59 protein-coding genes (1 of these 59 only partly in view) are annotated in these 57671 nt (G+C 38.3%); 33 read left to right on the top strand and 26 right to left on the bottom strand.

The annotated features are described in order from the left end of the window. On the top strand, positions 1-251 hold a 251-nt coding region (locus HMPREF0013_RS13820), incomplete at its 5' end, for an IS30 family transposase (RefSeq protein ID WP_005802838.1). Between the two features lie 175 nt (positions 252-426). Here the strand turns inward: HMPREF0013_RS13820 and HMPREF0013_RS13825 are convergent. Beyond that, the gene (locus HMPREF0013_RS13825; RefSeq protein ID WP_002119749.1) at positions 427-1263 is read right to left on the bottom strand and encodes a pyruvate, water dikinase regulatory protein; all 837 of its coding nucleotides are present in this window, start codon (positions 1261-1263) and stop codon (positions 427-429) included. 147 nt (positions 1264-1410) lie between these two features. Here HMPREF0013_RS13825 and ppsA point away from each other — a divergent pair, with 147 nt between their 5' ends. The 12 genes from ppsA to alr all read left to right on the top strand — a co-directional run bounded on the left by ppsA (position 1411) and on the right by alr (position 13832). Further along, the gene (gene ppsA, locus HMPREF0013_RS13830; RefSeq protein WP_005803576.1) at positions 1411-3798 is read left to right on the top strand and encodes a phosphoenolpyruvate synthase; all 2388 of its coding nucleotides are present in this window, start codon (positions 1411-1413) and stop codon (positions 3796-3798) included. A gap of 64 nt (positions 3799-3862) precedes the next feature. Then, a complete protein-coding gene (locus HMPREF0013_RS13835; protein WP_002119677.1) occupies positions 3863-4618 on the top strand; it encodes an RDD family protein in 756 nt (251 codons plus the stop codon). A gap of 316 nt (positions 4619-4934) precedes the next feature. Beyond that, positions 4935-5987 carry a ubiquinol oxidase subunit II gene (cyoA, locus tag HMPREF0013_RS13840; RefSeq protein ID WP_002119579.1) on the top strand — a complete coding sequence of 351 codons (1053 nt, stop codon included), beginning with the start codon at positions 4935-4937 and terminating at the stop codon, positions 5985-5987. A gap of 3 nt (positions 5988-5990) precedes the next feature. Further along, positions 5991-7982, top strand: a complete 1992-nt coding sequence (gene cyoB / locus HMPREF0013_RS13845) for a cytochrome o ubiquinol oxidase subunit I (RefSeq protein ID WP_005068497.1) — start codon at positions 5991-5993, stop codon at positions 7980-7982. A 4-nt stretch (positions 7983-7986) separates the two neighbouring features. Beyond that, on the top strand, positions 7987-8607 hold the full coding sequence (gene cyoC, locus HMPREF0013_RS13850; RefSeq protein ID WP_002119759.1) for a cytochrome o ubiquinol oxidase subunit III: 621 nt from the start codon (positions 7987-7989) through the stop codon (positions 8605-8607). Further along, complete coding sequence (locus tag HMPREF0013_RS13855) at positions 8607-8936, top strand: cytochrome o ubiquinol oxidase subunit IV (protein ID WP_000094534.1); 330 nt, start codon at positions 8607-8609, stop codon at positions 8934-8936. The genes cyoC and HMPREF0013_RS13855 overlap by 1 nt, the downstream gene beginning before the upstream one ends. A 10-nt stretch (positions 8937-8946) precedes the next feature. Then, on the top strand, positions 8947-9825 hold the full coding sequence (gene cyoE, locus HMPREF0013_RS13860) for a heme o synthase (protein WP_002119614.1): 879 nt from the start codon (positions 8947-8949) through the stop codon (positions 9823-9825). A gap of 181 nt (positions 9826-10006) precedes the next feature. Continuing rightward, the gene (gene rpsF, locus HMPREF0013_RS13865) at positions 10007-10390 is read left to right on the top strand and encodes a 30S ribosomal protein S6 (protein WP_002119610.1); all 384 of its coding nucleotides are present in this window, start codon (positions 10007-10009) and stop codon (positions 10388-10390) included. An 11-nt stretch (positions 10391-10401) separates the two neighbouring features. Next, positions 10402-10629, top strand: a complete 228-nt coding sequence (gene rpsR, locus HMPREF0013_RS13870; RefSeq protein ID WP_000090661.1) for a 30S ribosomal protein S18 — start codon at positions 10402-10404, stop codon at positions 10627-10629. A gap of 8 nt (positions 10630-10637) precedes the next feature. Beyond that, positions 10638-11084 carry a 50S ribosomal protein L9 gene (rplI, locus tag HMPREF0013_RS13875; RefSeq protein ID WP_000382591.1) on the top strand — a complete coding sequence of 149 codons (447 nt, stop codon included), beginning with the start codon at positions 10638-10640 and terminating at the stop codon, positions 11082-11084. A gap of 199 nt (positions 11085-11283) precedes the next feature. Continuing rightward, complete coding sequence (gene dnaB / locus HMPREF0013_RS13880) at positions 11284-12729, top strand: replicative DNA helicase (protein WP_002119718.1); 1446 nt, start codon at positions 11284-11286, stop codon at positions 12727-12729. 32 nt (positions 12730-12761) lie between these two features. Further along, a complete protein-coding gene (gene alr, locus HMPREF0013_RS13885; protein WP_002119694.1) occupies positions 12762-13832 on the top strand; it encodes an alanine racemase in 1071 nt (356 codons plus the stop codon). Positions 13833-13893: 61 nt separating this feature from the next. Here alr and HMPREF0013_RS13890 read toward each other — a convergent pair whose 3' ends face one another. From HMPREF0013_RS13890 to HMPREF0013_RS13905, 4 genes are read right to left on the bottom strand one after another with little or no spacing between them, the layout of a single operon-like run. After that, positions 13894-14628, bottom strand: a complete 735-nt coding sequence (locus tag HMPREF0013_RS13890; protein ID WP_002119721.1) for a proteasome-type protease — start codon at positions 14626-14628, stop codon at positions 13894-13896. Between the two features lie 16 nt (positions 14629-14644). Next, positions 14645-15424 (bottom strand): transglutaminase family protein, encoded by a 780-nt coding sequence (locus HMPREF0013_RS13895; protein WP_002119692.1) that lies wholly within the window; start codon positions 15422-15424, stop codon positions 14645-14647. A 2-nt stretch (positions 15425-15426) separates the two neighbouring features. Further along, on the bottom strand, positions 15427-16023 hold the full coding sequence (locus HMPREF0013_RS13900; protein WP_002119585.1) for an alpha-E domain-containing protein: 597 nt from the start codon (positions 16021-16023) through the stop codon (positions 15427-15429). A gap of 22 nt (positions 16024-16045) precedes the next feature. Next, positions 16046-17596, bottom strand: a complete 1551-nt coding sequence (locus HMPREF0013_RS13905; RefSeq protein ID WP_005803585.1) for a circularly permuted type 2 ATP-grasp protein — start codon at positions 17594-17596, stop codon at positions 16046-16048. 225 nt (positions 17597-17821) lie between these two features. Between HMPREF0013_RS13905 and HMPREF0013_RS25210 the strand changes: the two genes are divergently transcribed. Beyond that, positions 17822-18829, top strand: coding sequence for a helix-turn-helix transcriptional regulator (locus tag HMPREF0013_RS25210; RefSeq protein ID WP_002119763.1), 1008 nt, complete (start codon positions 17822-17824; stop codon positions 18827-18829). Positions 18830-19202: 373 nt separating this feature from the next. On the opposite strand, the gene mnmG is transcribed toward HMPREF0013_RS25210, so the two are convergent. Further along, positions 19203-21083, bottom strand: a complete 1881-nt coding sequence (gene mnmG / locus HMPREF0013_RS13915; protein WP_005803587.1) for a tRNA uridine-5-carboxymethylaminomethyl(34) synthesis enzyme MnmG — start codon at positions 21081-21083, stop codon at positions 19203-19205. A gap of 232 nt (positions 21084-21315) precedes the next feature. Between mnmG and HMPREF0013_RS13920 the strand changes: the two genes are divergently transcribed. The 11 genes from HMPREF0013_RS13920 (at position 21316) to HMPREF0013_RS13970 (ending at position 31782) form a co-directional block, all read left to right on the top strand. Next, entirely contained in the window at positions 21316-21546 is a 231-nt protein-coding gene (locus HMPREF0013_RS13920; RefSeq protein WP_002119672.1) for a hypothetical protein, read from the top strand. 154 nt (positions 21547-21700) lie between these two features. Continuing rightward, on the top strand, positions 21701-22606 hold the full coding sequence (prmA, locus tag HMPREF0013_RS13925; protein ID WP_002119634.1) for a 50S ribosomal protein L11 methyltransferase: 906 nt from the start codon (positions 21701-21703) through the stop codon (positions 22604-22606). 12 nt (positions 22607-22618) lie between these two features. Continuing rightward, on the top strand, positions 22619-23464 hold the full coding sequence (locus HMPREF0013_RS13930; RefSeq protein WP_002119660.1) for a zinc-ribbon and DUF3426 domain-containing protein: 846 nt from the start codon (positions 22619-22621) through the stop codon (positions 23462-23464). Between the two features lie 377 nt (positions 23465-23841). Then, positions 23842-24111, top strand: coding sequence for a DNA-binding transcriptional regulator Fis (gene fis / locus HMPREF0013_RS13935; RefSeq protein WP_001086304.1), 270 nt, complete (start codon positions 23842-23844; stop codon positions 24109-24111). A gap of 85 nt (positions 24112-24196) precedes the next feature. After that, positions 24197-25771: a bifunctional phosphoribosylaminoimidazolecarboxamide formyltransferase/IMP cyclohydrolase gene (gene purH / locus HMPREF0013_RS13940; protein WP_025464122.1), complete on the top strand. Its 1575-nt coding sequence runs from the start codon at positions 24197-24199 to the stop codon at positions 25769-25771. 123 nt (positions 25772-25894) lie between these two features. Beyond that, a complete protein-coding gene (gene purD / locus HMPREF0013_RS13945) occupies positions 25895-27181 on the top strand; it encodes a phosphoribosylamine--glycine ligase (protein WP_002119643.1) in 1287 nt (428 codons plus the stop codon). Between the two features lie 487 nt (positions 27182-27668). Next, complete coding sequence (locus tag HMPREF0013_RS13950) at positions 27669-28541, top strand: MetQ/NlpA family ABC transporter substrate-binding protein (RefSeq protein ID WP_002119639.1); 873 nt, start codon at positions 27669-27671, stop codon at positions 28539-28541. 75 nt (positions 28542-28616) lie between these two features. Then, a complete protein-coding gene (locus tag HMPREF0013_RS13955; RefSeq protein WP_002119636.1) occupies positions 28617-29642 on the top strand; it encodes a methionine ABC transporter ATP-binding protein in 1026 nt (341 codons plus the stop codon). Then, positions 29639-30334: a methionine ABC transporter permease gene (locus tag HMPREF0013_RS13960; protein WP_002119707.1), complete on the top strand. Its 696-nt coding sequence runs from the start codon at positions 29639-29641 to the stop codon at positions 30332-30334. Before HMPREF0013_RS13955 ends, HMPREF0013_RS13960 begins: the two co-directional genes overlap by 4 nt. Positions 30335-30485: 151 nt before the next feature. Then, entirely contained in the window at positions 30486-31217 is a 732-nt protein-coding gene (gloB, locus tag HMPREF0013_RS13965) for a hydroxyacylglutathione hydrolase (RefSeq protein WP_002119608.1), read from the top strand. A gap of 361 nt (positions 31218-31578) precedes the next feature. Further along, the gene (locus HMPREF0013_RS13970; RefSeq protein WP_002119766.1) at positions 31579-31782 is read left to right on the top strand and encodes a hypothetical protein; all 204 of its coding nucleotides are present in this window, start codon (positions 31579-31581) and stop codon (positions 31780-31782) included. Positions 31783-31941: 159 nt separating this feature from the next. Here HMPREF0013_RS13970 and HMPREF0013_RS13975 read toward each other — a convergent pair whose 3' ends face one another. Together HMPREF0013_RS13975 and HMPREF0013_RS13980 are read right to left on the bottom strand one after the other, a co-directional pair. Then, on the bottom strand, positions 31942-33240 hold the full coding sequence (locus HMPREF0013_RS13975; protein WP_002119617.1) for a dicarboxylate/amino acid:cation symporter: 1299 nt from the start codon (positions 33238-33240) through the stop codon (positions 31942-31944). Positions 33241-33697: 457 nt separating this feature from the next. Then, positions 33698-34258 (bottom strand): TetR/AcrR family transcriptional regulator, encoded by a 561-nt coding sequence (locus HMPREF0013_RS13980; protein WP_002119582.1) that lies wholly within the window; start codon positions 34256-34258, stop codon positions 33698-33700. A gap of 138 nt (positions 34259-34396) precedes the next feature. Between HMPREF0013_RS13980 and HMPREF0013_RS13985 the strand changes: the two genes are divergently transcribed. Continuing rightward, positions 34397-35599, top strand: a complete 1203-nt coding sequence (locus HMPREF0013_RS13985; RefSeq protein WP_005803592.1) for an MFS transporter — start codon at positions 34397-34399, stop codon at positions 35597-35599. Positions 35600-35657: 58 nt separating this feature from the next. On the opposite strand, the gene HMPREF0013_RS13990 is transcribed toward HMPREF0013_RS13985, so the two are convergent. The 4 genes from HMPREF0013_RS13990 to HMPREF0013_RS14005 form a co-directional block, all read right to left on the bottom strand. After that, positions 35658-36110, bottom strand: a complete 453-nt coding sequence (locus tag HMPREF0013_RS13990) for a GNAT family N-acetyltransferase (protein ID WP_002119675.1) — start codon at positions 36108-36110, stop codon at positions 35658-35660. Positions 36111-36137: 27 nt separating this feature from the next. Further along, positions 36138-37511: a PQQ-dependent sugar dehydrogenase gene (locus tag HMPREF0013_RS13995; RefSeq protein WP_002119701.1), complete on the bottom strand. Its 1374-nt coding sequence runs from the start codon at positions 37509-37511 to the stop codon at positions 36138-36140. 171 nt (positions 37512-37682) lie between these two features. Then, on the bottom strand, positions 37683-38102 hold the full coding sequence (locus HMPREF0013_RS14000; RefSeq protein WP_002119662.1) for a PH domain-containing protein: 420 nt from the start codon (positions 38100-38102) through the stop codon (positions 37683-37685). A 58-nt stretch (positions 38103-38160) separates the two neighbouring features. Then, complete coding sequence (locus HMPREF0013_RS14005) at positions 38161-38850, bottom strand: aspartate/glutamate racemase family protein (RefSeq protein ID WP_002119648.1); 690 nt, start codon at positions 38848-38850, stop codon at positions 38161-38163. 280 nt (positions 38851-39130) lie between these two features. Between HMPREF0013_RS14005 and HMPREF0013_RS14010 the strand changes: the two genes are divergently transcribed. The 3 genes from HMPREF0013_RS14010 to HMPREF0013_RS14020 are packed head-to-tail and all read left to right on the top strand — an operon-like array spanning position 39131 to position 40877. Beyond that, the gene (locus tag HMPREF0013_RS14010) at positions 39131-39703 is read left to right on the top strand and encodes a nuclear transport factor 2 family protein (RefSeq protein WP_002119730.1); all 573 of its coding nucleotides are present in this window, start codon (positions 39131-39133) and stop codon (positions 39701-39703) included. After that, a complete protein-coding gene (locus HMPREF0013_RS14015) occupies positions 39670-40164 on the top strand; it encodes a chalcone isomerase family protein (protein ID WP_002119747.1) in 495 nt (164 codons plus the stop codon). The genes HMPREF0013_RS14010 and HMPREF0013_RS14015 overlap by 34 nt, the downstream gene beginning before the upstream one ends. Before the next feature lie 17 nt (positions 40165-40181). Beyond that, positions 40182-40877 (top strand): response regulator transcription factor, encoded by a 696-nt coding sequence (locus HMPREF0013_RS14020; RefSeq protein WP_002119620.1) that lies wholly within the window; start codon positions 40182-40184, stop codon positions 40875-40877. Here the strand turns inward: HMPREF0013_RS14020 and HMPREF0013_RS14025 are convergent. From HMPREF0013_RS14025 to HMPREF0013_RS14070, 10 genes are all read right to left on the bottom strand, one after another. Continuing rightward, positions 40874-42202 carry a sensor histidine kinase gene (locus HMPREF0013_RS14025; RefSeq protein WP_002119612.1) on the bottom strand — a complete coding sequence of 443 codons (1329 nt, stop codon included), beginning with the start codon at positions 42200-42202 and terminating at the stop codon, positions 40874-40876. The two genes, HMPREF0013_RS14020 and HMPREF0013_RS14025, sit on opposite strands and share 4 nt — an antisense overlap. 32 nt (positions 42203-42234) lie before the next feature. Continuing rightward, a complete protein-coding gene (locus HMPREF0013_RS14030) occupies positions 42235-43281 on the bottom strand; it encodes an SAM-dependent methyltransferase (RefSeq protein WP_002119751.1) in 1047 nt (348 codons plus the stop codon). A gap of 8 nt (positions 43282-43289) precedes the next feature. Then, the gene (locus HMPREF0013_RS14035; RefSeq protein WP_002119679.1) at positions 43290-44069 is read right to left on the bottom strand and encodes a DUF1295 domain-containing protein; all 780 of its coding nucleotides are present in this window, start codon (positions 44067-44069) and stop codon (positions 43290-43292) included. Between the two features lie 29 nt (positions 44070-44098). Next, positions 44099-45298 (bottom strand): SAM-dependent methyltransferase, encoded by a 1200-nt coding sequence (locus HMPREF0013_RS14040; RefSeq protein ID WP_002119712.1) that lies wholly within the window; start codon positions 45296-45298, stop codon positions 44099-44101. Then, on the bottom strand, positions 45295-46086 hold the full coding sequence (locus HMPREF0013_RS14045) for a DUF1365 domain-containing protein (protein WP_002119738.1): 792 nt from the start codon (positions 46084-46086) through the stop codon (positions 45295-45297). Before HMPREF0013_RS14045 ends, HMPREF0013_RS14040 begins: the two co-directional genes overlap by 4 nt. Before the next feature lie 20 nt (positions 46087-46106). Next, positions 46107-47369 (bottom strand): NAD(P)/FAD-dependent oxidoreductase, encoded by a 1263-nt coding sequence (locus HMPREF0013_RS24965; RefSeq protein ID WP_002119626.1) that lies wholly within the window; start codon positions 47367-47369, stop codon positions 46107-46109. Then, positions 47366-48337 (bottom strand): acyl-CoA desaturase, encoded by a 972-nt coding sequence (locus tag HMPREF0013_RS14055; protein WP_002119655.1) that lies wholly within the window; start codon positions 48335-48337, stop codon positions 47366-47368. Before HMPREF0013_RS14055 ends, HMPREF0013_RS24965 begins: the two co-directional genes overlap by 4 nt. 119 nt (positions 48338-48456) lie before the next feature. Then, positions 48457-49020: a lipocalin family protein gene (locus HMPREF0013_RS14060; protein WP_002119754.1), complete on the bottom strand. Its 564-nt coding sequence runs from the start codon at positions 49018-49020 to the stop codon at positions 48457-48459. Positions 49021-49116: 96 nt separating this feature from the next. Beyond that, positions 49117-50520 carry a heavy metal sensor histidine kinase gene (locus HMPREF0013_RS14065; protein ID WP_002119593.1) on the bottom strand — a complete coding sequence of 468 codons (1404 nt, stop codon included), beginning with the start codon at positions 50518-50520 and terminating at the stop codon, positions 49117-49119. Then, positions 50517-51188: a heavy metal response regulator transcription factor gene (locus tag HMPREF0013_RS14070; protein WP_005803595.1), complete on the bottom strand. Its 672-nt coding sequence runs from the start codon at positions 51186-51188 to the stop codon at positions 50517-50519. The genes HMPREF0013_RS14065 and HMPREF0013_RS14070 overlap by 4 nt, the downstream gene beginning before the upstream one ends. 125 nt (positions 51189-51313) lie before the next feature. Between HMPREF0013_RS14070 and HMPREF0013_RS14075 the strand changes: the two genes are divergently transcribed. Together HMPREF0013_RS14075 and uraH are read left to right on the top strand one after the other, a co-directional pair. Beyond that, a complete protein-coding gene (locus HMPREF0013_RS14075) occupies positions 51314-51781 on the top strand; it encodes a GlcG/HbpS family heme-binding protein (RefSeq protein WP_078210497.1) in 468 nt (155 codons plus the stop codon). A 10-nt stretch (positions 51782-51791) separates the two neighbouring features. After that, complete coding sequence (gene uraH / locus HMPREF0013_RS14080) at positions 51792-52193, top strand: hydroxyisourate hydrolase (protein ID WP_002116616.1); 402 nt, start codon at positions 51792-51794, stop codon at positions 52191-52193. A gap of 60 nt (positions 52194-52253) precedes the next feature. Here uraH and HMPREF0013_RS14085 read toward each other — a convergent pair whose 3' ends face one another. The 4 genes from HMPREF0013_RS14085 to HMPREF0013_RS0105405 are packed head-to-tail and all read right to left on the bottom strand — an operon-like array spanning position 52254 to position 56040. Then, on the bottom strand, positions 52254-52961 hold the full coding sequence (locus tag HMPREF0013_RS14085) for a PqiC family protein (RefSeq protein ID WP_005803597.1): 708 nt from the start codon (positions 52959-52961) through the stop codon (positions 52254-52256). Beyond that, positions 52951-54618 carry an intermembrane transport protein PqiB gene (locus HMPREF0013_RS14090; RefSeq protein WP_078210498.1) on the bottom strand — a complete coding sequence of 556 codons (1668 nt, stop codon included), beginning with the start codon at positions 54616-54618 and terminating at the stop codon, positions 52951-52953. Before HMPREF0013_RS14090 ends, HMPREF0013_RS14085 begins: the two co-directional genes overlap by 11 nt. A gap of 7 nt (positions 54619-54625) precedes the next feature. Continuing rightward, on the bottom strand, positions 54626-55435 hold the full coding sequence (locus tag HMPREF0013_RS0105400) for a paraquat-inducible protein A (protein WP_002116606.1): 810 nt from the start codon (positions 55433-55435) through the stop codon (positions 54626-54628). Continuing rightward, a complete protein-coding gene (locus HMPREF0013_RS0105405) occupies positions 55432-56040 on the bottom strand; it encodes a paraquat-inducible protein A (RefSeq protein WP_002116639.1) in 609 nt (202 codons plus the stop codon). Before HMPREF0013_RS0105405 ends, HMPREF0013_RS0105400 begins: the two co-directional genes overlap by 4 nt. A 301-nt stretch (positions 56041-56341) precedes the next feature. Between HMPREF0013_RS0105405 and HMPREF0013_RS24570 the strand changes: the two genes are divergently transcribed. Continuing rightward, the gene (locus HMPREF0013_RS24570; protein WP_005803601.1) at positions 56342-56548 is read left to right on the top strand and encodes a tautomerase family protein; all 207 of its coding nucleotides are present in this window, start codon (positions 56342-56344) and stop codon (positions 56546-56548) included. 599 nt (positions 56549-57147) lie between these two features. Further along, positions 57148-57671: the 5' portion of an aspartate-alanine antiporter gene (aspT, locus tag HMPREF0013_RS14100; RefSeq protein WP_002116621.1), read on the top strand. The gene runs 1162 nt beyond the window's last position; the window shows 524 of its 1686 coding nt (coding positions 1-524); the start codon lies at positions 57148-57150; the stop codon falls past the right edge of the window.

Here is a 57671-nt window from a genome sequence, read left to right on the forward strand (position 1 = left end):
TAGATGTATATTTCTGTGACCCACATTCACCTTGGCAAAAAGGCACATGCGAAAATATGAATGGTTTAATTAGGCAATATTTACCTAAAGGGATTGATTTAAATCAGGCAGATCAGCATTATTTAAATCAAGTTGCCATGTCACTGAATACTCGTCCTAGAAAGGCGTTAGATTGGCTTACACCATTAGAGAAATTTGCTCAGCTTGTTGATTATCATATGGCTTTTGAAACTGTCGCACCTCATGTTTGAATTCGCCGAGTTTCAAAATATCCACGGGTTTATAACCAATAAGAACCTTTTAATAACATTTTGTTTTATATTTAAAACTTTTATTTTTCACTAAGATATATGTATAAAAAAACCATTCAACTTATCTATAACTAATATACAAAAATTGAATGGTCAAAATAAGCATTTGATTAAATTAACCAATACGACGTTTTAATCCCGTCATTTGTAAAATACGTGTTGAAATCTCTTCAATCGACATTTCGGTCACGTTTAAATATTTAATGCCTTCTGAAATATAAATCCCTTCAATTGCTCTTAGCTCCATTTGGCATTGGCTAAAACTTGCATAACGGCTATTCGCTTTACGTTCACTACGAATTGCGACCAAACGCTCAGCATCAATCATCAAACCAAATAACTTACTACGATGAGCTCTTAATACTGCTGGTAACCGGTTATCATCTAAATCTTCTTCAGTTAATGGATAGTTTGCAACACGAATACCGAATTGAAGAGATAAGTAAATAGAAGTCGGTGTTTTACCCGAACGGGAAACTCCAATTAATATTAAATCGGCTTTGTCATAATGACGAGTACGTGCTCCATCATCATTATCAAGCGCAAAATGAACAGCATCAATACGGGCTTTATAATATTCAGAATCGGTTACCGCGTGGGTCTGCCCGACCAATGTTGTTGGTGGTGTCCCAAGCTCTTGCTCAAGTTTACTAATTAAGCCTTCAAAGACATCAAGATTAACTGCTTTAGCCGTATTAATAATCTCCCGCACATGCGGATCGACTAAAGTATCAAATACTAAAGGTAGGCAACCGTCTTTGGTTTGGCATCGATTAATCTCAACCACCACATCCATTGCCGCCTCTTCAGTTGTAATATACGGCATGATGTGAATATCAAAATCTACATTGGGAAATTGTGCTAATAACGAATGTCCAAGAGTCTCGGCAGTAATTGCAGTTCCATCAGAAATAAAAAAAACACTCCGCTTAAATTGTTTACTTTCTGACATTAAAATTCTCCTTAAACATTTGTCTTAGTGCTATATAATCTTTATAGTAAACTGATCTTACATGACTGTCGCTTAGTATAATTCTCAACTAAGCACTTTATTTTTATAATTTCATGCCAAGATAGACATTAATACTGCAAAAGTGGAGTGAAAACTTTGGAAGCGCGCGTAATCGGTCTAGAAAAATTAGGGAAACACGATGTCGAACTCGTAGGTGGGAAAAACTCATCTTTGGGTGAAATGATCAGCCATTTATCAAATGCTGGTGTATCGGTACCTGGTGGCTTTGCAACTACTGCTGCTGCCTATCGTGAGTTCTTAGACCAAAGTGGTCTTAACGCTCGAATTCAAGCAGAACTTGCTCAACTCAACGTCGATGATGTAAATGCTCTTGCAGAAACAGGTGCAAAAATTCGTCAATGGATTGTAGAGACTCCACTCACTGCAACCTTAGAACAAGAAATTCGCGCCGCTTTTACAGCACTTTCTAACGGCAACCCTGACATCGCGGTTGCCGTTCGTTCATCTGCAACTGCTGAAGATTTACCAGATGCTTCTTTCGCGGGTCAGCAAGAAACTTTCTTGAATATTCGCGGTATTGATAACGTACTTATTGCGATTAAAGAAGTGTTTGCTTCTTTATATAATGACCGTGCAATTTCTTACCGTGTGCACCAGGGTTTTGATCATGACATCGTTGCACTTTCTGCGGGTGTTCAGCGTATGGTTCGTTCTGAAACTGGCGCTGCGGGTGTAATGTTTACACTTGATACAGAATCTGGTTTCCGTGATGTTGTATTTATCACTGCATCTTACGGTTTAGGTGAAATGGTTGTACAAGGTGCCGTTAACCCAGATGAGTTTTACCTATCTAAACCATTATTAAATGCAGGAAGACATTCTGTTTTACGTCGTAACCTTGGCTCTAAACACCAAAAAATGATTTATGGTGAAGAAGGTTCTGCGGGTAAATCTGTTGTTGTTGTTGATGTTGAAAAACAAGACCGTCAACAATTCGCTTTAAATGACCATGAGTTACAAGAGTTAGCTAAACAAGCGCTTATCATTGAGCAGCATTACGGTGCTCCAATGGATATCGAATGGGCAAAAGACGGTGATGACGGTCAAATTTATATTGTTCAAGCCCGTCCTGAAACTGTAAAAAGCCGCCAAAATGTAGGCACTATGGAACGCTACCTTCTCAAACAAAGAGGTACTGTTCTTTGTGAAGGTCGTTCAATTGGTCAACGTATTGGTTCTGGTAAAGTCCGTATTGTTAATTCAATTAAAGAAATGGACAAAGTTCAAGAAGGCGACGTTCTTGTATCAGATATGACCGATCCTGACTGGGAACCGGTAATGAAACGTGCTGCTGCAATTATCACTAACCGTGGTGGTCGTACATGTCACGCAGCAATTATTGCACGTGAACTTGGTGTACCAGCGATTGTTGGTTGTGGGAACGCAACAGAAGTATTAACTGATGGCCAGGAAGTAACTGTTTCTTGTGCTGAAGGTGATACAGGTTTCATTTACGAAGGTGCTTTAGATTTTGAAGTTCAACGCAACTCAATCGAATCTATGCCTAAGCTTTCGTTCAAAATTATGATGAACGTAGGTAACCCTGACCGTGCATTTGACTTTGCTCAAATTCCAAATGAAGGTATTGGCCTTGCTCGTCTTGAGTTCATCATTAACCGTATGATCGGTGTGCACCCTAAAGCCCTACTCAACATTGATAGCCTACCTCGTGAAACTCGTGCTGCGGTTTTAACTCGTACAGCGGGTTATGCTTCACCTGTAGATTTCTATGTTGAAAAATTGGTTGAAGGTATTGCGACTCTTGCTGCTGCATTTGGTGACAAGCCAGTTATCGTTCGTATGTCTGACTTCAAGTCAAACGAATACGCAAACTTAATTGGTGGTAAGTTATACGAGCCTGAAGAAGAAAACCCAATGCTCGGTTTCCGTGGTGCAAGCCGTTATGTATCTGATAATTTCCGTGATTGTTTCGAATTAGAATGTCGCGCACTGAAGAAAGTTCGTGATGAAATGGGTCTAACCAATATTCAAATCATGATTCCTTTTGTACGCACAGTATCTGAAGCGAAACGTGTTATTGAATTACTTGCACAAAATGGCTTAAAACGTGGTGAGAACGGCTTAAAAGTAATCATGATGTGTGAATTACCAACTAATGCCTTGTTAGCTGAACAATTCTTAGAGCACTTCGATGGTTTCTCTATTGGTTCTAATGACTTAACTCAGTTAACGTTAGGCCTTGACCGTGACTCAGGTATTGTTTCACACTTATTTGATGAACGTGATGCAGCTGTTAAAGCTCTTCTTTCAATGGCAATCCATGCCTGCCGTAAAGCAGGTAAATATGTAGGTATCTGTGGTCAGGGTCCTTCAGACCATCCAGATCTTGCAAAATGGTTAATGGAACAAGGTATCGAATCTGTCTCTCTTAACCCAGACTCAGTTTTAGATACATGGTTCTTCCTTGCTGAAGAAAAAATCAAGCAAATCTAATATGTTATAAAAAAAGGCCCATCCGTGGGTCTTTTTTCATCTTTAGAATAGAGAATTTTTATTTATGCAAATTTACTTGGCACGTAATAATCAACAAGCTGGGCCTTATACTTTAGAACAAGTAAATCAAATGTTGGCTAGCCAACAAATTTTGTTAACTGATTTAGCTTGGCATGAAGGCATGACAGAATGGAAAGCTTTAGGAGAATTAACCCAAGGTAAACTTGTATATCAACCTATCGGTTATTCTGTACCTACAATAAACACGAATACATCAACTAATGAAACTATTCGTCAAATTCGTGTAGAACCTAAAGTTCATGAACTTGCGTCTATTCCGGCTCGGGCTTTAGCAAAAATTATTGATTTATTGCTTTGGTTACCAATCGCTGCAATTCCTTCTTTTTTCTTTAATGAAGCTCAATATAAGCAATTATTCGAGCTGCAAAAACAGATGCAATCTGCCGAAGTCGCATCGACTAAAGCTGCAGAATTGCAACAACAACTTTTTACTTTAATTCCAATAGAAGCTTGGCATTCAATGCTTCTTTACGTCGTAATTATGCTTGCAATTCAAGCCGTTCTTTTAACAAAGTTTGGTCAGAGTATAGGTAAGAAAATCGTTGGAATTAAAATTGTAGATGCTGAGGACAATAGCAAGGTTAATTTAACTCGCATCTTCTTATTAAGAAGTATTGTTTTTATCATATTAAACTTACTGTTTATGCCGATCAGTACAATTATTGACTATGCTTTTGCATTAGGACAAAAGCGACAAGCTTTACATGACAAAATTGCAAGAACAAAAGTGATCAAATGATAGTGAATGACTCATTCATTTAATGTCTAAAAAAAGAGGAGGCACCCTGCCTCCTTTTTTCTATAGTGAGTTGATATTTAAATAAAAGCTCTATTGAAATTAGATACCCTACAAAAAAAATCGGGTTTTAAAACAATTATTTCAGCCTACTTTATGTATAGCTTAGTTTGTCGATATGAGGCATAATGCCCTACAACGTAGCGGTGTCATATAATTGAGAAGTCTAAATTTAAGGATTAGCGTTCTCAATCATGCGACACTTTAATCGCTATCCCATATTTAATTAGGGAATGGGACTCTTCACCGAGGTTGTAAAATGAGACAAACGATTTTAGCTGTATTGTCTTTATCAACGCTTGCCGCACTTTTGACTGGGTGTGGTGGTGATATGGTACTTCTAAACTCTAAAGGTCCAGTTGGTCAAGGTCAAAGTGACCTTATGATGACTGCGATCTATTTAATGTTACTTGTGGTGATTCCTTCAATCATCATGGCATTATGGTTTGGTTGGAAATATCGCGCGTCAAATAAAGATGCAGACTATAAACCTACATGGGCACACTCAACTGCAATTGAAGTTGTAGTATGGGGTATCCCTGTCATTATTATTGGTATTTTAGCTTGGTTAACTTGGTGGGGTTCCCACAAGTATGACCCATACCGTCCTTTAGAATCAGATAAAGCACCTTTAACTATTCAAGTTATTGCTGAACAGTTTAAGTGGATCTTTATTTATCCTGAACAAAACATTGCAACAGTTAACGAAGTACGTTTCCCTGAAAAAACTCCGTTAAGCTTTAAAATCACTTCTAACTTTACAATGAACTCATTCTTCATTCCACAGTTAGGCGGCCAGATTTATGCAATGGCAGGTATGCAAACTCACCTTCATTTGTTAGCAAATGAAACTGGTGTATATCGTGGTTTCTCTTCTAACTACTCAGGTTACGGTTTCTCTCAAATGCGTTTCAAGGCGCATAGTGTTACAGAGCAACAATTCAACGAATGGGTAGCAGCGGTTAAAGCAGGTAATGGTTCAACCATTAACCCAGAAGCAGTTCAAAAAACTACGCTTGACCAAGCTGAATTGGCAACCTTACGTGATGGTAACCGTTCTAAGCATCAGATCGAGCATTTAGTAAATCGTGCTAAAGCTGCTGGTGATGAAAAAGCAGTTGCTGAAGCTGAAGCTATGAAACCGTTCCCGACTAAGCCACACCCTGTGACTTATTACTCTACTGTTGAGCCTAAATTGTTTGAAACAATTATCAACCACTATATGAGTAACTATCATGGTGTTGACCACTCTGCTGAACACGCAACAGCTGACACTCATGCTGCAGCTGAACACGCTGCTCAAGGGGAATAAGACATGGATATGATTTTTGGTAAACTGGGTTGGGACTCTATCCCGACAGAGCCAATCGTACTTGTCACCATGGTCCTTATGGCAATTGGTGCAATTGCAGTGCTTGGCGGTATCACCTATTTCAAAAAATGGGGATATTTGTGGAACGAGTGGTTTATTACGGTAGACCATAAAAAGATTGGTATCATGTATATCATCGTATCTGTTGTCATGCTTCTGCGTGGTTTCGCCGATGCGATCATGATGCGTTTACAACTTTTCCTCGCTAAAGGCGGCGGCGAAGGTTATCTACATCCTGACCACTATGACCAGATCTTCACCGCACACGGTGTAATCATGATCTTCTTCGTAGCAATGGGTCTCGTTGTAGGTATGATGAACATCTCTGTACCTTTACAGATTGGTGCTCGCGACGTTGCTTTCCCATTATTGAACTCTTTAAGCTTCTGGTTATTCGCTGGTGCTGCTGGTTTGATGATGCTTTCACTTGTGTTAGGTGAATTTGCTGCGACTGGTTGGATGGCTTACCCTCCTCTATCTGGCATTCAATATTCTCCTGGTGTAGGTGTTGACTACTATATCTGGGCACTTCAGGTTTCTGGTCTAGGTACGCTTTTATCTGGTGTTAACTTCTTCGTTACTATCATCAAAATGCGTGCACCTGGCATGAAATTAATGGACATGCCTATTTTCACGTGGACTTCACTTTGTACGGCTGTATTAATCATTGCATCATTCCCTGTATTAACAGGTACACTTGCAATGCTTACTCTAGACCGTTACTTCGGCTTCCATTTCTTCACAAATGAGCTTGGCGGTAGCCCAATGCTTTATGTGAATTTGATCTGGACATGGGGTCACCCTGAAGTATATATCTTGGTATTACCAGCATTTGGTCTATACTCAGAAATCGTTGCAACCTTCTCTCGTAAAGCGTTGTTCGGTTACAAGTCTATGGTGTATGCAACTATCGCGATTACTGTTCTTGCGTTTGTTGTATGGCTTCACCACTTCTTCACTATGGGTGCTGGTGCGAACGTTAACGCGTTCTTCGGTATCATGACCATGGTTATTGCGATTCCTACTGGTGTGAAAATCTTCTCTTGGTTATTCACTATGTATAAAGGTCGCATCACCTTTACTACTCCAATGTTATGGACGCTTGGCTTCCTTGTAACATTCGGTATCGGTGGTTTAACTGGTGTACTTATGGCTGTTCCACCTGCGGACTTCTTGGTACACAACTCATTATTCTTGATCGCTCACTTCCATAACGTAATTATTGGTGGTGTGGTGTTTGGTATGTTTGCCGGCATCATTTACTACTGGCCAAAAATGTTTGGTTGGAAGCTCAACGAAGCATGGGGTAAAGCTGCGTTCTGGTTCTGGTTCTTCGGTTTCTATTTTGCATTCATGCCACTTTATATCCTTGGTTTCATGGGTATGACTCGTCGTTTGAATACATATGACAACCCTGAATGGGATCCGTACCTTGCGATTGCATTATTTGGTGCTGTTCTTGTTGCGATTGGTATTGCATGTTTCTTAATGCAAATCATCGTTGGTTTCTTACAACGTAAAGACAACATGGACCTTACTGGCGATCCATGGGATGCTCGTACGCTTGAATGGGCGACCTCTTCCCCTGCTCCGTTCTATAACTTTGCGCATGAACCAGATGCAAGCGGTATCGACCGTTTCTGGACTGACAAAGAAAATGGTGTAGCATACGCACGTAACACTAAATATGAAGACATCCACATGCCGACTGATCGTGCTGCTGGTTTTGTCATTGCAATGTTCATTACTCTTCTTGGCTTTGCACTCATCTGGCATATTTGGTGGCTCGTTGTTGTTTCATTCGTTGCAGCTGTTGTTAGCTTGATCGTAAGCTCATTCACTAAGAATGTTGACTACTACGTTCCTGCTGCTGAAGTTGAGCGTATTGAAAACGAACGCTATGCTTTACTTGAAAAACACTTGAAGAAGGACTAAGGAAATGGCTGAAGTACTTCATCACGACAACCACGGCCATGACGGTCATCATGAACATGATGATACCGACTTAACGGTTTTTGGTTTCTGGACATACTTGATGAGTGACTTGATTCTTTTCGGATCACTCTTCATTGCGTTCGCTGTATTAAGCAGTCATGTTCCAGCAGGCACTCCAAGCGCATATGACCTATTCCATGACTCATTAGGCTTCGTGTTAACTGAAACATTTGCCTTATTGATTTCATCGGTAACCTTTGGTTTTGCTGTACTTGCATCTTATAAAAAGAATGTAAATCAAGTTATCACTTGGTTATTTATTACATTCCTTTTTGGTGCATCGTTCATTGGAATGGAAGTCTATGAATTCCATCACCTTGTACATGAAGGCCACGGTCCAACTCACAGTGCATTCTTATCATCGTTCTTTACTTTGGTTGGTACGCACGGTATCCACGTAACTTCTGGTTTAGTGTGGATGCTTGTATTAATGTATCAAATCAAAACTAAAGGTTTGACTTTACCGAATACACGTCGTCTTGCTTGCTTAAGCTTGTTCTGGCACTTCCTTGACATCGTTTGGATCTGTGTATTCAGCGTCGTTTACTTACTGGGAGTTCTCTAATGAGTAGTCATGAGCATAATGCTGCTGGTGCGTCACACGGTAACTTTAAGCAATACACTGTTGGATTTATCCTTTCTGTTATCCTCACCATCATCCCTTTCGGGATGGTGATGGCGGGTGGTTTCAGTCGTGGTCTTTTAGTTACAGTGATTGCAATCACTGCGGTTGCTCAGGTTCTTGTACAACTTGTGTACTTCCTACACATGAATACATCATCTGAACAACGTTGGAATATGATTGCATTCATCTACACAATCCTATGTATCGCCGTACTTTTAATCGGTTCTGTGTGGATTATGAATTACCTTCACTACAATATGATGATCTAAACTGATTGTCATGTTGAGAAAATATCTATTCCTGACTAAACCAGGAATTCTCTTCGGTAATTTCATTACCACCTTGGGCGGCTTTTTCTTAGCCGCCCAAGGCTCTATAGACATCTTATTATTACTCCTCACCCTACTTGGAACAACTTTAGTTGTGGCTTCAGGTTGTGTGGTTAATAATGTTATAGATCAAGATATTGATACAAAGATGCAGCGCACTCAAAACCGTGCACTTGTTAAAAAAACAATCTCTCCTACTGTTGCGCTGATATATGCATTAGTGCTTGGAGTAATTGGTTTTAGCATTTTGTGGTTCGGTGTAAATGGTTATGCATTTTTGTTTGCAATGATTGGTTTTATTGTCTATGTCGGTTTTTATAGCTTGTGGACCAAACGTACTTCAATCCATCAAACCGTCATTGGTAGTATCTCCGGAGCGAGCCCTCCTGTTATTGGTTATACAGCAGTAACTCATCAATTTGATGTGGCAGCCTTGCTTTTGTTTTTAGCATACGCTTTATGGCAAATGCCTCACTCTTGGGCAATTGCAATTTATCGTTTTGATGATTACAAAAATGCGGGAATTCCAATTTTGCCTGTAGCACGTTCTATTTATCGTACGAAAATTGAATGTGTAATCTATATCCTATTATTTGCAGCTGTTTTGAATGGGTTATATTGTTTTGGCTATACCAATGTATTCTTTTTAATTACCTTTAATGCTTTGACTGCATATTGGTTATATTTATCAGTTATTGGATTTAAAGCCGAAAATGATCAATTGTGGGCTAAACGTTTTTTCCTGTACTCGGTCATATTAATTACCCTGTTAAGTTTGAGCTTTAGCTTTACCTATCAATCCCCTGCTCCAAATCTTCCTCTCTTTTAAACAAGAGAGGATTTCCTCTTTATAGTAAAGAAGTTTTACTTTTCTGATCAAAAGATTTGTTTTTAGTCGAACTTTTACCTATAATTCAGCCTTCGCAAATTTTGCGACATAACTTATTAAGTTATGACTCCTTGCTTCTAATTTTTTTATTAGGGGCTGTTTAAACCGTAAGGAGCTGACAATGCGTCATTACGAAATCGTACTTTTGGTACACCCAGACCAAAGCGATCAAGTTGTAGGTATGGTTGAACGCTATATCTCTCAGATCAAAGAAGCTGAAGGTCAAATTCACCGTTTAGAAGATTGGGGCCGTCGTCAATTGGCTTACCCAATTAACAAAATTCACAAAGCGCACTACATTCTTATGAATGTTGAATGTGGTCAAACTACGCTTGATGAGTTAGAAGAATTATTCCGTTATAACGACGCGATCATTCGTAACCTTATCATCCGTCGTGAACACGCAATCACTGAAGAGTCATTGCTTGCTAAGAGTGCTGAAGAAAAGCGTGCGCGTAAAGCTCAACGCGAAGAAGCACAGCAAGTTGCTCAAGAAGCTGAATAAGGAGAACATCAATGGCACGTTTTTACCGTCGTCGCAAGTTCTGCCGCTTTACAGCTGAGAATGTTGCGTACATCGACTACAAAGATATCGACACTTTAAAACAGTACATCACTGAAAACGGCAAGATTGTTCCTAGCCGTATCACTGGTACTAAAGCTCGTTATCAACGTCAATTAGCACTTGCTATCAAACAAGCTCGCTATTTGTCTTTGATTCCGTACACTGACAACCATAAGTGAGGTGATCTGTGGACGTTATCTTATTACAACGCATTAAGAACCTTGGTAAATTAGGCGATAAAGTATCAGTTAAAGCTGGTTACGGCCGTAACTTCCTTATCCCTCAAGGTAAAGCAGTTGCAGCTACTGAAGCTAACACTGCTGCTTTTGAAGCTCGTCGCGCTGAACTTGAGAAGCAAGAAGCTGAAGTTTTAGCTGCTGCTCAAGCACGTGCTGAACAATTGAACGAAGTTAACATCGTTATCACTGCTAAAGCTGGTGACGAAGGTAAACTCTTCGGTTCTATCGGTACTCGTGACATCGCTGACGCATTAACGAATGCTGGTCTTACAGTTGACCGTGCAGAAGTTCGTTTACCAAATGGCGCGCTTCGTCACACTGGTGAATTCAACATCGCAATCCAATTGCACCATGATGTTGTTGCAGAAGTTCTCGTTACTATCGTATCTGAGTAATTTCTCATCAAAAAAAAAGAGCATGCTTTTGCATGCTCTTTTTTTATGTTTCAAATTTTAAAATAAGATATATTAATTCCTGATCAGTTCTTCAGTTTAATTGGTTTTTTAATTAGGTAGTTTATTTAATTTTGTTTTAAGATAGTTCTCGGCTTTACAGCCTCTTTGTGTACACATTTCTTTATCATCAGGTCTAATTATGTCTCAGGCGAATGCCACTTCTTTAGCGCTTTCATCTCCAACAGAAAATAAAACGAGTGAATCAGGCCAACTTAAAGAGTTTCGCACTCCCCCACACAATTTAGCTATTGAACAAGCTGTTCTAGCTGCCCTGATGACAGTTGCAGAATCTTTCGAACAAGTTAATGATGTACTCAAAGAAAATGATTTTTACGCGACTCGCCATAAATATATTTTTCGTGCAATCGAGAAATTAGCACAAGAAAACTCACCCTATGATGCTGTCTTAGTAAGTGACTGGCTCTTAAAACAAAATTTACTTGATGCTATCGGTGGCGAAGAATATTTAATGCAGCTCATGGCTGACTCACCTTCAAGTTTCTATAACTTAGAAACTTATGCCACTAAAATTAAAGAGTTTTCTACGCTTCGTAGCATGATTAAAGTTAGTACTGAAATTTTGCAAAATGCTTATGACACGAAAGGCCGCGGTGTAAGTGAAATTTTAGACTTAGCTGAAACAAGTATTTTCTCATTAGCAGAACAGCACAATAACAATAAAAAAGATGCTGGTCCTAAATCTATTAGTTCTGTTACCGCAGACGTAATTAGTAAGCTTGATGAGCTTTCAAAATTAGATGGCAATATTACAGGTTTAACGACTGGCTTCTTAGAACTTGATAATAAAACATCTGGTATGCAACCTGGTGACTTAATTATCGTTGCTGCACGCCCATCAATGGGTAAAACTACTTTTGCCATGAATTTGGTTGAGAGTGTTTTGCAATATAACAAGTTACCTGCTCTGGTCTTTTCAATGGAGATGCCAGCAGACTCTATTGCGATGCGTCTTATTTCCGCAATGGGTAAAGTCCATCAAGGACATTTACGCTCTGGTAACCTCGATGCAGATGAATGGACCAAGGTGACTGGCACAATTTTGCAGCTTCAACAAATGCATCTATATATTGATGACTCATCTGCCCTACCTCCAACTGAACTTCGTGCCCGTGCTCGTCGTGTTGCCAAAATGCATGATGGTAAAATCGGTTGTATCATGGTCGATTACTTGCAGCTCATGAAAGTCCCGGGCATGGGTGATAACCGTGTAGGCGAGATCTCAGAAATTTCTCGTAGCTTAAAAGCATTGGCGAAAGAGATGCAATGTCCTGTTATTGCACTTTCTCAGCTTAACCGAAGTCTGGAAAACCGTCCAAATAAACGCCCTGTAATGTCCGACTTACGTGAATCCGGTGCGATCGAGCAGGATGCCGACTTAATTATGTTTATTTACCGTGATGAGGTTTATAACAAAGAGTCAAAAGAGGCCGGCACTGCAGAAATTATTATTGGTAAGCAGCGTAACGGTCCAATTGGTTCAGTTCGTCTTGCTTTTGAAGGTCAATATACTCGATTTAGTAATCTCTCTCCTGAGTATTACAGCCAATATGATGATGAAGAATAAGCTCTATCTCTAGCCCAAAGGAGTAAATGAGGGTGCGCCAAGCAACAGTTTATATTGACCGCAATGCACTTCAATATAACTTAAACCGTGTCAAACAACTCGCAACAAATTCAAAAATTGTAAGTATGGTAAAAGCCAATGCTTATGGACATGGAATCAAAGACTGTTTAGCAGCCTTAAATGCATCAGATGCCTTTGGTGTCGCCTGCCTACAAGAAGGTTTGGAAATTCGTGAATTAGGATTTCAACAACCTGTCACTTTAATTGAAGGGGTATTTTCTGAAGATGAAATGCCAATTGCAATTAAACAAAAATTTGAATGTATCATTCACCATCAACAACAGTTTGAATGGTTGATTAAACACAAACAAGCGTACATCAATCAAGGTTTAAAAGTCTGGGTTAAACTTAATAGTGGGATGAACCGGTTAGGTTTTAAAAATCCAGAAATTATTGAAGTTATTAAGACTTTAAAATCTGAAGGATTTACTTGTGTACTTGCAATGCATTTCGCAAATGCAGATGTAGACCATCCACTTAACGAGCAACAAAAACAACAATTTCTACAAGTTAAACAAGCTTGTGATCCAGTGTTAGCTTCTTGCTGTAATTCTGCTGCTATTTATAAATGGCCAGAGTTACATTTTGATTATGTTCGTCCGGGTATCATGCTTTACGGCGCCTCACCTTTTGCAGATCAAACAGTCCATGATCTTGACTTAAAACCAGTGATGACTTTTTCAGCAGAAGTAATTGCACTCAACCATATTCAAACTAATGAACATGTCGGTTATGGATCAACTTTCTGTGCCACTCAAGCAATGGATATTGCAATTGTTTCTATAGGTTACGGTGATGGTTATCCACGAGCTTATATTAAACCGAACTATGTCGCTATTGATAAACAACCCTGTGCGGTTGTAGGGCGAGTGAGTATGGATATGATTGCAATCGACGTGACAGGCATGAAAGTAAAATTAGGCACTCCAGTTGAACTCTGGGGTCCACATCGCTTAGTTGATGATGTTGCGGATGCAAACGGAACGATAGGATATGAATTACTCTGTCGATTAAGCAATCGCCCCACTCGTAAAAGTACTTAAATAATAAAATATAAAAAAAATCCAAGCATGCTTGGATTTTTTTTATTTAAACATTCAAAATTTATCGCCAGTAATCATCTGTAGGCTTTGGCATTTCCTGTAAACCCCGACGAAGAGTATCTGACCATTGTTTACTAATCTGTGAGAAATAAGGATCATCTTCGGTTATTCGTTTTCCCATGGGGATAACAAAGCTATCTTTAATGTAGACCAATGCATCAAGTGGTAAGCCAACAGAAACATTTGAACGCAAAGTCGAATCAAAAGAAATCAGGCTACAACGTAATGCATCATCTAGTGGCATTGCATAATATAAAGCTCGATCCAGAATAGGCTTCCCGTATTTACTCTCACCTATTTGAAAATAAGGTGTATCTGTAGTTGCGCAAATGAAATTGCCTTGTGGATAGACATTATAAAGTTGCATGTCACCACCCTTAATCTGCCCACCCACCAAAATACTACAGGCATAATTCATTTGTTCTTGAGTGTCCGAACTAATATCCTCTAAAACAGTTTTTAAGGTTTTTCCAATTAGTTCAGCCGCCTCAAACATCGTATTAACACTATATAGATTAGGCTCTTGCTGCAAAGTCAGGGCATTTTGCAAATGACCTATAACAGCTTGCGTTGTTGCTAAGTTACCTGCAGTTTGCAAGGCAATAAAACGTTCTCCGGTAACGCCGAAAGTATGCAGTTTTCGGAACACAGAAATATGGTCAACTCCTGCATTGGTTCTTGTGTCACTAATAAACACTAAACCTTGTTCCAATCTTAACGCACAACAATAGGTCATTTCATTCTCTTTACATTCAACATGCCAACACTTGAACCACAGACATCATGTTCTCAACTCCACCTTGCTCTCTTACGCCACGAATAGGTGCCACATCGAGATAGTCACGTCCTACTGCAAGGTAGATATGATGTTTGGGTGTAAACAACTGATTGCTTACATCAAAACAATACCACTGATTTTCTAAAAATACCTCCGCCCAAGCGTGACTGGCCAGGTGCGGATAGTTTTGATCAAATAGATAACCAGAGACATAACGTGCAGGTAATTGTAGCGCACGACACATCGCAATTAAAATGTGAGCATGATCTTGGCATACACCTTGTCCAGCTTGAAATGCTTCGATCGCAGTTGTCTGAACCGAAGTACTTTCAGGCTGATAAAGTATTTTCTGTAAGATATTTTCGCTTAATAATGCAATATGTTGTCGGTCTTTATTCACCACAATATTTTTTGCAAAGTCCAACATTTCCGTATCACATCGGGTTGCACCTGTCATCTGCAAAAACAAATTAGTAGGTGTAGAGAGATCTACACAACCTAGTTCTATATTTTGAAGCTCAACAATTCCTTGGGCCATAAATGTAAGATGTTGGTATGGATAACGCTGACTAGCCGTCATCCATACATTGTTAAATATATCTCTCTTTATTGTTTTATCACCCGGCACGCTAATTGCCCAATTCATAACATGTTGGTGAGGCGATGTTTGAGGCATCATTTTAATATACTGAATGCTGTTCCGAGCAGTTTCAGTATAGCTATAATGCGTTTGATGATTAACCATCAATTTCATAATCAGCCCTCAAACATATTTTCCAACTGCTGTGTAAAAGTATAGTAAGCGTCCCACATAAGTTGCTGCTTTAGCGCTTGCCAATTTTCATTTATATTTTCCCAATTCAAATTAGCGAGCTGTTGCACCACTATATCTAGCTCTGATATGAGAACAGATAAATCTTCTCCAAAACGCAGTTCTATATCAAATTGCTCTATTTTTTGGCCTAAATGCAAAAATAAACGAACGTCTTCATGTTCCACTTCTAGTATTTGCGTGCATTGTTCGACTGCTTTACTCAATGCATCAGGTTGAGCTTGAAGCGTATTAATCACATTATTTAATTCTGCATAAGCATGTGATGACAAAATACCTCTTAGTTCCTGAATATTATCTTTAGCAATAATGAGCTGGTTCAGTAATGAAAATGTTTGCTTCTTGTCTAACATATAGTGATTTAGTAATTCAGCATTTTCTATGACCAAACCAAATGCTGCTGCAAATCTTGTTGCTTTCTCATCTTCTGTAAAGGGTAAATGAGAGGCTGCAAATTTAACTCGCATCAAATATCGACCCAACCAATATATTTGATGCGCACTCGAATTGAGTAAAACCATAAAGTTCCTCTTTAACCCACAATCAGGAATGTAATGTTTCAACAACCCATGTATCTTTTATACCGCCACCTTGAGACGAATTTACAACTAAAGAACCCGCCTGCATGGCCACACGTGTTAAGCCACCAGGCACAATCTCTGTACGATAAGGTGAGCTCAATACAAATGGACGCAAATCAATATGACGTTCCGCTACTCCTCCCGTAGTTAAAGTTGGAGCGACAGATAAAGCTAAGGTAGGCTGCGCAATATACATATGAGGCATCGCAATCAATTTTTTTCTAAACTCATCAATTTCGCATGAGCTTGCTTTAGGTCCAATCAACATGCCATATCCGCCCGAACCTTGTGCTTCCTTAACGACTAATTGATCAAGATTAGAGAGTACATAGTCTAAGTGTTCTTCTTTACGGCACTGATAAGTGGGTACATTTTTTAGAATTGGTGTTTCATCCAAATAATATTGAATCATTTGATCTACATAAGGATAGATAGATTTATCATCAGCCACGCCTGTTCCAGGTGCATTTGCAATCACAACATTTTTTTGTAAATAAGCAGACATAAGACCTGCTACACCTAAAGCACTGTCTGGTCGAAATGCTAAAGGATCTAGAAAGTCATCATCTAAACGGCGGTAAATTACGTCTACTTTTTGACGCCCACGAATAGTTTTGACAAATACTTGATCATTTTCTACAAATAAATCCCGATTTGTAACTAATGGCACATCCATTTCACGCGCTAGAAAAGCGTGCTCATAATAAGCACTGTTAAAACGCCCTGGTGTTAGCACCACAATAAAGGGTTGATCTGCAGAAGAATTTTCTTGCAATATTTCTTTTAAAAGTTTTGGATAATGCTCAATCCCCTGTAAATTATTGGCTGTACATAGCTCAGGCATTAATTTCTGGCTAATATTTCGGCTCTCAATCATATAAGACACCCCAGAAGGTGTTCTCAAATTATCTTCTAATACAAAAAACTCCCCTTCACCATCACGGATAATATCGATCCCACTAATTTGTGAATAAATTTTTCCTTTTAAAGAATGTTTAAGCATATGGGGCTGGAAAGCATCATTTCCCATAATTTGTTCTTCGGGAATGATTTGTTCTTTTAAAATATGTTGTCCATGATAAATATCATCTAGGAAATAATTTAATGCTTTAACACGCTGTGCACAGCCTGAGGCAATTTTTTCCCATTGTTTTTTCTCGATTACTCTTGGAATTAAATCAAAAGGAATAGTGCGCTCCGTTCCTTCTTTATCGCCATAAACATTAAAAGTAATCCCATGATAAAGAAAATGCTGTTTTGCTTGGGTATTTAACTCCTTTAACTCATCTAAAGTACGGATGCTCAACCATTGTTCAATTTTTTTAGAAGCTGCACCATTTGATGTTACATCATCAAGCATCTCATTAAAGAACTGTGATTTGAGTTGCTCAAAGAAATTGGTTTGCACAGAAATATGTTCTAAAAAAGAGGTTGGGTTAATGAGTGCTGTTGTTGTCTGCTCTTGTATAAAAAAATCATTATCTAGATGTAATTCATGCTCTTGTTCTGACATAACCACCTCGTCTTATCATTTATCTATATTTCATTTTTAAATAAGCAATTTCAGTGCCACTTATATATCTGTAATACTTGTACGGCATCATTGTTATAACTTTCTTCTAAATCTTATCATCGTTTGCCCAATGGGCTATAAACTGAATCTGACAAACTTGCTAAATCTGTAAAGATTTTTTATTGTGTTGACACCAAAGCAATTGGATATAGATGTATTACGCTTATGTCTGTAATAGAAAAAGAAACTTCGAATAGTTTATATCGCCAATGGCAGATCTTGTCTCGCCTACCGACCGGCAAATGGATCGGGACTCGAGAATTGCAAGAAATGCTTGAGCGTGAAGGTATTGATATTAGTTTAAGGACTATTCAGCGTGACTTAAATCAAATTGCTCAGCGTTTTCCGATAGAGAGCAATAAAGCCGTACCTCAAGGCTGGCGGTGGCAATCCGATGCGCCTATTCAAAGCTTACCTCACATGACAAGTTCTCAAGCGGTAACCTTTATGATGGTTGAGGAGCACCTTAAGCACCTCCTTCCTCCGAGCCTGCTTGATGAGATGGGACCATGGTTCGATTTGGCCAAACGTAGTCTCTCTACTCAAAATAATGTGAGACAGTGGATTAACCGTGTACGTATTGTTCCGGCAAGCCAACCGTTAATTCCACCTGTAGTTGACCGAAATGCTCAACAAGCAATTTATGAAGGTTTGCTCCAAGACAAGCAAATAGAATGTGTTTATCGGGCACGGGTCAATCAGGGTGAAGACAGAACTTATGTTTTAAATCCTTTGGCTTTGGTACAAAAAGGTGCAGTCATTTATTTAATTTGCACACGACATGACAAAACTGAAGTTCAAACATTTGCTCTGCACCGTTTTAAATCAGCAAAAGTATTAGACAGTCGAGCACTGCATCCAGTTAATTTTGATATTGATCATTATATTGACTCAGGGGCTTTAGGCTTTAGAGTGGACTATAACCAACCAACTGAATCAATTCAGCTCACCTTAACCATGACAGAGCAAACTGCTAAAACCTTTTATGAAAGTCAGTTAAGTAAAGACCAAACGATTACTCCGCTTGAAGAAAATATTGTAGAAGTTTCAGCGACTGTACCTTTTACATCTCAACTAGTATGGTGGCTACGTAGTTTTGGTAAGAAATTACTGCATATTGAGCCAGTACAAGTACATAATGCTGTGCGAGAAATTGAAACTGAGAATAAATAGATATAAAAAAGAGAACCGTAAGGTTCTCTTTAGATTTTGAATTATAATTTTCTTAATTTTATATTGTTCTTATTTTTTTACTTGTTTCAGATCAATGTATTCTCCCCCACCAAAACTGATCTGCTCTTTCTTTTGCGCTATTTTGAACATGAGCATTGGCATGCCATTTCATATCCATTGTAGCGAATTGATTTCATTGTCATGGTTAAAGCCCTCTTGTTTGAACGTGAATTCAATATAACTGGCGGCTTAAAATATGTGAAATAAGAAAAAAAGGAAGCGAAATCTCTTTTCTTCCTTAGGAAGTTTCCATATATTTTTTGAATAGAAAATAAAAAAGCCCAATAAATGGGCTTTTTGTACATTTAAATGATTAAGCTGTTTTCTTAATCATATTGTTTTTACGAATTGTGATCATTACGAGTTGAACTGCTGCTGGCGTAACACCAGGAATACGGCTTGCTTGAGCTAAAGTTTCTGGAAGAACTGTTTTTAACTTCTGCGTGATTTCACGTGACAACCCAGACACGACATCATAGTCAAAGTCGGCAGGAATTTTAGTTTCTTCAAGACGCTTTAATTGAGCAACATCTTCATGCTGACGGTTAATGTAACCTTCATATTTCACAGCAATTTCAATTTGCTCACCCACTTGTTCTGAAACTTCAGAGCCAGTAAGTTCAGCAATTTGACCGAAGGTGATATTAGGGCGCTTAAGCAAATCAATCGCACTACATTCCTTACTCAAATCAGCACCCGTCATTTCAACGAATTTTTTACCCATAGGGTTATTTGGTGCTGCCCATAAATGTTGTAAACGAGAGGTTTCACGCTCAACCGCTTCCATTTTTTCGCAATAAGCAGCCCAACGAACATCATCAACCAAACCAAGTTCACGGCCAATAGAAGTTAAGCGCTGATCCGCATTATCTTCACGTAACATCAAACGATATTCAGCACGTGAGGTAAACATACGGTACGGTTCTTTAGTGCCTAACGTGATGAGGTCATCAACCAACACACCCATGTAAGCTTGGTCACGTTTAGGTGTCCATTCTTCTTGCTCCCACGCACGACGCGCAGCATTTAAACCTGCAAGTAAACCTTGGGCACCAGCTTCTTCGTAACCTGTTGTACCATTAATTTGACCAGCAAAGTACAAGCCATTAATCGCTTTAGTTTCAAGTGTAAATTTCAAAGCTTGCGGGTTGAAATAGTCATATTCAATTGCATAGCCCGGACGTAAGATATGGGCATTTTCCATACCACGAATTGAGCGTACGAGCTCGAACTGAACATCAAATGGTAAAGAAGTCGAAATACCGTTTGGATAAAGCTCATGTGTATCTAGACCTTCTGGTTCCAAGAATACTTGATGTGAGTCTTTATCAGCGAAACGATGAATCTTATCTTCGATTGATGGACAGTAACGCGGACCTACACCTTCAATAACACCAGTGTACATTGGTGAACGGTCTAAACCACCACGAATAATATCGTGGGTTTTTTCATTCGTATGCGTGATATAACAGTTTACTTGTTCAGGGTGCATAGAAGCATCACCCATGAATGACATGACTGGAGATGGGAAATCACCCGGCTGCGGAATCATGACTGAAAAATCAACTGAACGTGCATCAATACGTGGCGGAGTACCAGTTTTTAAACGTCCTACTGGTAATTTTAATTCACGTAAACGCTGAGCAAGTGCAATAGAAGGAGGATCTCCCGCACGACCACCGCTTGATTTTTCTAAACCAACGTGAATTACACCACCCAAGAATGTACCTGTAGTCAACACAACAGTTTTAGAATCAAAGCGAATACCCATTTGGGTAACAACACCTTTAACAGTATCGCCTTCAACAATCAGGTCATCAGCTGCTTGCTGGAAAATATCAAGATTTACTTGATTCTCCAAAGTATCACGAATGGCAGCTTTGTAACGAACACGGTCAGCTTGGGCACGTGTCGCACGCACAGCTGCACCTTTACGCGAATTTAAAATACGGAACTGAATACCACCTTTATCGGCAGCAAGAGCCATTGCACCGCCAAGTGCATCAATTTCACGGACTAGGTGAGACTTACCAATACCACCAATTGCTGGGTTACAACTCATTTGGCCCAAAGTCTCAATGTTATGGGTCAAAAGCAAAGTCTGTCGTCCCATACGCGCAGCAGCAAGGGCCGCTTCCGTACCTGCGTGACCGCCACCGATAACGATAACATCATAAACTTTAGGATAGTGCATGAGTACAAAAACACCAGAAAAAAAAGACGGAACATTATAGCAAAATTATCTGCTTATTGATGTACATAATTACAAAATTGTCTTCACATAATTTACGCTATGCCACATGATTTGACATTTTGTTTCATGAATTCAATACAAAGTGAATGTTTTTAAAATTAATTCATCTTAGAATAAAAAATGTACAGCACTTCTATGACTTTAAAATTAACGCAACGAGAAGGAATACAAAATGAAAACGACCATGTTAAAAATCTTAACTGCATCTCTAATTTGTTTTTCAGGCGTAACTTTTACCCATGCTGCTGACACGAGCAAAGCTGAAATGCAAAAACAAATTCGAGTCTGTGCAAAAAAACAGCAAGGTGAATGGGTTTCATACAATCACAACGGTGTAACCTTTAACGGTACTTGCCAACCAAACGAAAATGGCAAGTTACAATTTAAGGCCCCTGCTCCTTAATCTGTTTTGACATAGGTATAGAAGAAGTCATTTATTTTCCGCTATATCTCATCAGTATTTTCAAAGACGGTCCATTAAAGATGGGCCGCTTTCTTTTTTAAAATGGTCTAGTCCGCTACAATACGCCTTTAAATAAAATTTTTAGGTCCTTTTCGTGAAGTGGTTACAAATACACATTACCGTTGATCAAGAACAAGTTGAGTTCACAGAAACACTTTTAATGTCTCTAGGTGCGGTAAGCGTAACGCTGGATGATGCTGAAGATCAGGCTTTACTTGAACCATTACCGGGTGAAACACCTTTATGGAACAAAGTTATTGTGACAGGCATCTATCAACAAGACGAACAAGACCCAATTGATGTCGACACTTTAGAAGCTTTCTTAAAAGCTCAACTTCCAGATGTTCCTATGCGTCATGAAGAACTTGAAGATCAAGTCTGGGAACGCGCGTGGATGGATTACTATGAGCCAATTCAGATTGGAGAAAAGTTTTGGATCGTGCCTGAATGGCTAGAGCCACCAGAAGCAGACGCAACTAACATTAAGTTAGATCCAGGTCTTGCATTTGGTACAGGTAATCACGCAAGTACCTTCCTATGCTTACAATGGCTGGGTAAAACTGACGTTAAAGATAAAATCGTGATTGATTATGGCTGTGGTTCAGGCATTTTAGGCGTAGCCGCTTTGTTACTAGGCGCTAAAAAAGTATATGCCACAGATATTGACCCGCAAGCTGTTTTAGCAACGAAACAAAATGCAGAGCTTAATGGTGTATTAGATCGACTATATGTAGGTCTTCCTGAAGAGTTTGATCAAGAATTCAAACCTAAACAAGCCGATGTTTTAGTTGCAAATATTTTAGCAGGACCTTTAATGATGCTTGCGCCTGAATTTGCAAATTTAATCAAATCTGAGGGCGAGTTCGCACTTGCTGGTGTGATTGAAGAGCAAGTTGCTGATGTTTCACGTGTTTATTCTGAATTTTTTGATATATTAGATGTCGAAAAGCGCGAAGAAAACTGGTGTCGCATTTCAGGAAAACGTAAAACAATAAATTGAGATTTTTAACTCATGAATGAAAAACAAACCCGCTGCCCTAAGTGTTTAACAGTTTATAAAGTATCTCTTACTCAATTGACTGTCGCTCAGGGTATGGTTTGTTGCCCTAAATGTAATTCAAGCTTTAATGCCCTAACCCATCTAATCAATATTGAACAGCCAGTTATGGTCAACTCAACGACTCTAGCCAATGGTTCAATGCAGACAAGATATATGACGCATTCTCACGTATTAGATATCTTTGACCAAAAAGTAGAAAACTCTAATATTGATCTTTTAACTTACCTCAACAACTTAAATTACTTTCACAACGAACCTATTAATGCTCTACCAAACCTTAATTTAGCTGAGCAAGCATCCCCACAAGAACAAGAAAACAATAAAAAGCATAGTTGGCTTTACTATACGCTCTGGAGCTCTGCCAACCTTATTTTAATTTTAGTTTTTACTTTTCAAATTCTCTGGTTTAACCCTAAGCTCATGCATGCAAGCCCAACCGTTAGCCATGCATTTAATTACGTTTGCCAAATACTACACTGCAACAAGTCAGCAGAACTTTATCAACTTATCTATATAGAAAAGTTAAAAGTCCGCAAGATCGATGCGAACCATACCCAGTTCTCAGGCATATTGCTCAACCAGAATGATAAAAGTATTGAGCTTCCTAACCTAAAGTTGATTTTTGCAACAGAACCAGACAAAACAGAGGAAATCATATTAACTCCTCAACAATATCTAGTTGAAAACCTACGGGGTATTCAACGCATTCCATCAAACACTCCTTTCCGATTCCAATTTGAGCTAAACAAAAGCAAAAAAAGGCTAGTAAATTATCGATTAGAAATTGTCCACCCCTAAAATGTAAAAAAAGTGAAAAAAAAAATAAAAAAAAATGCAGTTAATTTGCTCACTTTTTCCTAGACAATGGTATGATACGCGCCACGAAAGCTTTGACTCATATACTCCTCGCTCTCAATCCAAAAAAAATACTGTTAAGCATGTGTGCTTTTCTACTTTAAGCGCATAGCCTAACTTTTTTTGTTTTTGAGGGGGCTGTAACAAATATTTAATTATTGTTACGCTTATTTTTTATTCAATACGAAGAAATATGGCAAGCTAATTGTTCTTATGTTTTAGAGTCACTGTTTTAGGATCTAAAACAGGACTCCGTATTTTTAGACCACATTTATATACTACTTTACCCAAGCTAGTATTTGATTTTCGGATTAACTCGCATGAATAGCAAATCTCCTATTTTTACTGCACAATCTGATGTTGCTCTTCGCATCCACGTGGATCGCGCAGTTCGCCATTATTTTGCACAATTGCAAGGTGAGCAACCATCTCAGGTATATGACATGGTGCTAGCAGAAATGGAGAAACCTCTTTTATCTGTAGTTCTTGAATATACACGTGGTAATCAAACGCGTGCTGCAGAAATTCTTGGACTCAACCGTGGCACTTTACGTAAAAAGTTAAAAGCTCACGGTTTAATGAGTGAATAAATGATAAAATGCTCACGACGTCGTGGGCATTTTTTTATGCTTATTGGTTTTAATCCGTAGACTTGAAATTGTTGAATTAAACATCATGACTATTAAACGTGCTTTGATTTCTGTATCTGATAAGACAGGAATTGTCGAATTTGCTCAAAACCTTGCAGCTCTAGGGGTAGAACTATTATCTACAGGCGGCACATATAAGTTGCTTAAAGATAATAATATCGCGGTTGTAGAAGTATCTGAACATACTGGCTTCCCTGAAATGATGGATGGTCGTGTTAAGACCTTACATCCAAAAATTCATGGCGGTATTCTTGCTCGTCGTGGTTTAGATGAAGCAGTTATGGAAGAACACAACATCGATCCGATTGATCTTGTTGTTGTAAACCTTTATCCATTTGCTACAACTGTTGCAAAACCTGACTGTACTCTTCCTGATGCAATCGAAAATATCGACATCGGTGGTCCTACAATGGTTCGTGCAGCTGCTAAAAACCATGCTTCAGTAGGTATTGTAGTTAATGCTTCTGATTACGACACTGTAATTAATGAATTAAAAACTGCTGGTTCACTTTCTTATGAAACGCGTTTTGATTTAGCAGTTAAAGCATTTGAACATACAGCTCAATACGACGGCATGATCGCTTCTTACTTAGGCGCTCGCGTTGGTCAGACCGAAGGTGAAGCTGACTTATTCCCTCGTACATTCAATACTCAATTGAACAAAGCACAAGATTTACGTTACGGTGAAAACCCACATCAATCGGCTGCTTTCTATGTCGAAGCTAATGCAAAAGAAGCATCAGTTTCTACTGCAAAACAGTTACAAGGCAAAGAATTGTCTTATAACAACATTGCAGATACAGATGCTGCACTTGAATGTGTTAAATCATTCGCAAAACCTGCTTGTGTCATCGTGAAACATGCTAACCCTTGTGGTGTTGCGGTTTCTTTAGACGGCATTAAAGCTGCTTATGATTTAGCTTATGCAACTGATCCAGAATCTGCTTTTGGCGGTATTATTGCATTCAACCGTGAATTAGACGTTGCAACTGCTCAAGCAATTGTAGAGCGTCAATTCGTTGAAGTAATTATTGCTCCATGTATTGCTGATGGCGTACTTGAAGTAACTGGCGCTAAGAAAAATGTGCGTGTTTTAGTATGTGGTGAGTTACCTGCAATTGATGCACGTGCACCGCAACTCGACTATAAACGCGTAAATGGTGGCTTACTTGTTCAAGATCAAGACTTGGGCATGATCACTAAAGATGATCTTAAAGTAGTTACTAAACGTGCGCCAACTGAACAAGAAATTGATGATCTTATCTTTGCTTGGAAAGTTGCAAAATATGTAAAATCAAACGCAATTGTTTATGCTAAAAACCGCCAAACTATTGGTGTAGGTGCAGGTCAAATGAGTCGCGTTAACTCAGCACGTATTGCTGCCATTAAAGCTGAACATGCTGGTTTGGTTGTTGAAGGTGCTGTAATGGCTTCTGATGCATTCTTCCCGTTCCGTGACGGCATTGATAATGCTGCTAAAGCTGGCATTAAATGCATCATTCAACCAGGTGGTTCTATGCGTGATGAAGAAGTAATCGCTGCAGCAGACGAAGCTGGTATTGCAATGGTGTTCACTGGTATGCGCCATTTCCGCCACTAATTTAAATTTAGTCCTCCCTAACCCTCCTTTCATTCAGGAGGGTTTTCCACAATAATGGAGCTAAACTCCACCTTGAGGAATAGAGGGGGATGAAAAGGATTAAAGTTAAGGAACAAATTAAAAATGAATATTTTAGTTTTAGGTAGTGGTGGTCGTGAACATGCTTTGGCATGGAAAATCGCGCAAGATACCAAAGTTACTCAAGTTTTCGTTGCACCGGGAAATGCGGGAACTGCAACTGAAGACAAATGCGTTAATGTTCAGCTTGATATTTTAGACAATCCTGCAATTATCGCTTTTGCTAAAGAAAATAATGTTGAACTTATTATTGTTGGTCCAGAAGCACCTTTAGTGAATGGTGTGGTAGATGCTGCTCGCGAAGCAGGTCTAAAAATTTGGGGACCAACTCAATATGCTGCGCAGCTTGAAGGCTCAAAGGCATTTGCTAAACATTTTTTAAAGCGTCATAACATTCCAACTGCTTTTTACGAAGTATTTACGGAAGTTGATGCAGCTAAAGCTTATGTTGAAAAAAATGGTGCACCAATTGTAATTAAGGCAGACGGTCTTGCTGCTGGTAAAGGTGTAATCGTTGCAATGACCAACGAAGAAGCTTTTGCAGCAATTGATGACATGCTTGCAGGCAACAAATTCGGTGATGCTGGTTCACGTGTTGTAATTGAACAGTTCCTTGCAGGTGAAGAAGCTTCTTTCATTTGTATGATTGATGGTAAAAACATTTTACCAATGGCAACCTCACAAGATCACAAGCGTATTTTTGAAGGTGACCAAGGTCCTAATACTGGCGGTATGGGTGCTTACTCTCCTGCTCCGGTGGTAACTTCTGACATTTTCGAACGTGTTATGACCGAAATCATGCGTCCAACTGTTGAAGGTATGGCTGCTGACGGACATGTCTACACTGGTTTCTTATATGCCGGCTTAATGATTGATGAACAAGGTCAACCACGTGTGATCGAGTTCAACTGTCGTTTTGGTGATCCTGAAACTCAGCCAATCATGATGCGCTTAAAGTCATCTCTTGTTGAATTGGTAGAAGCTGGTATTGCTGGCAATTTACCAAAAGAAGCTGAATGGGATGAGCGTAAGTCAATCGGTATCGTACTTGCAGCCGAAGGCTATCCTGATAGCGTACGCAAAGGTGATGTAATTTCAGGTATTGGACAATCACCTGAAGATACTAAAATTTTCCACGCAGGCACTGCAACTCGTGAAGATGGTCACATCGTGACTTCTGGTGGTCGAGTCCTTTGTGTAACTGCGCTAGGCGACAGCGTACTTGAAGCACAAATTAATGCACTTGAAGTATGCGGACAAGTGACCTTTACAGGTATGCAATATCGTAGTGACATTGGTTATCGCGCAATTGCACGAGAAAAAGCTGAGTAAAAAACTCTCAAATAATAAAAGGCCCTCTTTGATAGAGGGCCTTTTATATTTCCTTCTTATTTATCAGAAAATTTCATATAAATCCCAGTTTTTATTTACTTCCAATCAATAAGATCGAAACATGTCCACTATATTGAATATGTTTTTATTGATATGATTAGATAAAGCGTTGGAACTTTCCACAAAGTTATTGTGCCTTTAAATATTGAGGCTCATCATCTAATTCTGTTAGGGATAATAGTTATTTTTAACATTGAATACTTTTAGAAATCGCTTAAAGACTGTCAACTCATGATAGAACTGTTGTGAAAATAGTTTTATTTAGTACAGATCAAAAACGGTAAAACAAGTATCTGAGGAATTAGAAAAGAGCTAAAAGCTATAACTTTTAGCATTCAAAACTTTGTGACGTGACAACAAAACTCATTCTCTTTTCTAGAGAGCCAACTAAATAGTTGATATCTCTCTTAATCAGGACTTTTTTTACATGAAAAAGCTGATCAGTCTTTTTTTAAGCGTGTCTGTGCTATTACTTGCAGCTTGCGGTAAACAACAAAGTGAACCACAAGCTGGAAAGAGTGGTGATTCATCACAACTTCAAACTGTGGTTATTGCCTCAACTGGTTCTGACGCTGATATCTGGCGTTATATTTCGACTTTACCAGAAACTAAAGCTGCTGGTGTTAAGCTTGAGGTGAAAAATTTCACTGATTATGTTGCAATGAATACAGCTGTAGCAAATAAAGAAGTTGACTTAAATGCATTCCAATCTTATGCATATTTGGTGGCTTTCAATGCATCAAATAAAGATAAAATTGCTCCAGTTGCTACAACTTATCTTGAGCCAATGGGGATCTACTCAAGTAAACATAAAAAAGTAGAAGAATTCCAACAAGGTGCAAGCATTGCAATTCCTAATGATGCAGCGAATGAAGCTCGTGCATTATTGTTATTACAAAGTGCTGGCTTAATTAAACTTAAAGCTGACTTCGACCCTGCTAAAGGCACACCAAGCGATATTATCGATAACAGTAAAAAAATTGATATCAAACCAATCCAAATGGCGACAGCTGTACGCGTAAAAGATGAAGTTGATGCAATTGTTTTAGGTAATACATTAGCTTTAGAAGGTGGTCTAAACGTACTTAAAGATTCTATCTACTATGAACCTGTTGACCAAAGCACTAAACTGAATGTAAACATCCTTGCAACAGCTGAATCTCGCAAAGATGACCCAATTCTTCAGAAAGTTGGTCAGCTATACCACACTGAAGCTGTTAAAAAATACGTTGAACAACACTTTGGTGGTACAAAAGTTGACGTGAATCAGCCAATCAGCTACCTCACGGAAGCTAAATAGTAATATAATAGCTGCAACGCGAAACAGGCAAAGACTCTTTGCCTGTTTTTTCTTTTTAGCATAGTTTTTGACGACATGATTCAATTTAAAAACATTTCAAAGCACTATCAGCTTAAAGGCCAAACCATACGAGCTCTGGACCAAATTAATTTGGAAATTCCTGAAGGGAGTATTTTTGGCATTATTGGCTATAGTGGTGCAGGTAAAAGTACTTTAATCCGCCTGATTAACTTACTTGAACGACCAAATGAAGGTCAGGTTATCATTAATCAAAAGGACTTCACTGCTTTGGATGCGCGTTCATTACGTCAGGAACGTGCAAATATTGGTATGATTTTTCAGCACTTCAATTTGCTACAAACCAAAACGGTTGCTGAAAATATCGAAATGCCAATGCGTCTGCTGAATTACAATAAAGCAGAACGTGAAAAGCGCTTAAATGAGTTATTGGAGTTTATTGATCTTAAGCACAAAAAAGATGCTTATCCTGATGAACTTTCTGGCGGCCAAAAGCAACGTGTCGGTATTGCTCGTGCTTTGGCAAATCATCCAAAAATTCTTTTGTGTGATGAAGCAACCTCTGCTCTAGACCCACAAACAACCAAGTCTGTTTTAGAGTTACTCAAGAAAATCAATCAAGAGCAAAAAATCACAATCGTTATGGTGACCCATGAAATGGATGTCATTGAAACTGTTTGTGATCATGTAGCTGTGATGGAAGCTGGTAAAGTCATTGAACAAGGTTCAACGATTGATATCTTTAGTAATCCTCAACATCCGACGACTAAAAACTTTATTCAAACTGTGTTACATCAACAGTTGCCTGTGAATATTTTAAATCAACTCGAAAATCAGCATCACCATAGCATCTACTGTTTACAGTTTTTGGGCCGTTCTGCTCAAGAACCTGTAATTCAGTCACTGATTAAACAATTTGATATTAGTTTAAATATCTTATTCGCTAACATGACTGAAATTAACGGTACTGTCATTGGTCAAATGTTTGTACAGCTTCTAGGTGAGCCACAGTTGATTAAACAGGCTATCGAGTTTTTAGAGAAAAATGAAGTGAGTGTAGTTCAATCAGGAGATCAAGTATGAGAGATTTAATCGTACAGTGGTTAACTGAACTTACTCAACCTTTCTGGCACAGTTCTCTTTCAATTGACCAGTTTGTAACAGCTCTACAAGAAACATTTCACATGGTGTTTTTTGCGCTTTTATTTGGTGGTATTTGGGGTTTCATTCAAGGGGTTATCTTGCTTGTAACTCGACCAGAAGGTATTTTGCCAAATAGATTCGTCTATCATTTACTTAACCCAATTGTAAATGCGTTACGCTCTCTCCCATTCATTATTTTACTTATTGCAGTGATTCCTCTTACCAAGTTATTGGTAGGAACTTCAATTGGTACATGGGCTGCGATTGTCCCTTTAACAATTTACGTTGGTCCATATATGGGACGTTTGATTGAAACTTCCCTACTCGAAGTAAATGAAGGAATTATTGAATCTGCTCAGGCGATGGGTGCTACACCTTGGCAAATTATTTACCGCTTTATTTTGCCAGAAGCACGCAGTTCACTCATTTTAAACCTCACAACAGCGACAATCAGTTTGATTGGTGCAACAGCAATGGCTGGTGCAGTGGGCGCAGGTGGTATTGGTGACTTAGCAATCTCTTATGGTTACCAACGTTTTGATACAAGCGTTGTAATTTTAACAGTAATTGTTCTATTGCTCTTAGTACAGATTGTACAGACGCTAGGTAACTGGCTCTCTAAGATCCGTTAAATTACTCATATAAAAAGCTCCCTAAATGGGGGCTTTTTTGTTTTATATACATCATTTTCATAAAAGGTTGAGTGAGTGGCTTAATACCATTTTCTGTTATTATCAAAAACAGCGATTACTTACTCTTTGGATTTGGTTTTAGGATAAAACAATGCGTTATAGAATTCATTTTATTGATGTACAGAATGCCCTCCAAAACTATATCTGGATTTTAGAAGATACTGAAACCCAAGAGGCTGTTGCAGTTGATCCAACAGAAGCTGATCTTGTGACTCAATTTTGTCAAAATCATCAACTCACTTTAAAACAAATCTGGCTCACTCATTGGCATAAAGACCATATCGGTGGTGTAGCGGATTTAACGGCTGGCCAAAATATTACTGTCTATGGTCCACGTGATGAGCTCTCAAAAATTCCGGGAATTACTCACCCCTTACAACATGACGATCATTTAAAATTTAATGATTTAAAAGTAGAGATTATCGCGACCCCAGGTCACACCTTAGGACACATTGTGTATTTTATTGAAGAGTTAGAAGCTGTATTCTGCGGTGACACTTTGTTTGCAATGGGATGTGGACGATTATTTGAAGGTACGGCTGAACAAATGTATCACTCACTTAGTCGTTTAGCAGCGCTACCAACACAAACCAAAGTTTATTGTACGCATGAATATACTCTTTCAAATGCCGAATTTGCCTTAACAGTAGAGCCGCATAACCACGCCTTATCTGAACGAGCCGAAGAAGTCCGTGAGCTACGTAAGAAAGGATCAATCACCCTTCCGAGTACGATTGAACTCGAATTAGCAACCAATCCTTTTCTTCGTGCAGAAAGTGCTGAAGACTTTGCTCATTTGCGTGCACTTAAAGATAATTTTTAAAGTTAAAGTCTCTCCTTTTAAGAGATACAGTTTCATTTTAAAAACTGTATCTTTTTGCATAGCGCACGTTGATCGTAATTATTTTTTACATTTACTATCTTCATATTTATTCATCTTTTTAAAAATTGTCTCGAATTTATATTTTTTTAAAAACACATCAATAAACAACTAATTAAATAAAAAGTTTTTATTTTTTAGTTACATAACACCTCCATATTTTTATAAAAATGAAAACTGTTCTTTATCTATCTTACTTTTTTTACAAGTTGCAAAATAAAACAAAGTTTTCCCCCTTTAAAAAATCTAATTAAAACCCTATTAATAAATAAGATGTAATGCCACGGATAGAAGGAGTTCTCACGTGAAAAAGGTTGTTAAAGCTAAAAATTTGATTGCGTTTCGTATTTGGTTAGAAAAGTTAGGGTATTCAGTTAAAAATCTTGCTGATGGAAAAGGTTTTACTTTTAGTTTTAAAAAAGAATATGGTTTAGTGACCTGTGATTTAGCAGGTAATTCATTAGCGATGCAATTAGGTGAAGAGTTTGAGGATCACTTAAAAGCATAATTTTTTACGACTCGAATTACAGTATTGTCTTTTTGAAAGATAAGTAATATTGCAGAACTTTAGAATGGTTTAATTAAAATATATTGTTAGACATTAAACAAAAAATCTGTAGCGAGGCTAATCTCCCAAATTGCCCTCAGCTACAGATTTTTTATAAGATTATTCTGCTTTAGGATTCTTTAAAGCTTTATCTAAAAGATCTTTATCTAAAGCTTTATCCCATCGTGCTACAACAATTGTTGCGCAAGCATTACCAACTAAATTTGTTAATGCACGGCACTCCGACATAAAACGGTCAATACCAAGAATTAAAGCCATACCTGCTACAGGAACCGCTGGTACAACCGATAGAGTGGCAGCCAGAGTAATAAAGCCTGCACCAGTCACCCCTGCTGCACCTTTAGAACTTACCATTGCCACAAGAAGCAATGCAATTTGTTCACTAATTGATAAGTCAACATTACACGCTTGTGCGATGAATAGAGCCGCCATAGTCATGTAGATATTTGTACCATCGAGGTTAAATGAATAACCTGTCGGAATCACCAAACCTACCACCGATTTTTCACAACCTGCTTTTTGCATTTTATCCATTAAAGATGGTAAAGCTGCTTCAGAAGAACTTGTTCCTAAAACTAACCAAAGTTCATCTTTGATATAACGGATTAAATGAATAATTGAGAAGCCATTGTAACGGGCTACTGCTCCTAAAATTACGATGACAAACAACACTGCTGTAATATAGAACGTCATAATTAATAGTAATAAATTACCAATTGATTCGATTCCATACGCACCGATGGTAAAAGCCATTGCACCAAAAGCACCGATTGGAGCAAGCTTCATTAACATACCAACAAGGTAAAAAACTGGAGCTGTTAAGTTATTTAAGAAGTCGGTAATTGGACGTGCACGGTCACCCAATGCAGCCAAAGAAATACCAAATAATACCGCCACAAACAGAACCTGCAAAATCTCGCCACCTGCCAGAGGACTGACGAGTGTTTGCGGGATAATATTCATGAAGAAGTCAGTAATATTTGTTGCATGCGCCTTTTCAACGTAAGTATTTACTTTGTCGTTGACTAAGGTAGCGGGGTCAATATTAAGACCTTTACCTGGTTGGATAATATTTGCCACAATCATACCAACCACAAGCGCCAAGCTTGAGAAGGTAAGGAAATAAAGCATAGCTTTACCAGTTACACGGCCGACTCGGCTCATGTTTGTCATACTGGCAATGCCTGTAACAACGGTTAAAAAGATGACGGGAGCAATAATCATTTTAACAATCTTGATGAATGCATCACCAAGCGGTTTTAAACTTTCGCCAAGTTCTGGGTAAAAATGACCAATTAAAATGCCCAAAATAATTGCAAAGATGACCTGTACATACAAAATTTGGTGAAACTTCTGTTTTTTCTGTACCGTTTCTTGGTCAAGGGTATTGAAATCCATTATCTAAATACCTTTTCGATGGGGATAAAAAAATAAAATATAAAGCGTGCACCACAAGCTGCTTTATCAAGGAAAAGCCATTGTAAAGAATAAAAAACGGCCTGTGTTATAAATTTAAAAAATGTCAAATTCAATAATCATGCAATAAATTATATAAAATCATTTTAATTTTCTAGTTTTAAAAAATAAGAAAATAACCAAAATTCGTTATAAAGCATTATTTAATCTTAATATTTTAAGTAAAAACATGCACAAAAATGGCTGTAGAAGTTTAATTGTCTCATACCAGCACAACATTTATTAAATAAATGATTTTATAAAAAACATGTAAATTATAAATTATGAAAATTTAGTTTAAAAATAATAAGAAAAATTGATATATAATTTTTTAACAAGATAAAGTGTCTCTTTTTTGTTAAAAAAATCCTACTAATAGGCTTTGATAAATTAATTCAAATTAGGGAGCGTTAAATAACCGTTCCAATAAAATGTGGACGTAATCTAAGCTTAAGGTACGTTCAGTGAATAAGATGCGAAATAGCATAGGGGCAATAACAGCTTCGATAATTTCTTCATTATTTATAGTGGGTTCATTACGCGATCTAGCTCTGGCTTGAATAATATCAAGTTGTTGAATAATTAAGGTTTCACATTTTCTTGCATTTGAAGAGTCGGCTGTATATAGCACATCACGCAATAATGTTTGACCAACTTCAGAAGAATACTCCTCAAAATATTGTTCAATCCATGCAGTGATATCTAGCTGAAATGAACCTAAATCTTTTGGTTCCATATCAGGTTTAAGTTCATTTAGGGCTACATCTGAAAATAGCTGATTAATATCGCCCCAACGGCGGTAAATTGTCGAAGGTGTTACTCCTGCCTCATGAGCGATCATAGGTATGGTAATTTGGGTCTGCTCTAAGGTTTTTTGAAGCTCTTTTACCGCTTGGTGCACCGCAGTTTGAATTCTTTCACTACGACCGCCAGGACGTAAGCCAGTAACAACTTTTGCCATTTATAAACTCTGTAAAAGGAATCAAAAAATTTATAAATATTTATATCTATATACAAAATACACTAAAGCTAAAGATTTGCTTTAGTGTAAAAATAATGTATAAAAGCTAAATATTCGCTTTTATGTTATTCATCTTATATGAACAATTCAAGTTCAAAACGGTCTGGATCAGTTTTTCAGTTAGATAGTGCAAGTGCATTGACACTTAATACAATCACGCTCATGACTTTTATGGCGGCGTCTAGTGCACCGACTCCACTTTATCGTCTATACCAACAGCTTTGGCAATTTTCACCTGTCACTTTGACTTTAATTTTTGCAACTTATGCTTTTACTTTGCTGGGTTCATTACTGATTATTGGTTCTTTGTCTGACTATATTGGACGTCGTCCTGTCATTATTGCAGCCATTTTTCTGCAAATTATTTCGATGAGCTTTTTCTTATTTGCTTCAGATGTTTCGATGTTATTTATTGCACGGGGCTTACAAGGAATCGCAACAGGGCTTGCTGTCTCGGCTATAGGCGCAGCAATTTTAGATTTTAGTAAGCTTCAGGGTTCGCTTATTAATAGTATCGCACCAATGGTCGGCATGGCTGTTGGTATATTTCTAACTTGTTCTATTTTGCAATTCTCTGCCCAACCGTTACAGCTTGTTTTTGAATTTTTATGTCTTCTTCTTGTTTGTGAACTCATTTTAAGTTTTTTTACTCCTGAAACAGCACAAAAAAGATCGGGTGCACTTGCCTCTTTAAAACCCAATATGGCTATTCCCCCACAAACAAAAAGTGCTTTATTGAGTATTAGTCCGATTAATATTGCTCTTTGGATGGTCAGTGGTTTCTTCCTATCACTTATGCCCTCTTTACTGGCAAAAATTTTCCATACTTCATCGGCATGGCTAAACGGTATTATGTTTATGGCGCTCGCCCTTTCTGGTGCGGCAGGTATATTGACGCTTAGAAAGTCGACAAATTACCGTATTTTATTAACAGGTACTCTTTCAATTGCTATTGGTTCAACTATTTTATTTTTAGCAATTAATTTTACAAGTGCAGTAGTTTTATTTCTCGGTTCTATTATTACGGGTGTGGGTTTTGGTACAGCTTTTATGGGCGCAATCCGCACAGTAATGCCGCTAGCTTTACCAGAAGAACGCGCAGGACTTATGGCTGCATTTTTTGTTGAAAGTTATTTAGCATTTAGTATTCCTGCAATTTTAGCTGGCTATTTTGTTGGGAAAATTGGGCTGATGAGTACAGCAAATAGTTATATTAGTTTTATTATTTTACTATCGTTTGTCGCGCTTCTTCTGATTTTTAAAAACTTTAAAAGTAAATAAGCCTACAAAAAATAGCCTCTATAGAGGCTATTTTTTTATAGATGCTCTTTAAATTCTATTAAAAAGTATCTGCTACATACATACGTACCATCTCGCCTTCCTCATCCTTTACCAACATTAAAAACCGCCAACCACATTTTTCATAAAACTCGGTATGGTCTGTTATTAAATAAAGTGTTTGGATGCCCTGATTACTCAAGTCTTCACGTATAAAATCTAAAATGTGCTTTGCAATATTTTGGTTTCGATAGTTCTCTTCTACAAATAAAGCACATAAGTTTGGTGTTAAATCTTTACGCTCATGGAAGTCATTATCAATGATTCCTGCTCCAGCAATTAAATGCTTATCTTCATTTAAAACAATGTACCACTGTGGAATAGCATGCTTTTGATCAATGGAAATCTGAATGCTATCAAGATAGGCTTCTACAGGGATTTGCCATTTTTCAGAAAACCACTGTGCAGCCATTTCTTTGTATTGAGGGTAATCAGATAACCGTAATATTTGCATAAAATAAACCTATTTTGTCCAACCTTTTTAAGGTTGAGTCACTGAACTACTAATGGATTGCTGGGTTGGACTCTCATAAGTTGTCTCTGCAACTGGCGAAACGCGCCAAATCGTATTGCCCACATCATCTGCAACTAACACAGCACCTGAGAAATCAATTGCTACACCCACAGGGCGACCATACGCTTTGCCTTTATCGCTGAGGAATCCAGTCAAAATATCTTGCGGTGGACCAGAAGGCTGACCACTTCTAAATGGTACAAAAATGACTTTATAACCACTGTGAGGTTTACGGTTCCAAGAACCATGCTGACCGATCAATGCCCCACCTCTAAATTGTGGCATCAGTTCGGCTGCATAAAATGCAAGGCCTAAAGAAGCCGTATGGTTGCCTAGTGCATAGTCGGGTTTAATTGCACGAGCAACCATTTCAGGATTTTGCGGTTTTACTCGCACATCTACATGTTGACCATAGTAGCTATAAGGCCAACCATAAAAAGCACCGTCTTGAACCGAAGTCATATAATCGGGTACTAGGTCACTACCGATTTCATCGCGCTCATTAACCACTGTCCAAAGTTTACCGCTTTGAGGTTGCCAAGCCATACCATTAGGATTACGTAGTCCTGTTGCAAATGGTCGAGACTGACCACTTGCAATATCAAACTCTGTAATTTGTGCACGACCTTTTTCTTGATCTAAACCATTTTCAGCAACATTACTGTTAGAACCGACAGTAATGTAGAGCTTTGTACCTTCGCGATTAGCAATTACATTTTTGGTCCAGTGGTGGTTTAAAGCACCACCCGGTAAGTCCAATACTTTGGTTCCACTGGCTGTAATTTGAGTTTCCCCTTCTTGGTAAGGAAAACGCACCAGTGCATCCGTATTGGCGATATATAAGTTATTACCTACCAATGCCATACCAAATGGAGAATTTAAGTTTTTAAGGAATACCGTTTTCTGGTCAGCGACGCCGTCTCCATTGGTGTCACGAAGTAAACTAATACGGTTTGCGCTCGGATGAGATGAGCCTGCACGCCTCATCACAAAAGTCATGATTTTACCTTTAATACCTTTGCTGTCTTCCGGTTTAGGCGGAGCATCGGTTTCAGCAACCAATACATCGCCATTTGGTAATACATAAAGCCAACGCGGGTGCTCAAGTCCTTTGGCGAAGGCTTTGACCTTTAAACCTTCTGCTGGAGTTGGCATAGCGCCATTTGGCCAGCCCTCTGCTGGGGCTATATTAACGGTCGGTAATAAGCTCGATTTAGGCTCAGGAAGTTTTGGTTCTGGGCCATAACTCTCGGCAATCGGATATTGAGATGATGATGCACATCCTGCAAGTACACAGACAACCGTAATGCCTAAAATTGGCATTAAAAAACGTGTAAGCATCTTTTATCTCCATTTTATTTATTCGCAATAAATGCAGGTTAATGCTTTAGAAGAGAGACTTATAGTTGATTTATTTAACTGTGCTGAGCATTACAGACCGTATTTTCAAAAATCTAATACATAACTGAGTATTTATTAGGCACTTAATTTACTGTCTTCATTAACTATAAATTAGAACTTTGTCCCAGAACTTTTGTGTAAAGCATTTAAGAAACCCTCTTTATCTTTGGGCGAGATCATTACTGTAGCCATTCTTCCATCTTTCATATAATAAATTTTAAGTCGATCTAGCGATAATGCTGGAGAAGAAAGTGGATTATGGGTAGGTTCTATTTGAGTAATATCATTGATATTGATTTTCCATCGAAATACCAAGCTCTTAATGATTAATGTGTTGTTTTCTACTACGTAATACGTGTTAAAGACCGGAAGCCAAATAACCAAAATGACTAAACTATAAATGACGAGGTGTGGAAAATTTGAAGCTAAAGAATAATGATAATTTGCTTCATAAATTTTCATAACGATATTGGCAGTGATCACAACAAATATTAATAAAAGCCACCAATCAATTTTTGATCTAAATTTCAAAGTTATCCTCCATCTTTAAAATTAATTCCTAACAATTTATTGTTTCTAATTTATCTTCTTAAGTTAAAGCAAAACTCACCGCCTCTTTTGCATGAATGGCGGTCGTATCAAATAAAGGAACCGAGAATTTAAGCTCACCAATTAACATACAAATTTCAGTACAACCTAAGATAATTCCTTGGGCACCTTCAGCTATAAGTCTTTCTACAATAGCGATATACTTTTGCTGAGAATCGGGGTTAATCACACCTAAACAAAGTTCTTCATAAATGATGCTATGGACTATTTTTCGGTCGGCTTCATTTGGAATAACAACATCAATTCCATAATCCCGCAATCGAGCTTTATAAAAATCTTGCTCCATTGTAAAAGCTGTCCCTAACAGTGCAACTTTACCAATGTTTTGACTCAAAATTTCTTTTGCTGTTGCATCGGCAATGTGTAAGAAAGGAATCGAAATTGAATCTTCAATCTGCGCAGCAATTTTATGCATGGTGTTAGTACACACCAAAATACAATCTGCTCCTGCTTTTTCTAAATTTTGTGCTTGCTCAGCTAAATATGTGCCAGCCTCTTGCCATAAACCCTTCGCTTGCAAGGCTGCTATTTCTTCAAAATCAACACTATTAATAATGACCTTAGCGGAGTGCAATTTTCCTAATTTACGATGAACCATTTTATTGATTTGTTGATAATAAAGCGCTGTAGATTCCCAACTCATTCCGCCTAATAAGCCGATTGTTTTCATTATTGAACCTTTCTATTTATTCAAAACTTATCTATATCTCTTATGAGTAAAGCGCAGCTAGAATAAAATTGCTTTCTTAAATTTTTTCTTGCTTATCTTATTTATTAATCTTAAACGCTGTGAAGTCGATAGAAATTTTTAAGTTGATTAGGCCTAGTTTATTAAATTTCCAAAACAGAAAACGCTCTCCATTAAACCCAAATCATAAAATATAAGAATTCACGCAAAATTCACGACCAGCTCTTTAATTTGATCTTATAAAGTTGGCTTGGATATCGACATGAAAATTATAACTACAGCCCTAGGGTTGGTTACTTTGGTAGGTTTAACGGCGTGTAAAAGTGTGCCTAGTTACTCAGGTGACTATGGCAAAGCTGAACAAAAAATTACTGGTATAGAATTAGATGATCAACAGGCGCTAGATGTCGGCAATCGTTTTGTCGCTGCATTTAATACGCTCGGTACTCCTTCTTTTGTAAATAATGCTAGCAATCTTTACGCTGATCAGCTCTATATCAACGATACACTCTCGCAGTTCTCTCAAAAGAAAGATCTGATTCAGCATTTTGAAGGCATGAATGCCCGAGTGAGTAATGTCACTGTAAAACTCATTAGTGCAACTCATCACCAAGATACAGCCTACATTCATTGGTACATGACCTATGACTTTAAAATGCTAGGTCGCTCAAAAACCATGGCTTCTTATGGAATTAGTCAAATTAAGATTAATGAGCAACAAAAAATTATTTTCCAGCAAGATTATTGGGATCCGGCAAATGGCCTTTACCGTTCTTTACCAATATTTGGAGGAGTATATAAATGGGTATTACCGTTCAAAAAAGTCGAATCTTGATATTTCTGGGAATCTTAATCGTATCTCAAGCGAATGCGGCTGAACTAAAAAAATGCAGTTCAGCTCCTTTAATGGTGACGAGCAAGAAAGTGGGAAATGTCAGTTACTTTGCTGAAGATTGCCTAAAAAATTGGCAAAGCCAAAGCATCAAAATGGACTTTAGCTATAACCGCGATATTCCCGAGTGGGCATTTAAACGCGCAGCAACCCACTTTTTGAAGAAAAATGTTAGCGGCTTTGATGCGAAATCCCCGCTTAATCATATTAATGAACTATATAGGCCAATTAAGAGTGGAGATCTTTATAGTCTCTACTATCAACATGAAAATCAAAAACTAGAATTAAAATTAAACCAGAAGCTACTCGGCTCTTTGAACAATCCGAATGCAAATCAATATTTTAAAATCTGGTTTGGTAGCGAACCGTTTAATGCTAAATTAAAACAACAATTATTAAATTAATGGCTTAATAAAATCTCATGGGTAATCACTTTATCCTCATGGTTGAGGACCATTTTGAACTCGCAGCAACGGTCTGCGAATTTCTTGAAGTGCATGATTATGTTGTCGATCATGCACGTAATTTAGATGCTGCACGGACTTTTCTCAAATCTCAGCATTATCATCTTTTGTTGCTCGATATAAATTTGCCCGATGGCTCGGGTTATGACCTATGTAACTGGCTACGTACCGAACAAGGCGTTGATATTCCCGTTCTTATGCTCACAGCAAGAGATACTTTAGATGACAAACTTAAAGGTTTTACTGCTGGCACAGATGATTATTTGGTAAAACCTTTTGATTTTAATGAATTAGTGATGCGGATTCGTGCATTAATAAAAAGAGCAGCTGGTGAAGTCACTCACCATAAAATTCAAATTCACGACTTAATTCTTGATAGCTCAACTCAAACTGTGGTTCGTGCCGGAAATAATATCGAGTTACCCCCTATTCAATTTAAACTATTAAAAATTTTGATGCGCCAGTCTCCAAAAGTAGTGACTAAGCAAGAACTGATGATGGAATTATGGGGAGACGAAGAACCTGAAAGCGATGCGTTACGCAGTCATATCTATAACCTAAGAAAAATGGTTGATAAACCTTTTGATCCTAAACTATTACATACAGTGGCAGGTGTCGGTTTAAAAATTGCTTTGGAAGATTCCGCGACTTAACTTAAATAGACCACAACAATTAAGCCTGTGGTTGGCTCCAAATCGAGTTCAGGATGAGTGGTTAAATAATATTGTCGATCAAACAGCTCCACTCTCCATCCTAGTTGTTTGCAAAGCTTTTGTACCAATTGCAAACCAATTCCATGGCCTTTAGCCTTTAAGGAAAGTTGTGTGTCGCTTAGCTCTTGCACCTTTACATCGTTAGGTAAAGAAATTCCAATTCCATTATCTGCAATAATCAGGCTGTTTTTTTGTTGAATAATGTCGATTTGTGAGCCTTGAGAATAGTTCAGGGCATTACGTAAAATATTACCTAAAACCATTTGAGTCATCGAAGGATATAACCAACGTGGCTGCTCAGAAACATCAGGTTGAATATTAATTTGTATCCCTTTACCTGCACTTACCGCTTCTAAACTTTCAACAAGATCCTTTACCGTTTTCGATAATAAATTTTTCTCAGATGGCAAGCTCTGTACCGTATTACGTGCAATCGCAAGTAAGGTATCAACGAGCAGCTGCATATCTTCAATTGTGTTATGAAGACGGACTAAGGATTTATCGTCTCCGTATTTCGCCTGACACAGTTGTACATTACCTTTCAAAATGGTGAGTGGAGTGCGTAACTCATGGCTCACATCTCCAGTAAATTCTCTTTCACGTCGAATAAAATCACTTAAAACTTGATGATATTTTTCTAAAGCTTGTTTGAGATATTCGGCTTCCATGTTGCCATTGGTATTAATATCTCTAAAAGGAGATGCCTGAGTATCTTGATGTGCCCAATCAATATTTTCTAAAGCGTTCGCTAAGCGCGTAATTGGAGAAAAATAGCGTCTTGCTCTTCGGTTTGACCACCACAAAAAGCTATATAAAACAGATAAGCTGAACATGAGGGGAGCAAGACCAAATAACCAGATCAGCTTATTAACATTGCTTTCGCCAAATACCAACAGAACATGCTGACCATTACGCTCACCATAGACGGTCATTCGTTCTTTACCATCAACGAATACTCGGTGCACGCCACTCTCTAAATGCATGCCCCGAAAAGGTTGAGGCGCGGCCTGTGTATTCCACCGATATCCATATAAATTTTTAGTATCTGGTAAATCAGCATTTGGATTACGTTCTATGCGTAACCAGTAATGCTCCATTTCCTGTTCTAAAGCGGTTTTAAGTAAAGAGCCCTTAATCACCCAAGCACTACAAGCCAACCCGACCACGATCGATAATGCAATCAGACCAATCTGCAACCAGTAATATCGATTGAACATTTGGGCTAATGGATGACTCGCTTTGCCATCATGTCGATTTTTTATCATATCTTTATCGCCGGGATAGGCTATAGAAATTACTATGATCGCTTTTTAAATAAAAAGTGACCAATGACCCATTCTTGACCTTGCTCAAAACCAAATAACTCAGCACAAGCCATGAAGAAAATACGCCAGCGTTGCCACCAAATATTGGCATCTTTTCCATAGATTTTTTTAAACAGTGGCTTTAGTTCGACTTCTTGATTATCCATGTTATCAAGCCAAGCATTTGCCGTTCTCATATAATACTCACCCGACCACTGCCACTGTTGGGCCAACTCTAAATGCTCTTGAAAATGCAAAAAAGTCGAAGTCGAAGGCATTAAACCGCCAGTAAAGAAATACTTGGACATCCAATCATAATCTGATTTCACTTCAAAAGGATAATGTAAAAAGCGATGGCAAAAAATATGACACCAAAGTAAGCCGTCTGCTTTTAACCAACCCTGAATTTTTTCAAAAAGACGTTGGTAATTACGGACGTGTTCAAACATTTCGACCGATACAACACGATCAAACTTTTCTTGGTCTAAGTCGAGTACATTCACATCACAGGTAAGCACTTCAACATTGGTTAAACCTCTCAACTCTGCTTGCCGAAGAATATGCTTTTTCTGCGTTGCAGAATTTGAAACAGCCGTAATCTGTGAGCGCGGATAGTTTTCTGCCATCCACAAAGTTAAAGAACCCCAACCACAGCCTAACTCTAAAATGTGTTGACCGTTTTTAAGTTGTGCTCTTTCACAATAAAGCTGAAGTGCGAGCTCTTCTGCCTGATCTAAAGTTGTGGTTTTAGTCGGGAAATAACACGCACTATATTTGAGTCTTTTTCCAAGCACCGCCTGAAAAAACTCGGTCGGCAATTCATAGTGCTGCTCGTTTGCCTTATCCGTTTCAACGGCGATTTCGCTCTTCTTCAGCATATTAAGCACATCCATGTAGCGCTGCGCCCCTTGTTCAGGGTCATAACGGCCTTCTTGGATTAAGCGCTTTTTACTTAAAGCACGAATTGCAGCTCGAATTGCATGATCTGGAATCACACCACTTTCAACAATTTTCAAAGACTGATGAACAATAAAATCCATATGCGCACCTATTTTTTTGGTTTTCGCGGAATAAACATTGATGTTTTTTGTTGATAATCAAGATAATTTTGACCGCGACTTTTAATTGCTTGTTTTTCACTAAATGGAATACCCGTGACGTAATATAAAAATAGCCACATCAGTAACGGATAAATCCACAATACGTATTGGCCTGCCGCTAAACCAATAATTGGATAGGCAAACCAGTGTAACCATTCAAAAAAATAATTGGGGTGACGTGAATAACGCCATAAACCCTGATCCATCGTTTTGCCATGATGATCTGGATTTAATTTAAATCGGTATAACTGCTGATCAGCGAGCTGCTCTCCAATGAAAGCAATTGCCATGATGACAGCAGCAATTACTAAAGCGACTTTATATCCACTACTCCATTCAGTTGCCTCTACATTGAGGAGCATCCACATCGGCAAAAAGAACAAAAGCACTAAAAGTGTTTGAAAGATAAAAAAGAATAAAAAGCCAATATGCTGAAACTTACCCATCGCTTTACGCATGCTCGCGTAACGGCCATCTTCTTTTTGTTCAGATTGATAACGTCTTAACAGGTGCCAAAATAATCTTAAAAACCATAAGCCGCTAAAAATACCAATAAAAAGGCGCACTTCAACTGGGGCAACTGAAATGAGTAAAGAAGACACGATAATGTTTACTGCCAGACAGAAACTCCATGCAGCATCTACTATTCCAGCTCGGCCATTTAGAGTGGCAAGTAGCCAGCTCAGCAACATGATCATTAAATCTAGAATCAGTAAATTCCAAAACATGAGCAGTCTCCTTACTTGAGCGGTTTGAGCTAGTAACTGGTACTTTCAAACAACAAGTGAACATTGCTTATCACGCCTTCTTTAAAACCGCCTTCGCAATAACATAAATAGAAATCCCACATCCGAATGAAGTTTTCATCGAAACCTAGAGCCAATACTTGTTCCCGCGCTGCTAAAAAACGCGCTCGCCAGTGATGAAGTGTTTGTGCATAACTTAAACCAATATCATTTAAATGCTTCAACCTTAAACCACTCTCAGAGGCGGTTTGAGTCAATACACTTATGCTAGGGATAAAGCTACCAGGAAAAATATAGCGCTTAATATAATCAACTGTATTTAGTGCTTTTTTATATCGGAAATCTTCAATGGTAATGGCTTGAATAAATGCCAAACCTTTCGGTTTTAAGAGTGCTTTACATTGATCAAAGTATATCGATAAATATTGCGCACCAACTGCCTCAACCATTTCAATTGAAACCAGCTTATCGAACTTACCTTCGAGCAAACGGTAGTCTTTAAGTTGCACATCAATTCGATGTGCCAAGCCAGCTTCATTTACACGAGTAACGGCTTCATCATATTGAGCTTGTGAAATGGTAATGGTAGTTACTCTACAGCCATAATGTTGAGCTGCATAAATTGCAAAACCACCCCACCCACTTCCAATTTCAACCAAATGATCTAGTGGTTTTAAATCTAACTTTTTACAAATGATCTCTTTTTTTAAATCAGATGCTTGTTCGAGTGTCATGTTTTCATTTTCAAAAACGGCGCTCGAATACATTAAAGACGGATCTAAAAATAATTTAAAAAAGTCGTTGCTTAAGTCGTAGTGCTCAGCAATATTTTTACGGCTACCACTTATAGAATTCTTTCGATTTTGATACCAAGCTTTAAGAAAAAACTGGCTCGCTTGAGCAATAATATTCTGGTTGATTTGGTCTAATACAGCTCGGTTACGTGCCAAGATCTGAATCAACTCGACAAGGTGCTCGCTGCTCCAGTCACCACGAATGTAGCCTTCTGCTGCTCCCAAAACACCATTTTTTAAAATAAGATCCATCAATAAAGGATTGTGAACTTCAATCACAGCATGTAAGTCTGAAACTTCACCGACCGTCCCATTCCACGCGCCCTGAAAAGTGATCTGTCCATGACGTAGTTTGAGAAGACTCTTGAGCAGTAACGGTAGTGAGTCATCTTCACCATAAAGAAATGTTTTTATCATGTCTTATCTACCTTGATCTTTTTAGGATGACGATAAAATGGAACTTTTTTTCGCCACAACTTAAATGCCTCTAAATATATTGAAAACAACATTTTAAAAGGCGCTAGGCTGTTTATAAGAGCATATCGATATTGCTGTGAAGGAAATGTGATGGGCACAAGCTCAAAGCGCATAGTGGCATCAAAGACTTGTTTTTGCTCTTCAAAAAGCTGCATGTGAATGACATTCTGCTGATCTGAAAAACTAAATCGCCAACGGTAAGTCAACTGCATGGGCATGAACGGCGAAACATGAAATGATTTTTCAAAGTTAAAATCAAAACTCTGATAATCACCCACCTGACTTTGTTGTTTTATACAGTCATGTGTATAGACTTTTCGTTCATTCCACGGGGTGTTGGTGATTTCACTAAGAATAAATAACGGTTTTCCGGCTTTATTTAAAACAAAATAAAATACGACCGAATTAAACCGAAAACCTAAACAACGAGGCAAAGCCAAGACTCGAATTTGCCAGTCTGGCCGAAGATGTAAGTGATTATTTTGCAGTATCGCTTTCTCTACTCTGTCCCTTATAGAACCGTGATACATGTTTAAAAAATCATTTTTAGATAGCTTTAATACATTCCAATGATCCGTCGACCAGAGTGAACAATCTTTTGTGATAGCAACTAATTGATCTGGATCGAACCATAAATAATTTAAGGTCGATCTAAACTCATGCGGTTTAGGGCTATAACGCCGATGACGAATAAGCGCAGGAGCGATAGCAAGTTTATTTAATAACATTTGAAAGCTCCTTATTATTCTTATAACGCTAAGAGTTGCTCAACAACACGTGCTGCACTGCGGGCGCCATCTTCATGGAAGCCCCAGCCCCAATATGCTCCACAAAATGAAGTACGATTTTGCCCACTAATTTCGTGCCAACGAGATTGAGCTTGAATCGCTTTTGCATCAAATACGGGATGCCGGTATTGCCGCTCAACCAAGATGTCTTCGGCTTTGATTTTCATATTCGGATTTAAAGTAGAAAAAATTTGCGTAGCGCAGGATAAATTCTGCAAATTGTTCATCCAGTAGGTAAAACCATAATGTATGTCGGACTCATCGTTTTGAACTTGAGATTTTGGTGTTACATGTACATGCCAGCTTGCCCACTGCAAACGGCTTTTAGGCATAATTGAAAGATCACGATGGACGACCATTCGATTATCTTGATAACCAAATTGGCTTAATATTTCTTGTTCAAGCTCCGACGCATCTTTAATTAAACTTAGGCTATCGTCAGCATGGCTCGCAAAAATCACCCAGTCATATTGCGATTGCCCTTCAACGGTTTCGATTAGAACTGTTTCTGGTGAACGGCTCACAGCTTTTACTTCTGCAAATTTCCACTCAATGGATCGGCAATTCTTTTGAATAGCACGAATATAGCTTGCCGAACCGTGTTTAACTGTTTGCCATTGTGGGCGGTCTTTTAACTGCAACATGCGGTGATGTTGAAAAAAGCTCACCACAAATCGATATGGAATTTGTCCTACTTGCTCAACAGATGCCGACCATAAGGCACCGCACATCGGATAAAGATGTTCATAACGAAACTCATGACTATATTTGTGAAGGTCCAAATACTCTTCAATCGATAAATTAGGATCGATATCCACCACATCTATATCTTTATTATCATCATAGAAACGCAGCAAATCTGAGAGCATTTGCAGAAATTTTCGGTTTAAAAAGTTCTGCGGACGGGCAAAGAGCGACCATTTTTTTGAAGGGTTATATTGAAGTCCACTGACCAGATTATTCACCGAAAAACTCATATCACTGCTTTGAGTTTCTACGCCTAATTTTTTAAGCATGTCAGTAAATAACGGATAGTTATAGTCGTTAAACACAATAAAACCACTATCTACCGCGACTTTAGTGCCTTCTATCTCTAGCTCGTGAGTGTCAGTATGACCGCCAAAATAATTATTTTTTTCATACACAGTGACCTGATGTTGTTCTGACAATCTCCAAGCTGCGTAAAGTCCAGATATACCCGAACCAATAATGGCAATTTTCATAATACTTCACCATTTTCAATTTTCTCTATCGATAAATTTTTAATCTTTTTATATTGATAAACCTTGTCTGGTACTGGCTTTAGCCCCCACACCAAACCAAATATAGACATCAGTTTGAGCACATAAAACGTGATATCAATCTGCCACCAATAAAAACCTTGTCGCACACTGCCTGCGTAAAAGTGATGGTTGTTGTGCCATCCTTCACCCAAGGTAATTAAAGAAAGTAGGAAGTTATTACGGCTATCATCTGGGGTGTTAAACTCACGTGAGCCATAACGATGAGCCAGTGAATTAATACACAAGGTTGCATGTGTTAATAGAACAGTGGAAATCACAAATCCCCACACTAAAAGTTGTAAGCCATTGGTGCCCAACTCAGGAAAATGTTGTGCAAGCCACGAACCTAAACCATAAATTGATAAGGCCGTCAAAATCACAATAGGCAAACTAAATCGGTCTAGCCAAATCAGCTCTGGATATTTCAACCAGTCTTTAATGACTTTTTTTCGAGTAGCAAAATTTTGCTCATTTAAAAACCAGCCTACATGCGAATACCAAAAGCCTGCTTTTGCTGAATGCGGGTCCTGATCGGTGTCGGTAAAGTGATGGTGATAACGGTGATGGGCTGCCCACCATAACGGTCCGCGCTGAGCACTCATGGTTCCGATCAGTACAAAAATGAATTGAACAAGACGTGATGTCTGAAAAGTTTTATGCGAAAGATAGCGGTGAAAAAAAGCGGTAATTGCAAACATGCGAAGAAAATAAAAACCCAGCATGAAAACAACCGCGAACCAAGATACGCCCACCCAAAACGCTGCTAAACAAGCGATATGTAATAAAATAAAAGGAATAATTCTTAACCATTGAATGTTCTTTTCAATGACATATTCGCTAGAAGCACCCACTTGCGCATTTTCTGAATCTGACCAGCTATCGATCCAGCGCAGAAAAAATTTAGACATTGATTCTTCCTGATCTAAAGCATTTCTTTTGGTTCTAATTTAGAAAATGCGCAATGAAATTTATGTGAAGTTCACTCGGTTACGAGATAAATATAAGCATCTACGCAACCAGCATTTCACTATTTAGACTGAGTTGTTTTAACGAGTTTAGAAACGTCGTAGCCATAGCTTTTTGCGGTTTGCAGATAAGACTGATATGTCGCCTCATCAAGTTGAGGGCTACGAGAAAGAATCCATAAATATTTATGGCTTGGGCCACCGACTAAAGCAACCTGATAATTTGAGTCAACTCTTAAAACCCAGTAATCGCCTTTTGTAAAAGGAATCCATCGGAGGCCAGAAGGTAAAAAGCTCACCTTCAATTTACTGTTACCTTCATTTTGCGGATAAGCAACGCCTTCAGATGAAATCATTTCGCCTTTTTTAGTCGTACAGCTATTTAAAACACCAACGGTTTTGTCCGCGTTAATAGAATAGTTTGCAGTTGTATTGGCTACACAATTACGCTGAAAAAACATAGGTAAGTGCGCAATCTCATACCACTTCCCTGCGTATTTATTAATATCGATAGAATCAACAGCGACAGGTTTAGTATTGGTGTCTGCAAAGGTGCTCAAAGGAAGCATTAAGCTCACCGCTGCAAGGCTACTGCTAATGACAAGTGATTTAAATAATAATTTCATGATTGCCCTCTTCTGTTTATTTCATACGTTTAAACATACGTCAGAGGGCTGTGAACAAAGCGTGAATTTTAAAAATTAAGCAACATTAATAAGGATTTAATTGTATTTCTTTAGAGCATCGGCAACTGGAAAATCAAGCTCAAAGCACACACCCTCAACCGTGTTATAAACTCGATAGCGGCCATCATGTAGATCCATAATTGAAGCAACAATCGATAAGCCTAATCCACCTGTTTGATTCTCATCACTTCGACTTGAATGGCATTGGTAAAATCTTTCAAAAAGATGCTCAAGTTGATGTTCAGCAATTGAAATACCACCCGTTACCACAGTTAGGCTTACCCATTGCATATGTTCAATCATTTTATGTTTAGTTGCGATATAAATAGTTCGGTTATTGCCACCGTGAACCAGCGCATTTAACACAAGGTTATAAACAGCTCTTTGAAATAACTCAGGATCTGCAAATAAGGTTTGAGCTTCTAAGTTAAACCTAAAATGACAGTCTTGTTCCTCGGCTTGATATTCAAAAATCTGGCATAGACCATCTATAACGTCTTGGACGTTTATTTCCTGTTTGTTTACAAGCACCATTTTCTGATCGGCTCTTGCCAAGAAAAGCATACTATCAATCATGCGTTTTAATCTGTGGTAGTCGTCTAAATGAGACACCAGCAAATCTTCATATTGCTCAATCGAACGTTCGCCAGTTAAAGCAATCTCGGTTTGCCCAATCAAATTATTTAAAGGCGTACGGAACTCATGAGCGATATCTTCAGAAAAACGGTTGAGCTGGGTATAGCCTTTCTCAATACGCTCAAGCATGTGGTTTATATCTTTAGAAAGTAGCTCAACTTCTAAAGATGAATTTGATAGATTTAATCTTTTCTGGAGCTGATTTACGTTAATAGAATGAGTTTGCTTACGAAGCTGTTGTAGCGACCGTAAACCTAAATGACACGCTAAAATACAAAGCACAAAGATTGCAAACACGCCCCCGACCACATACATCAAGAGACTTTCTTGAAAAGGTAAAAGAATATTGATGCGTTCCGACCACTGTTTACCTGCAATGAGCACATAAGGCTCGTTATTAATTTTTATGGTTTTCCAAGCAATGCGTGTTGGATATGAGTTGTTAACTAAATCTTGAAATTGAAGACTGTTGCGCTGTGCAAGTTCAGGCAGTTGAATGTGGAGCGGATTGATATTAATTAAAGTTTTGTCTTTATGGATGAGCAGAAACAAGTTGTCTTGGTTACCGAGCATGTTTTGATACAGCTTAGGACGCGCAATGATTTGCTCTACATTTTCACTATCTTGCAGCAAAATTTCCAAACGGTTAATTCGCTCTGCTAAAGCTTTATCTTGCTGCTTCAATAAAATCTGATTAATACCCAAATAGGTCATAAAGCCGACGGAACATAAAATTAAGGCAGAACAAAGCGTGACCAGTAATGTAATACGGACTTCAAGAGAACGTAGAAATTTAAAGTTCATAAGCTAACCGAAATTTTATAGCCCAAGCCACGTATGGTATGAATGAGTTTTAACTCATATCCCTCATCAATTTTGCTTCGTAAACGGCGTACTGCAACGTCAATAAAGTTAGTATCAGTGTCAAAGTTAATGTTCCAAACTTCGGAACCAATTTGTCTGCGTGTCACGATTTGCTCTTTGTTGAGCAATAGATAACGCAACAAATTAAATTCGGTTTTACTCAGCTCAATTAAGTTGCCACTACGCCATACTTTATGACCGACCACATCCATTTTTAAATCGCTAATAGATAGCTCATTTTCTTGCAGATATTGCTGTCGTCTTAACAGGCTTTTAATGCGTGCCAATAGTTCAATATAGGAAAAAGGCTTAGCCAAGTAATCATCTGCACCCAACTCTAACCCTTTCACTCTATCCATCACCTGATCTTTTGCCGTTAAAAAAATCACCGGAATTTTTGAAAACTGGCGTAGGACCTGTAATACGCTCCAGCCGTCTATGTCCGGCAACATGACGTCAAGAATAAGCAAGTCATATTGATCTCTCTTTAGCATTTCCAAACCTTGCAGCCCTAAGTGAACACACTCCGCTTGATATCCAGACTCTTTTAATCCTTTGACCAAATAAGTGGCGATCTTGATCTCATCTTCAATAATAAGGATACGCATTTTGTAGAGACTCATTTGAAAGATGACAACTTTGTAATGTGATTGTCATGCTTGAAATTAAGCAATTTGTTTAAGATTTTCAAAGCGACATAGAGGCAATCATTATGAAAAAATTGAACTGGCTGATGTTAGCAACCGTGCTATTCGGTAATAGTACTTTTGCACAGCCCCCTGCTTTGAATCAAGTTTATTCGTTAGATCTAAAAACTGCCCATCTGTTAGCCGACAGTGCGAAAGAGGCATGTAAAAAACTAAACCAAAATATTGCGGTTGTTGTTGTAGATCGCGGCGGTAATCCATTAACTGCCGAACGGCATGAGCTGGTGGGTCCGCATAATTTAATGGCTGCCGAGAAAAAAGCCTATACCGCGTTATCTACCAAAACATCCACCTTAGTTTTAAGCCAAAACAGTAACCAAAACCCCGATGCAAAAAATTTAACTACCGTAGCAAATTTACTTTTGTTAGGCGGTGGCGTACCTGTTCGTTTTGAGAACCAAGTGATCGGAGCGATTGGGGTTGCAGGTGCTGGCGGCGCACAAAATGACAATCAATGCGCAAACAAAGCCATTGAAACCGTTTTTCATTCATAAGGAGTTCACCATGACTAAATCATTTATTGCTTTATCTTCGTTATTTATTGCTTCGGCTACATTTGCACAAACTAATCCACTGAGTGTGCATGTGTTAAACCTAGAAACGGGTTTACCCTCTTCTCAGGTTGAAGTCATTTTAGAGAAAAACACCAATAACCAGTGGGTTAAACTCAACCAGCAAGTGACAGATTCAAATGGTCGTATTACTGCGCTCTATCCAGAAAATAAAAAACTAGAGCAAGGTATTTATAAAGTTACTTTTAAAACAGAAGACTGGTTTAAAAAGAACAAACAACAAACTTTTTTTGCCGAGGTTCCTGTAATTTTTAAAGTTGATGGAAGCGTAAACCACTACCATATTCCGTTACTACTTAGCCCTTACGGTTATTCAACCTATCGAGGCAACTAAAATAAAAAACCCCTTTATCTGTTATGCACAAATAAAGGGGTTTGTTAAAAGCACTTGGTTTTATGAACAAACACCATTGCTAATAACCGATTTCTTGTTTGAATCTAGCGCCACAATTGAAGAAGAAACCGTATTAATAATTTGGGTCATTGCTTCACTTGAAGCATTCACAATCGCATCCATCTTTTTAGTTTTTTGATCAATTGGCTGCTTAAAAGCAATTCGACAATTGAGCTGAGATCCTGCATTCGTGATGACTTTTGCATTATTTGACTCTAATTGAGTGGGCGGTATTTGACGCTTCACCACCCAAGACACCGCAATATTAATATAGCTTTTATCTACAATATCAAAATGAGAAAAGTCTGTAGAGACTCGGTATAAAGGCTGATTGTTTCCAGCAAGACCACTGCTATAACTGTCAATTGCCCCTAATTTTTGCTGCAAACCCGCCGACAAGGTATCACGTAATTGCGTACCCATGGTCGATGTCCAGCGTTCATTATTTAACACCGTAGACTTACCACTACTATCTTGGAGCACCAAAGGCGCTCGGTCCAATCGGTCTGGAATCCCGACGGGTAAAACCTCAATCACCTGCACTGTTGATTTTGTAGCCGCAGTAATTTTAGGGGACATCGTATAATAATTTGGCGTTGGCGAACTCGAACATGCCGTCATGGCAACAGCCGTTAAAAACAGGCCGCTCCCAAGCAGCCAGTTGACTGCTTTAGGATGTTGAAAAGGTAGAATGTTTTTATTTTTCATCATCGGTCTCTGGTGTCTTACCACGAATAATTGATTCAGGATGTTGCTCAATATAGTCTGCCATTAACTGTAATGAAGCTGCCGCACGTGTCATTTGCTGCAATGCTTTACGTACGTCTTGTTGTAACGGCGCATCACTCGACAAAATAGACTCTGACGATCTTACAGTTTTACGAACATCGTCCAAGGTTGCTTGTAAACCAGGTGCAACTTTTCCATCTAACTGTTTAACCAGTTTGTCGGTAGACTCAATGGCTGTGTTCATATTGTTGAGCGTTTTACGTACATCTTGCCCAATCTCAACTAACGGGAATTTGGTTAACTTGTCAGCAATCTGAGAAACTTGTGCTTGTAAGCCACTCAGTTCAGTTGGTGTAGTTGGAATCACCACACGGTCATCACTCAAAATTTGTAATGTGGCTGGTTTAGCTTTAGGGAACTTATCTAGGGCAATATAGTTTTGGCCCGTGAGAAGGTTGCCTGTTCTCATTTGAGCACGCCATCCATGTTCAACAAAATCTTTGAAAATATTGCTGTTTGGATTGAGTGCTTGACCATTTTCAACACGTGAAGGATAAATAACCGCCTCAACACGCATACGAATCTGTTTATAGTTGTTATAAAACTCTGCATTAATCGATTTAACATTACCAATTTCAATGCCCATGAAATCAATTGGCGCGCCAACAGACAGTCCACGTAATGAATGATCAAAGTACATAATCACACCGCGAGGTTGCCCGTCAGGGTCTTTTAATGCCTCAGATTTCGAGTCCCATAGATTAAAGCGACTATGATTTGCCGCTGTAGTAGCACGCGAGCTTTCAGGGATTCCAAAAGCAATACCGCCTGCGACAATACTTGCCAGCGATTGAGTATCTAAACTAAATCCTGAAGCATTCAAACTCACATCGATACCACTCGCCTGCCAAAAACGTGCATCGGTGGTGACAAACTTGTCATATGGTGCACGGATAAAAGTTTGCAGCTCTACAGTTTTACCATCGTTAGACAATTTATAGGCTGTAATTTGGCCCACATTAATTCGACGATAATAAATTGGAGAACCGACATCTAAAGACCCCAAGTCATCTGCATTTAAGAAAAATTCTTTACCCGGTACATCGGAAGTAATCACTGGCGGTACTTCTAAGCCTGTAAATTCAAGCTTTTTCTCTTCCGACTTACCACCATCCACTTCAATATATGAACCTGACAATAATGTGTCTATTCCTGAAACCCCACTCGTCCCAATACGTGGTCGCACGACCCAAAAGCGTGAATCTTTTGCGGCAAAGTTACTCGCATCTTTACGCAAATCAATTCTGGCAATCACGTGTGAACGGTCTTCTGAAAGATCAATCTGCCGTACTACGCCAATATCGACCTGTTTATAACGGACCGTTGTTTTACCCGCGACCAATCCCTCAGCCGTTCTAAAAGACACGTCAATGGTCGGGCCGTGAGACAAGAGCGCTTTTATCGCTAATGAAAGCGCAATTAAAAGTGCAATCAGTGGAATGAGCCAAATTAAAAGAGGCTTCCACCGACTTTTCTTTTCTTGGGGTTCTGGCAAATCATTCACGCTATCCAGTTCAACATCTGGATCACGACGATCTGAGCTACCAGGGGTTATTTCATTTTCAGACATACTGATTGTTCTTTTATTGACTGGGATTAATGGAATCATTATTCAACGGCGGGTGTTCTGCCTGAATAATCTTGGTTTTGTTTGAGGCAAAAGTAGAAGGCTTATTTTTATTTTGAGATGCGTAGAAGTTATCCCAAATAAGCCGTGGATCAAAACTTAAAGATGCAAACATGGTTAACACTACAACTGCACCAAAAGCGATCGAACCCGGCCCTGCTAAAATCGTAGCAAGTGATTGAATCTGAATGAGTGCTGTTAAAAGTGCCACCACAAATACGTCAATCATTGACCAACGGCCAATAAACTCGACAACTCGATATAATTTAACGCATTGCTCGGGTAAAAACTTCCAAGCTGAAGATTGTTGAAGATATACCGCCACCAATAAAAAATACAAAATTAGTAGCTTCAACATGGGAATAAAAATACTGGCCATGAAAATAACCACTGAAACCAGATAGTCTCCACTTTGCCAAAAGTAAATGACCCCACTCATGATGGTATCTTGCTGGCTACCCAACAGTGAGTCAGTCACCGTCATTGGAAGTACATTGGCGGGAATATAGAGAATAGTCGCAGCCACCACTAAAGCAAAAGTTCGATTTAAACTCGCTGGTTTACGTGAATGCAGCACGCTATTACAACGAATACAACGTAACACCTGATGGCTTTGGTTGAGTCGTCTCTTTTCATTTTGAGCAGAATTTACGACGCCACAGCAGTGACAGACAATTAATGAGAGATCTTTGGCTCGTGGGTATTGCTTAAGCGCTGCCCCTTGCTGTGAGCTTTGTGTTGGGGTCACATTTTTTATCGTTTTCATGGCAGTGACCTATCAATTTCGTTCCATATATCACTCACCTTTATGGAAGTAATATAGACCAACAATACACTTAAAATCGCAAATGCCCATAACGCAATCTCGGGAATCACCAACACCATTCCTATTAACTTCACAAGCGTGACCAAGATCCCGATTAAGAACACCTCAACCATTCCCCACACTCTCATAAAATAAAGTGTACGTAAGGCAAACACTAAAAATGTGGGTCTTTTCTTTAATACGCTTACTGTGCCCAACACATAGGAAAGTAATAAAAGATAGGAAAGTGGCACAATAAAAGTGGTGATTAAAATAAGAATCCCAACAAAAGCCCGATCATAATGAAACATCACCCAGACCGCACCCAGTAAGGTGGTTTCAGAGATGTTGCCCTGCAATTCAATTTTTACAATAGGAAAGCTATTAGCAATAATAAATACGATCAACGCCGTTAATATTAAAGCCAACAGTGTCGAAAAAGGTTTGGTGTGCCGATAGAGTTCAGCACCGCAGCATAAGCAATAAGCTCTTTTTCCATAAGCAAGCGGGGTTCTACGATAGACAGTATCGCATTCCTCACAACCTGCTAATTCTTTAAGCTTCATAGTTATACTCTAAGGTTTATCATTTTACTGTGTCACACAAAGCTCTTTTTATTACTAAGATAAATTAAAATATAAATCAATCTAAAAGCTATATCAGACAATGTAAATTACCATGACTACTGTTCAATATATTGTTGAAACTGCTAAATAATCTGTACGTATTCGGTGATCAAATCAAAATAGTTTTATAAAGTCAAAAACTTATGCTCAAATAGCACACTTTTTCACCCAAGTAGCTGAGAGCGTAAAATGACTAGACTCTCACTATTGCTTAACATCTCCCCCGCACTGAAAAATATATGTGCTGTACATTACTTCCGGTAAACCCAGAACAGCTCAGCAAAAATCAGATTTAATGCAGCATGTGACAGCACAACTCCACCAGGAACTTAATATTCCAGAGCAAGATGTCATGTTTGTGATTGTGCAAAACAGTGCTGAAGATTGGTGCTTTGGTCATGCACAGCGAGCAGATCTTTACTTAAAAATGTTAGCTTCGAAACAGTAATTCCAAAGTTTTAAATCACTATAAGCCACTATTTTCAAGGTAATAAATATTTTTAAATATCAAGCTTCGATAACCAGAAGCTTTTTATTTAAAAATGAACAAGGTTCAAGTTGATTTTATGTTTTTCTTTAAAATAAGTATTATTATGAAGATTTATTTAAATGTATTCCAAATATATTAAAAATTAATTTATGCGACATAATTATCAAAAAATTAATTTTAAGTAGATTGTTTTTTAATTTATATAAAAATTAAGACCAGCCTAACAATTAAAAATTAATCACTTAAATATCAATAAACTAAAAACTTGTTTTCAAGATTAGATATAAGCAAGACGCTTTAATTTCATAAAATATTCTTTATATTATTGTAAATAAATTTTATCTATGATTAAAAAATTAATAGTTGATTTAAACACTCAGAATTACCACCACCCCTTGGATTACAAGCATTTTAAACTCATTAATTATTATAATTAAACTTAAGAAAACCACCAAACTTAAAGGTTTGCTTAAGTAATTTTCATATTGTATTTTAAAAATGAAAAATAAATAAATTTATATATTAAAGATAGATCTAATAATAAAAGTGAGATCAAAATGATTGAATGGTTACAAGGTGTTTTAAAGCACAGCCCCGAAATATTATTGTTCTTATCACTCGCAATAGGCTTCTGGATTGGACAATTCCAATTTGGAAAATTTCAATTTGGTGGAGTCGCAGGCTCCTTACTCGTCGCAGTTGTTTTAAGTCTTATTGGCGTACCTGTCGATAACGGCGTTAAAGCAATTTTATTTGCTCTCTTCATTTACGCAGTCGGCTTTGAAAGTGGTCCACAGTTTTTTAAATCACTGGGTCCACAGTCCATAAAAGAAATTCTTTTAGCAGTATTCATGGCAGTGTGTGGTTTAGTCACTGTTTTAGTAATGGCTAAAATTTTTCATCTCGATAAAGGCTTGGCTGCGGGTCTCGCTGCGGGCGGCATGACTCAATCAGCGATTATTGGGACTGCGGGAGATGCAATTTCTAGACTCGATCTCCCACTCGCAGAAATTCAAAGACTTCAGGCAAATGTCGCGATTGGCTATGCGGTCACTTACATTTTCGGATCATTGGGAGCAAT

It is taken from the genome of Acinetobacter sp. SH024, from assembly GCF_000163635.1.
In the GTDB taxonomy this organism is placed as follows: domain Bacteria; phylum Pseudomonadota; class Gammaproteobacteria; order Pseudomonadales; family Moraxellaceae; genus Acinetobacter; species Acinetobacter pittii.

What these genes read in the sequence shown, in the direction of transcription:
- HMPREF0013_RS13890 (WP_002119721.1), bottom strand. Translation starts at nt 14,628, where the DNA reads ATGACCTATTGTTGTGCGTTAAGATTGGAACAAGGTTTAGTGTTTATT.
- HMPREF0013_RS14015 (WP_002119747.1), top strand. Translation starts at nt 39,670, where the DNA reads ATGGGTATTACCGTTCAAAAAAGTCGAATCTTGATATTTCTGGGAATC.
- HMPREF0013_RS13905 (WP_005803585.1), bottom strand. Translation starts at nt 17,596, where the DNA reads ATGTCAGAACAAGAGCATGAATTACATCTAGATAATGATTTTTTTATA.
- HMPREF0013_RS13990 (WP_002119675.1), bottom strand. Translation starts at nt 36,110, where the DNA reads ATGCAAATATTACGGTTATCTGATTACCCTCAATACAAAGAAATGGCT.
- HMPREF0013_RS13960 (WP_002119707.1), top strand. Translation starts at nt 29,639, where the DNA reads ATGAGAGATTTAATCGTACAGTGGTTAACTGAACTTACTCAACCTTTC.
- uraH (WP_002116616.1), top strand. Translation starts at nt 51,792, where the DNA reads ATGACTAAATCATTTATTGCTTTATCTTCGTTATTTATTGCTTCGGCT.
- gloB (WP_002119608.1), top strand. Translation starts at nt 30,486, where the DNA reads ATGCGTTATAGAATTCATTTTATTGATGTACAGAATGCCCTCCAAAAC.
- purD (WP_002119643.1), top strand. Translation starts at nt 25,895, where the DNA reads ATGAATATTTTAGTTTTAGGTAGTGGTGGTCGTGAACATGCTTTGGCA.
- mnmG (WP_005803587.1), bottom strand. Translation starts at nt 21,083, where the DNA reads ATGCACTATCCTAAAGTTTATGATGTTATCGTTATCGGTGGCGGTCAC.
- HMPREF0013_RS13950 (WP_002119639.1), top strand. Translation starts at nt 27,669, where the DNA reads ATGAAAAAGCTGATCAGTCTTTTTTTAAGCGTGTCTGTGCTATTACTT.
- HMPREF0013_RS14055 (WP_002119655.1), bottom strand. Translation starts at nt 48,337, where the DNA reads ATGTCTAAATTTTTTCTGCGCTGGATCGATAGCTGGTCAGATTCAGAA.
- HMPREF0013_RS14085 (WP_005803597.1), bottom strand. Translation starts at nt 52,961, where the DNA reads ATGAAAAATAAAAACATTCTACCTTTTCAACATCCTAAAGCAGTCAAC.
- HMPREF0013_RS14005 (WP_002119648.1), bottom strand. Translation starts at nt 38,850, where the DNA reads ATGAAAACAATCGGCTTATTAGGCGGAATGAGTTGGGAATCTACAGCG.
- HMPREF0013_RS14020 (WP_002119620.1), top strand. Translation starts at nt 40,182, where the DNA reads ATGGGTAATCACTTTATCCTCATGGTTGAGGACCATTTTGAACTCGCA.
- HMPREF0013_RS13980 (WP_002119582.1), bottom strand. Translation starts at nt 34,258, where the DNA reads ATGGCAAAAGTTGTTACTGGCTTACGTCCTGGCGGTCGTAGTGAAAGA.
- HMPREF0013_RS13975 (WP_002119617.1), bottom strand. Translation starts at nt 33,240, where the DNA reads ATGGATTTCAATACCCTTGACCAAGAAACGGTACAGAAAAAACAGAAG.
- HMPREF0013_RS14030 (WP_002119751.1), bottom strand. Translation starts at nt 43,281, where the DNA reads ATGGATTTTATTGTTCATCAGTCTTTGAAAATTGTTGAAAGTGGTGTG.
- rpsF (WP_002119610.1), top strand. Translation starts at nt 10,007, where the DNA reads ATGCGTCATTACGAAATCGTACTTTTGGTACACCCAGACCAAAGCGAT.
- HMPREF0013_RS14075 (WP_078210497.1), top strand. Translation starts at nt 51,314, where the DNA reads ATGTTAGCAACCGTGCTATTCGGTAATAGTACTTTTGCACAGCCCCCT.
- cyoA (WP_002119579.1), top strand. Translation starts at nt 4,935, where the DNA reads ATGAGACAAACGATTTTAGCTGTATTGTCTTTATCAACGCTTGCCGCA.
- purH (WP_025464122.1), top strand. Translation starts at nt 24,197, where the DNA reads ATGACTATTAAACGTGCTTTGATTTCTGTATCTGATAAGACAGGAATT.
- HMPREF0013_RS13955 (WP_002119636.1), top strand. Translation starts at nt 28,617, where the DNA reads ATGATTCAATTTAAAAACATTTCAAAGCACTATCAGCTTAAAGGCCAA.
- cyoB (WP_005068497.1), top strand. Translation starts at nt 5,991, where the DNA reads ATGGATATGATTTTTGGTAAACTGGGTTGGGACTCTATCCCGACAGAG.
- HMPREF0013_RS25210 (WP_002119763.1), top strand. Translation starts at nt 17,822, where the DNA reads ATGTCTGTAATAGAAAAAGAAACTTCGAATAGTTTATATCGCCAATGG.
- HMPREF0013_RS13930 (WP_002119660.1), top strand. Translation starts at nt 22,619, where the DNA reads ATGAATGAAAAACAAACCCGCTGCCCTAAGTGTTTAACAGTTTATAAA.
- HMPREF0013_RS14035 (WP_002119679.1), bottom strand. Translation starts at nt 44,069, where the DNA reads ATGTTTTGGAATTTACTGATTCTAGATTTAATGATCATGTTGCTGAGC.
- HMPREF0013_RS14045 (WP_002119738.1), bottom strand. Translation starts at nt 46,086, where the DNA reads ATGTTATTAAATAAACTTGCTATCGCTCCTGCGCTTATTCGTCATCGG.
- HMPREF0013_RS14070 (WP_005803595.1), bottom strand. Translation starts at nt 51,188, where the DNA reads ATGCGTATCCTTATTATTGAAGATGAGATCAAGATCGCCACTTATTTG.
- HMPREF0013_RS13900 (WP_002119585.1), bottom strand. Translation starts at nt 16,023, where the DNA reads ATGGTTTTACTCAATTCGAGTGCGCATCAAATATATTGGTTGGGTCGA.
- HMPREF0013_RS13835 (WP_002119677.1), top strand. Translation starts at nt 3,863, where the DNA reads ATGCAAATTTACTTGGCACGTAATAATCAACAAGCTGGGCCTTATACT.
- HMPREF0013_RS0105400 (WP_002116606.1), bottom strand. Translation starts at nt 55,435, where the DNA reads ATGAAAACGATAAAAAATGTGACCCCAACACAAAGCTCACAGCAAGGG.
- HMPREF0013_RS14040 (WP_002119712.1), bottom strand. Translation starts at nt 45,298, where the DNA reads ATGATAAAAACATTTCTTTATGGTGAAGATGACTCACTACCGTTACTG.
- cyoE (WP_002119614.1), top strand. Translation starts at nt 8,947, where the DNA reads ATGTTGAGAAAATATCTATTCCTGACTAAACCAGGAATTCTCTTCGGT.
- HMPREF0013_RS14025 (WP_002119612.1), bottom strand. Translation starts at nt 42,202, where the DNA reads ATGATAAAAAATCGACATGATGGCAAAGCGAGTCATCCATTAGCCCAA.
- HMPREF0013_RS13995 (WP_002119701.1), bottom strand. Translation starts at nt 37,511, where the DNA reads ATGCTTACACGTTTTTTAATGCCAATTTTAGGCATTACGGTTGTCTGT.
- HMPREF0013_RS13825 (WP_002119749.1), bottom strand. Translation starts at nt 1,263, where the DNA reads ATGTCAGAAAGTAAACAATTTAAGCGGAGTGTTTTTTTTATTTCTGAT.
- HMPREF0013_RS0105405 (WP_002116639.1), bottom strand. Translation starts at nt 56,040, where the DNA reads ATGAAGCTTAAAGAATTAGCAGGTTGTGAGGAATGCGATACTGTCTAT.
- HMPREF0013_RS13855 (WP_000094534.1), top strand. Translation starts at nt 8,607, where the DNA reads ATGAGTAGTCATGAGCATAATGCTGCTGGTGCGTCACACGGTAACTTT.
- HMPREF0013_RS13920 (WP_002119672.1), top strand. Translation starts at nt 21,316, where the DNA reads ATGAAAACGACCATGTTAAAAATCTTAACTGCATCTCTAATTTGTTTT.
- HMPREF0013_RS14065 (WP_002119593.1), bottom strand. Translation starts at nt 50,520, where the DNA reads ATGAACTTTAAATTTCTACGTTCTCTTGAAGTCCGTATTACATTACTG.
- HMPREF0013_RS13895 (WP_002119692.1), bottom strand. Translation starts at nt 15,424, where the DNA reads ATGAAATTGATGGTTAATCATCAAACGCATTATAGCTATACTGAAACT.
- HMPREF0013_RS14060 (WP_002119754.1), bottom strand. Translation starts at nt 49,020, where the DNA reads ATGAAATTATTATTTAAATCACTTGTCATTAGCAGTAGCCTTGCAGCG.
- HMPREF0013_RS24965 (WP_002119626.1), bottom strand. Translation starts at nt 47,369, where the DNA reads ATGAAAATTGCCATTATTGGTTCGGGTATATCTGGACTTTACGCAGCT.
- fis (WP_001086304.1), top strand. Translation starts at nt 23,842, where the DNA reads ATGAATAGCAAATCTCCTATTTTTACTGCACAATCTGATGTTGCTCTT.
- rpsR (WP_000090661.1), top strand. Translation starts at nt 10,402, where the DNA reads ATGGCACGTTTTTACCGTCGTCGCAAGTTCTGCCGCTTTACAGCTGAG.
- cyoC (WP_002119759.1), top strand. Translation starts at nt 7,987, where the DNA reads ATGGCTGAAGTACTTCATCACGACAACCACGGCCATGACGGTCATCAT.
- HMPREF0013_RS13985 (WP_005803592.1), top strand. Translation starts at nt 34,397, where the DNA reads ATGAACAATTCAAGTTCAAAACGGTCTGGATCAGTTTTTCAGTTAGAT.
- HMPREF0013_RS14010 (WP_002119730.1), top strand. Translation starts at nt 39,131, where the DNA reads ATGAAAATTATAACTACAGCCCTAGGGTTGGTTACTTTGGTAGGTTTA.
- dnaB (WP_002119718.1), top strand. Translation starts at nt 11,284, where the DNA reads ATGTCTCAGGCGAATGCCACTTCTTTAGCGCTTTCATCTCCAACAGAA.